This is a genomic window from Flavobacterium sp. WC2421 (genome assembly GCF_040822115.1).
GTDB lineage: Bacteria > Bacteroidota > Bacteroidia > Flavobacteriales > Flavobacteriaceae > Flavobacterium.
Window position 1 is genome coordinate 576713 of the sequence record NZ_CP162004.1, and the last position, 57671, is coordinate 634383.

The 57671-nt window shown below is 33.6% G+C and carries 50 protein-coding genes and 1 tRNA gene (2 of these 51 running past the window's edge); 28 read left to right on the plus strand and 23 right to left on the minus strand.

Going from position 1 to position 57671, the window contains the following annotated elements; all coding sequences use genetic code 11:
• A protein-coding gene (locus AB3G33_RS02485) for a DUF5686 family protein (RefSeq protein ID WP_367772354.1) crosses the window boundary here: on the plus strand, positions 1-1538 show its 3' portion. It extends 961 nt beyond the left edge of the window; only the last 1538 of its 2499 coding nucleotides appear in the window; its start codon lies off the left edge, out of view; its stop codon occupies positions 1536-1538.
• 4 nt (positions 1539-1542) lie between these two features.
• On the opposite strand, the gene AB3G33_RS02490 is transcribed toward AB3G33_RS02485, so the two are convergent.
• Positions 1543-3819 (minus strand): cation:proton antiporter, encoded by a 2277-nt coding sequence (locus tag AB3G33_RS02490; RefSeq protein ID WP_367772356.1) that lies wholly within the window; start codon positions 3817-3819, stop codon positions 1543-1545.
• Positions 3820-4022: 203 nt separating this feature from the next.
• On the opposite strand from AB3G33_RS02490, the gene AB3G33_RS02495 reads away from it, so the two are divergent.
• From AB3G33_RS02495 to AB3G33_RS02505, 3 genes are all read left to right on the plus strand, one after another.
• Positions 4023-6434, plus strand: a complete 2412-nt coding sequence (locus tag AB3G33_RS02495; protein ID WP_367772357.1) for an RND family transporter — start codon at positions 4023-4025, stop codon at positions 6432-6434.
• A gap of 328 nt (positions 6435-6762) precedes the next feature.
• Positions 6763-7593: a mechanosensitive ion channel family protein gene (locus AB3G33_RS02500; RefSeq protein WP_367755662.1), complete on the plus strand. Its 831-nt coding sequence runs from the start codon at positions 6763-6765 to the stop codon at positions 7591-7593.
• Between the two features lie 321 nt (positions 7594-7914).
• A complete protein-coding gene (locus AB3G33_RS02505; RefSeq protein WP_367772359.1) occupies positions 7915-10548 on the plus strand; it encodes a glucosidase in 2634 nt (877 codons plus the stop codon).
• A 118-nt stretch (positions 10549-10666) separates the two neighbouring features.
• Here the strand turns inward: AB3G33_RS02505 and AB3G33_RS02510 are convergent, their stop codons facing one another.
• Complete coding sequence (locus AB3G33_RS02510; protein WP_367772361.1) at positions 10667-11440, minus strand: TlpA family protein disulfide reductase; 774 nt, start codon at positions 11438-11440, stop codon at positions 10667-10669.
• Positions 11441-11521: 81 nt separating this feature from the next.
• A complete protein-coding gene (locus AB3G33_RS02515) occupies positions 11522-11980 on the minus strand; it encodes an RNA methyltransferase (protein ID WP_367772363.1) in 459 nt (152 codons plus the stop codon).
• A gap of 246 nt (positions 11981-12226) precedes the next feature.
• Between AB3G33_RS02515 and asnS the strand changes: the two genes are divergently transcribed.
• The gene (gene asnS, locus AB3G33_RS02520; RefSeq protein ID WP_367772365.1) at positions 12227-13663 is read left to right on the plus strand and encodes an asparagine--tRNA ligase; all 1437 of its coding nucleotides are present in this window, start codon (positions 12227-12229) and stop codon (positions 13661-13663) included.
• A 61-nt stretch (positions 13664-13724) separates the two neighbouring features.
• A complete protein-coding gene (rpoN, locus tag AB3G33_RS02525; protein ID WP_367772367.1) occupies positions 13725-15191 on the plus strand; it encodes an RNA polymerase factor sigma-54 in 1467 nt (488 codons plus the stop codon).
• A 164-nt stretch (positions 15192-15355) separates the two neighbouring features.
• Here the strand turns inward: rpoN and AB3G33_RS02530 are convergent, their stop codons facing one another.
• Positions 15356-15949 carry a thymidine kinase gene (locus tag AB3G33_RS02530; protein WP_367755674.1) on the minus strand — a complete coding sequence of 198 codons (594 nt, stop codon included), beginning with the start codon at positions 15947-15949 and terminating at the stop codon, positions 15356-15358.
• Between the two features lie 232 nt (positions 15950-16181).
• Here AB3G33_RS02530 and AB3G33_RS02535 point away from each other — a divergent pair, with 232 nt between their 5' ends.
• The 11 genes from AB3G33_RS02535 to AB3G33_RS02585 all read left to right on the plus strand — a co-directional run bounded on the left by AB3G33_RS02535 (position 16182) and on the right by AB3G33_RS02585 (position 26861).
• Positions 16182-17279, plus strand: coding sequence for a hypothetical protein (locus AB3G33_RS02535; RefSeq protein ID WP_367772369.1), 1098 nt, complete (start codon positions 16182-16184; stop codon positions 17277-17279).
• Between the two features lie 6 nt (positions 17280-17285).
• Positions 17286-18008 carry a 16S rRNA (cytidine(1402)-2'-O)-methyltransferase gene (gene rsmI / locus AB3G33_RS02540; RefSeq protein ID WP_367772371.1) on the plus strand — a complete coding sequence of 241 codons (723 nt, stop codon included), beginning with the start codon at positions 17286-17288 and terminating at the stop codon, positions 18006-18008.
• A gap of 10 nt (positions 18009-18018) precedes the next feature.
• Entirely contained in the window at positions 18019-18363 is a 345-nt protein-coding gene (locus AB3G33_RS02545) for a HopJ type III effector protein (RefSeq protein ID WP_367772373.1), read from the plus strand.
• Positions 18364-18448: 85 nt separating this feature from the next.
• On the plus strand, positions 18449-20137 hold the full coding sequence (gene recJ / locus AB3G33_RS02550) for a single-stranded-DNA-specific exonuclease RecJ (protein ID WP_367772375.1): 1689 nt from the start codon (positions 18449-18451) through the stop codon (positions 20135-20137).
• Positions 20138-20151: 14 nt separating this feature from the next.
• Positions 20152-21426: an MFS transporter gene (locus AB3G33_RS02555; RefSeq protein WP_367772377.1), complete on the plus strand. Its 1275-nt coding sequence runs from the start codon at positions 20152-20154 to the stop codon at positions 21424-21426.
• A gap of 346 nt (positions 21427-21772) precedes the next feature.
• On the plus strand, positions 21773-23035 hold the full coding sequence (locus AB3G33_RS02560; RefSeq protein ID WP_367772379.1) for a hypothetical protein: 1263 nt from the start codon (positions 21773-21775) through the stop codon (positions 23033-23035).
• A 17-nt stretch (positions 23036-23052) separates the two neighbouring features.
• A complete protein-coding gene (locus AB3G33_RS02565) occupies positions 23053-23628 on the plus strand; it encodes a DUF6705 family protein (protein ID WP_367772380.1) in 576 nt (191 codons plus the stop codon).
• Positions 23629-23835: 207 nt separating this feature from the next.
• Positions 23836-24249 (plus strand): hypothetical protein, encoded by a 414-nt coding sequence (locus AB3G33_RS02570; RefSeq protein WP_367772381.1) that lies wholly within the window; start codon positions 23836-23838, stop codon positions 24247-24249.
• Between the two features lie 435 nt (positions 24250-24684).
• Positions 24685-25911, plus strand: a complete 1227-nt coding sequence (locus AB3G33_RS02575; protein ID WP_367772383.1) for a hypothetical protein — start codon at positions 24685-24687, stop codon at positions 25909-25911.
• A 7-nt stretch (positions 25912-25918) separates the two neighbouring features.
• Positions 25919-26371, plus strand: coding sequence for a hypothetical protein (locus tag AB3G33_RS02580; RefSeq protein ID WP_367772384.1), 453 nt, complete (start codon positions 25919-25921; stop codon positions 26369-26371).
• 133 nt (positions 26372-26504) lie between these two features.
• Positions 26505-26861, plus strand: coding sequence for a hypothetical protein (locus tag AB3G33_RS02585; RefSeq protein WP_367772386.1), 357 nt, complete (start codon positions 26505-26507; stop codon positions 26859-26861).
• On the opposite strand, the gene AB3G33_RS02590 is transcribed toward AB3G33_RS02585, so the two are convergent.
• The 3 genes from AB3G33_RS02590 to AB3G33_RS02600 all read right to left on the minus strand — a co-directional run bounded on the left by AB3G33_RS02590 (position 26858) and on the right by AB3G33_RS02600 (position 29072).
• Positions 26858-27616: a UDP-2,3-diacylglucosamine diphosphatase gene (locus AB3G33_RS02590; protein WP_367772388.1), complete on the minus strand. Its 759-nt coding sequence runs from the start codon at positions 27614-27616 to the stop codon at positions 26858-26860. The genes AB3G33_RS02585 and AB3G33_RS02590 overlap by 4 nt on opposite strands.
• Before the next feature lie 22 nt (positions 27617-27638).
• A complete protein-coding gene (locus AB3G33_RS02595) occupies positions 27639-28091 on the minus strand; it encodes a 6-pyruvoyl tetrahydropterin synthase family protein (protein WP_367755698.1) in 453 nt (150 codons plus the stop codon).
• A 207-nt stretch (positions 28092-28298) separates the two neighbouring features.
• Entirely contained in the window at positions 28299-29072 is a 774-nt protein-coding gene (locus tag AB3G33_RS02600; RefSeq protein ID WP_367772390.1) for an enoyl-CoA hydratase/isomerase family protein, read from the minus strand.
• A gap of 124 nt (positions 29073-29196) precedes the next feature.
• Here AB3G33_RS02600 and AB3G33_RS02605 point away from each other — a divergent pair.
• A tRNA-Ala gene (locus AB3G33_RS02605) sits at positions 29197-29270 on the plus strand.
• A 43-nt stretch (positions 29271-29313) separates the two neighbouring features.
• Entirely contained in the window at positions 29314-29562 is a 249-nt protein-coding gene (locus AB3G33_RS02610; RefSeq protein ID WP_367772392.1) for a GIY-YIG nuclease family protein, read from the plus strand.
• Between the two features lie 92 nt (positions 29563-29654).
• On the opposite strand, the gene AB3G33_RS02615 is transcribed toward AB3G33_RS02610, so the two are convergent.
• Genes AB3G33_RS02615 through AB3G33_RS02625 form a run of 3 tightly spaced genes read right to left on the minus strand, consistent with a single transcriptional unit; the run spans position 29655 to position 32446 of the window.
• On the minus strand, positions 29655-30590 hold the full coding sequence (locus tag AB3G33_RS02615; RefSeq protein WP_367772394.1) for a lipid A deacylase LpxR family protein: 936 nt from the start codon (positions 30588-30590) through the stop codon (positions 29655-29657).
• A complete protein-coding gene (gene mtgA / locus AB3G33_RS02620) occupies positions 30591-31334 on the minus strand; it encodes a monofunctional biosynthetic peptidoglycan transglycosylase (RefSeq protein ID WP_367772396.1) in 744 nt (247 codons plus the stop codon). It lies immediately after the preceding gene.
• Positions 31334-32446 (minus strand): NAD(P)/FAD-dependent oxidoreductase, encoded by a 1113-nt coding sequence (locus AB3G33_RS02625; RefSeq protein ID WP_367772398.1) that lies wholly within the window; start codon positions 32444-32446, stop codon positions 31334-31336. Before AB3G33_RS02625 ends, mtgA begins: the two co-directional genes overlap by 1 nt.
• A gap of 156 nt (positions 32447-32602) precedes the next feature.
• On the opposite strand from AB3G33_RS02625, the gene AB3G33_RS02630 reads away from it, so the two are divergent.
• Positions 32603-34504, plus strand: a complete 1902-nt coding sequence (locus tag AB3G33_RS02630) for an alpha/beta fold hydrolase (protein ID WP_367772400.1) — start codon at positions 32603-32605, stop codon at positions 34502-34504.
• 78 nt (positions 34505-34582) lie between these two features.
• A complete protein-coding gene (locus AB3G33_RS02635) occupies positions 34583-35779 on the plus strand; it encodes an aminopeptidase C (RefSeq protein WP_367772402.1) in 1197 nt (398 codons plus the stop codon).
• A gap of 86 nt (positions 35780-35865) precedes the next feature.
• On the opposite strand, the gene accC is transcribed toward AB3G33_RS02635, so the two are convergent.
• From accC to pdxA, 6 genes are all read right to left on the minus strand, one after another.
• Positions 35866-37212, minus strand: coding sequence for an acetyl-CoA carboxylase biotin carboxylase subunit (gene accC, locus AB3G33_RS02640; RefSeq protein ID WP_367755712.1), 1347 nt, complete (start codon positions 37210-37212; stop codon positions 35866-35868).
• Between the two features lie 90 nt (positions 37213-37302).
• Positions 37303-37779 carry an acetyl-CoA carboxylase biotin carboxyl carrier protein gene (gene accB, locus AB3G33_RS02645; RefSeq protein ID WP_367772404.1) on the minus strand — a complete coding sequence of 159 codons (477 nt, stop codon included), beginning with the start codon at positions 37777-37779 and terminating at the stop codon, positions 37303-37305.
• Positions 37780-37802: 23 nt separating this feature from the next.
• Positions 37803-38801, minus strand: a complete 999-nt coding sequence (locus AB3G33_RS02650; protein WP_367757876.1) for a beta-ketoacyl-ACP synthase III — start codon at positions 38799-38801, stop codon at positions 37803-37805.
• Between the two features lie 175 nt (positions 38802-38976).
• Positions 38977-39171: a 50S ribosomal protein L32 gene (gene rpmF, locus AB3G33_RS02655; protein ID WP_007137315.1), complete on the minus strand. Its 195-nt coding sequence runs from the start codon at positions 39169-39171 to the stop codon at positions 38977-38979.
• Positions 39172-39180: 9 nt separating this feature from the next.
• Complete coding sequence (locus AB3G33_RS02660) at positions 39181-39735, minus strand: DUF177 domain-containing protein (RefSeq protein WP_367755718.1); 555 nt, start codon at positions 39733-39735, stop codon at positions 39181-39183.
• A gap of 87 nt (positions 39736-39822) precedes the next feature.
• Entirely contained in the window at positions 39823-40869 is a 1047-nt protein-coding gene (gene pdxA / locus AB3G33_RS02665) for a 4-hydroxythreonine-4-phosphate dehydrogenase PdxA (protein WP_367772406.1), read from the minus strand.
• 58 nt (positions 40870-40927) lie between these two features.
• Here pdxA and AB3G33_RS02670 point away from each other — a divergent pair, with 58 nt between their 5' ends.
• From AB3G33_RS02670 to AB3G33_RS02680, 3 genes are all read left to right on the plus strand, one after another.
• Complete coding sequence (locus AB3G33_RS02670) at positions 40928-41515, plus strand: riboflavin synthase (protein ID WP_367772408.1); 588 nt, start codon at positions 40928-40930, stop codon at positions 41513-41515.
• A gap of 267 nt (positions 41516-41782) precedes the next feature.
• Positions 41783-42499 carry a DsbA family protein gene (locus AB3G33_RS02675; protein WP_367772410.1) on the plus strand — a complete coding sequence of 239 codons (717 nt, stop codon included), beginning with the start codon at positions 41783-41785 and terminating at the stop codon, positions 42497-42499.
• 35 nt (positions 42500-42534) lie between these two features.
• Entirely contained in the window at positions 42535-43521 is a 987-nt protein-coding gene (locus AB3G33_RS02680) for a Gfo/Idh/MocA family protein (RefSeq protein WP_367772412.1), read from the plus strand.
• A 49-nt stretch (positions 43522-43570) separates the two neighbouring features.
• Here the strand turns inward: AB3G33_RS02680 and AB3G33_RS02685 are convergent, their stop codons facing one another.
• On the minus strand, positions 43571-44167 hold the full coding sequence (locus tag AB3G33_RS02685) for a T9SS type A sorting domain-containing protein (RefSeq protein WP_367772413.1): 597 nt from the start codon (positions 44165-44167) through the stop codon (positions 43571-43573).
• A gap of 186 nt (positions 44168-44353) precedes the next feature.
• Between AB3G33_RS02685 and AB3G33_RS02690 the strand changes: the two genes are divergently transcribed.
• The gene (locus tag AB3G33_RS02690) at positions 44354-45226 is read left to right on the plus strand and encodes an AraC family transcriptional regulator (protein WP_367755730.1); all 873 of its coding nucleotides are present in this window, start codon (positions 44354-44356) and stop codon (positions 45224-45226) included.
• A 169-nt stretch (positions 45227-45395) separates the two neighbouring features.
• On the opposite strand, the gene xylA is transcribed toward AB3G33_RS02690, so the two are convergent.
• Together xylA and AB3G33_RS02700 are read right to left on the minus strand one after the other, a co-directional pair.
• On the minus strand, positions 45396-46718 hold the full coding sequence (gene xylA, locus AB3G33_RS02695; protein WP_367772415.1) for a xylose isomerase: 1323 nt from the start codon (positions 46716-46718) through the stop codon (positions 45396-45398).
• On the minus strand, positions 46715-48211 hold the full coding sequence (locus AB3G33_RS02700) for a xylulokinase (protein ID WP_367772417.1): 1497 nt from the start codon (positions 48209-48211) through the stop codon (positions 46715-46717). The genes xylA and AB3G33_RS02700 overlap by 4 nt, the downstream gene beginning before the upstream one ends.
• A 347-nt stretch (positions 48212-48558) precedes the next feature.
• Here AB3G33_RS02700 and AB3G33_RS02705 point away from each other — a divergent pair, with 347 nt between their 5' ends.
• From AB3G33_RS02705 to AB3G33_RS02715, 3 genes are all read left to right on the plus strand, one after another.
• A complete protein-coding gene (locus tag AB3G33_RS02705) occupies positions 48559-49278 on the plus strand; it encodes an NUDIX domain-containing protein (protein WP_367755736.1) in 720 nt (239 codons plus the stop codon).
• Between the two features lie 103 nt (positions 49279-49381).
• The gene (locus tag AB3G33_RS02710) at positions 49382-50656 is read left to right on the plus strand and encodes a Y-family DNA polymerase (protein ID WP_367755738.1); all 1275 of its coding nucleotides are present in this window, start codon (positions 49382-49384) and stop codon (positions 50654-50656) included.
• Positions 50647-51087: a LexA family protein gene (locus tag AB3G33_RS02715; protein WP_367772419.1), complete on the plus strand. Its 441-nt coding sequence runs from the start codon at positions 50647-50649 to the stop codon at positions 51085-51087. Before AB3G33_RS02710 ends, AB3G33_RS02715 begins: the two co-directional genes overlap by 10 nt.
• 57 nt (positions 51088-51144) lie before the next feature.
• Here AB3G33_RS02715 and AB3G33_RS02720 read toward each other — a convergent pair whose 3' ends face one another.
• The 4 genes from AB3G33_RS02720 to AB3G33_RS02735 form a co-directional block, all read right to left on the minus strand.
• Positions 51145-52830 carry a sodium/sugar symporter gene (locus tag AB3G33_RS02720; protein WP_367772421.1) on the minus strand — a complete coding sequence of 562 codons (1686 nt, stop codon included), beginning with the start codon at positions 52828-52830 and terminating at the stop codon, positions 51145-51147.
• Between the two features lie 367 nt (positions 52831-53197).
• A complete protein-coding gene (gene galE / locus AB3G33_RS02725; protein WP_367772423.1) occupies positions 53198-54217 on the minus strand; it encodes a UDP-glucose 4-epimerase GalE in 1020 nt (339 codons plus the stop codon).
• Between the two features lie 34 nt (positions 54218-54251).
• Complete coding sequence (locus AB3G33_RS02730; protein ID WP_367772425.1) at positions 54252-56474, minus strand: alpha-galactosidase; 2223 nt, start codon at positions 56472-56474, stop codon at positions 54252-54254.
• 90 nt (positions 56475-56564) lie between these two features.
• Positions 56565-57671 carry the final stretch of a glycoside hydrolase family 2 TIM barrel-domain containing protein gene (locus AB3G33_RS02735; protein ID WP_367772427.1) on the minus strand. The gene runs 2028 nt beyond the window's last position, so only the last 1107 of its 3135 coding nucleotides appear in the window; the start codon falls outside the window, past its right edge — the gene reads right to left on this strand; its stop codon occupies positions 56565-56567.

Below are 57671 nucleotides of genomic sequence, written 5' to 3' on the forward strand. Positions count from 1 at the left end.
CTGAAGAAAATATATGGTTTCCCATTCGTAAAACTTTTAAAATTGTAAAAGGAAAAAACGACGATGATATAAAAATCCTGGGAGGAACCATTCAATTTAATGGTGATGACGAGAAAGATTCCAAAGCTAGAAAAAAAGTAGCTTCAGACTATACGTACTTAATTTCAAATACTAATAATTTTGACATTAAATACAATGTTCCTATTACTATTACGAAGCCTTTTATAGCCGTTGAGATCAATGACGAAGCAATTCATAGACCTGAAACTTTTTGGGAAAATTACAGAAAAGACAGTTTAGACATTCGAAGCCAAAAAACATATTTAGCTTTAGATAGTATTGTAATAAAAAAGCGGATTGAAAGTCGCCTCCGTTTTGGTCGAAAAATCATTAATGGGTACCTGCCACTTGGTTTTTTTGATATGGATTTGCGAAAAATAATTAGCTATAACAACTACGAAGGATTCCGATTGGGGTTTGGAGGCATAACTAACGAACAGTTTTCTAAAAAATTCAGAATAGAAGGTTACTCTGCTTATGGAACTAAAGATGGAAATTTTAAATATAAAATAGGAATGGCTACGCGTGTTGATAAATCGTCGAATTCGTGGATTGGTGCGTCCTATACTGATGATGTAAAAGAAATTGCTAGCACTTCTTATTCTATTGAGAAAAGACCTTTTAAACTCTATGATCCCAGACCAATTAATATTAGTACTTTTTACAATTATGTGAGCTGGAAAACTTTTTTAGAAACAAACCTCCTTCCTAAAACCGAAAGTATATGGGAAATATCACATTCGGTTGTGGAACCAAAATTCAATTATGTTTATAATTTAAACAGCAATTTATATACTCAATATGTAATGACTACAGCTATGGTTTCCTTGCAATGGAATCCATTTAGTGATTACATGCAAACCCCTACCGGTAGAATTGAAATCGAAAAACGTTTTCCTAAATTCACTTTTCAATACACGCAAGCTTTACCGAAAATATGGGGAAATGATTTTGAATTTAGTAAGATTGATTTCAAAACAGAATTCGAAAAAAAATATCTGAATGGTCAAAAAACAAATTTACTTCTGGAAGCAGGATATGCCATGGGAGATGTACCTATAACGCATTTATACAACACATCCCCTAACAACATTACTAAAGAAACTATTATGCAACGAATTACTTTTGCAGGTAAAAATAGTTTTGAAACCATGTATTTCAATGAGTTTTTCTCGAATGAATTTGTTTATTTTCAATTCAAACATGGTTTTAACAGAGTGAAATTGTTTAAAAAAGTCAGACCCTCATTAGTTCTAGTTTCTAGAATGGCATGGGGGAACTTACAAAAACCTGAGCAACATGTTGGTTTAGACTATAAAACACTAAACAAAGGATATTTTGAGTCAGGCATAGAACTCAACCAAATATTTAATGGGCTTGGCTTAACTGCATTTTATCGTTATGGGCCCAACCAGCTTCCTAAATTTGAAGATAATATTGCCATAAAACTAAGCTTCGTGCTGAATTTAGGTCTTTAAAAAACTACGGTTTAATAATTAATACCGAAGGTACCCCAATCAACCAATCATGATCAGAGTCTAATAATGTTTTCCAACTTTCTAGACTAATTAACATTAAATCCTGTTTGGCTAAAAACGCTAAACTAACCGTTCTTTCAATTAATACCTCAAGGTTATTTGTATGTTTTTGTTCTAAAGAATGCACGGCACTTTGAAGTACAAAATTATTTTGTACATGGCCATTAACATCTAAAATTGTGATTTTTGAATTGTTATTCTTTATTAATTTTTGAGCATAATCAATTAAAAAGGAATCTTCGGATCTGAAAATTGGAATAAAAACTTGATCAATATCCTGAAACTCTTTATCAATCAGAATCCCCAAAGGCATTCTTGTTTTTGAAACAATCTGTCTGGTTCTTTCATCAAAAGGAGAGTTTTCAAACAAGCCTTCTTTACCCGTGAATTTATCTAGCAGGCGATCCGGATTTATAATCCTGGAGGTAAACCCAACTACTTTTCCTAATAAGGTTCCTTCAAAAATAGATTTACCTAAACCTACCAATAGTAAATCATAGTCTCCTTGATTGGCTACATCAGCAATTTCAGTTTCTATATCATTAGTCACCTTAAATATGGTATTAATTTCCAAATTTAATTGCTCTGATTCCTCAAAAATAGGTACAAAACTATTTCTCTCCTTATCTTCCATGTTAAAAGAATGCAACTCATCGCTTAACGATAAATGTAGTGCCGTAATTGAAGAACTGTTTTTTTGTTTTTTGGTTAAACTGTTAGCTAATCGCAAAAGTGATTTTCCTTTTTCATTATTCCCAAAAGAAATCAGAATTCGGTATTTAGTGTGAAGAATCAGCTCCTCTTCTTCAGAAACATTTTTACTCTTAAAAAGAAAATCAATTAGATCTAATGCTGGTCCAGTCATAAAAGTAGTCACTAAAGCCATGATAACCATCATTGTAAATACTTCTGGAGTTAACACTTTTAATTCCAATCCAATATTTAAAACAATCAACTCCATCAACCCTCTTGTATTCATCAGTGCTCCAATAGTCAAACTGTCTTTCCAGTTTTGGCCCACAAATTTTGCAGCTAATGCACTTCCTAAAAATTTCCCGACAACAGCAACTAGAATAATCGCTCCAGTAACCTTCCATAAATAAGGATCATTGATTAAGCCTACTTCGGTTTTTAGACCTGTGAAAACAAAAAACAGAGGCAGTAAAAGAATCACCGCAACATCCTCTACTTTATCAATAAAAATCATTCGAAATTTAGCAGCATCAGGCATAATAGAACCCATCATAAACGCACCAAAAAGGGCATGAATTCCAATAACCTCAGTTGCATACGACGACAGAATTAAAAAAAGAAAGAAAATAGCCATTACAGGTTTCCCAATATTATCTTTTGAACTGTATAAATCTCCTATCCTTTTCAAGAAAGGTTTTACAATAAAAATCATAACAATCACATAAACCGCTGCAAGAGAAATTACATATAATGAACCTACAAAGTCCCCAGCTTTAACTATGGCAATAACTACTGCAAGTAAACACCAAGCCGTAATATCATCTGCAGCAGCACAAGTTATGACTATGGCTCCAAGTTTTGTTTTATGAATTTCTCTTTCTTGAACAATTCGAGCCAAAACCGGAAATGCAGTAATGCTCATCGCAATTCCCATGAACAGACTGAAAGACAAGAATTCTACTCCTTGAGGAGCAAATTTATTATATACAAAATAAGATAAGCCAATTCCTAAAGCAAATGGAATAACAATACTGGCATGACTAATTACAACCGCTTCACTGGCTTTGTTTTTTAACACTTTAATATCAAGCTCCATACCAATTACAAACATAAAAAGTATCAACCCTATTTGACTTAAAAACTTTAAATTCCCTAATGAAGCTTCTGGAAATAGTGCTGCAGAAAATTCTGGAAAATACATTCCTACTAATGAGGGGCCCAAAACGATACCTGCGATAATTTCCCCAATTACTGTAGGTTGTCCAATTTTTTTAAAAACCCATCCAAAAAGTCGCGCTACAAGAATGATCATTACAATCTGGGCCAAAAGAATTGCTAAAGGATCCTGAAAATTATGTTTCATAGAAACAATGAAGTCATTCCAAGAACTGTGTTTTTCATTTGGAGCAACTAGACTTTGTATTTTTTCTAGCTCTTTTCCTCTTTTAATTATCCAATAAATCAAAGCTGAAAACCCTCCAGTTACACCTAAATAAAATAAGCTGTTTTTGTATTTTTTTAAATCCATTTTACAGTACCATTTTCGTTCTTAAAATCACACAAAGATGTAAAATTCTACCATATGATTTACAAGACGAAAATTAATTTTTTGCAAAGAAAAAAAAGGAAAGAAATAACTTTAAAAATAGGATGTTACATTTAAAAAGATTTAAATAAACTTATTCTTTTACTGCGGTTTTCACTACATTTGCACCCATTTTTAATACATTTATGAAAAAGAAATTAAAAGTAGGTTTTTGGGAATTCATTGCTCGAATCGTACTTAAAAACAGACTCTTTATACTCGGTGTTATTCTTTTAATGACCGTCTTTTTAGCCTTGCAATGGAAAAATATTCGTTTTTCATTTACAGAAGCGAACTTACTTCCCGACAACAACATTATAAATACAGAATATAATGCGTTTTTAGAAAAGTTTGGCGAAGAGGGAAATTTAATTGTTGTCGGTGTAAAAGACGATGCCTTTTTTACTCCAAAAGCCTTTGCGGCTTGGGATAAATTAATGGCAGATTTTAAATCAAATAAAGAAGTAGATTTAGTTGTTTCAGTAAGTGACTTAAAAAAGCTTCAAAAAAACGACTCTATTCAGTCCTTTGAATTAGTTCCGTTTGTAGATCAAAAGAAAATTACAAGCCCAGAATATCTTAAATCAATTCAGAAAGATTTATTTCAAAACATGCCTTTTTATGAAGGGTTGCTTTTTAATAAAAAAAACGGAACTATCCGTTCAGCCATTTATTTAGATAAGAAAATAGTCAACACACCACACAGAAAAGATTATATTTTAAATGATTTTATTCCAAAAATAGAAGCGTTTGAAAAGGAAACCGGCATCGATTTAAGAGTTTCTGGTATGCCATATATCCGAACATTGAATGCCAAAAGTATAACGGACGAAATTAGTTTATTTATTGGAGCATCTCTTCTAGTTACCTCACTAATTTTCTTTTTCTTTTTCCGTTCGTTCAGAGCAACATTAATATCAATTGTTATTGTTATTGTTGGTGTGATGTGGACCTTTGGACTCCTTGGATTATTTCATTATGAAATTACCGTATTAACAGCACTTGTTCCATCATTAGTTATTGTCATTGGTATTCCAAACTGTATTTTCTTGACGAATAAGTACCAACAGGAATACAGCTCTCATGGAAATAAAGCAAGAGCATTACAACGCGTAATTACCAAAGTGGGAACGGCAACCTTGATGACTAACTTAACTACAGCAGCTGGTTTTGCTACGTTTGTTATAACAAATAGTGAGTTACTAAAAGAATTTGGTATCATTTCTTCTTTGAGTATTATTTCCTTGTTTTTCCTATGTCTTATTGTAATCCCTATTTATTATAGCTATCAACCCGTTCCAAAAGCTAAACATTTAGAACATTTGAGTCGAAATTACACTCGTGTTTTTATGAATTGGATCGAAAAAACAGTAAAATACAACAGACGTTACGTTTATGTTGTGGCAATCTTTTTATTTTTAGTAAGCACCATAGGCGCTTTTAAAATAAAAACGTCGGGGAGTTTGATTGAAGACATGCCTAAAAATACTGGATTCTATAAAGACATTCTTTTTTTCGAAAAAGAATTCGAAGGAATAATGCCTCTTGAGATAACCATAGATACGAAACGAAAAAAAGGAGTTATGAAACTGTCCACTTTGAGAAAAATGGATGATTTTCAAAAAACAATTGAGGAAATTCCAGAACTTTCAAAACCTATTTCCATTCTTAATTTGGTTAAATATTCGAAACAAGCCTACTACAATGGGAATCCTGAATATTATGACTTGCCAAGTTCACAAGAACAAAGTTTCATCTTGAGTTATGCTAAAAATGCAACAAAAAACTCAAAAAACAACTTGATGAAAAGCTATGTAGACAGCACGGGTCAAGTAGCTCGAATTACCACATTCATGAGGGACATTGGTACTGGAAACATGGCGAAAATCGAAACTAAACTTTGGGATAAAGCGAATAAAATATTTCCTAAAGACCGCTACAAAGTCGTGATGACGGGAAAAGCATTGGTTTTTGAAAAAGGAACAAAATACCTTTTAGATAACTTAGTGAGCTCCTTACTATTTGCAGTGTTGTTAATTTCTTTATTAATGATTTTTATGTTTCGTTCCTTCAAAATGGTCGTTATTTCATTAATTCCTAATTTACTACCATTAATGATTACAGCTGGGTTGATGGGTTATTTTGGAATACCGTTAAAACCTTCAACGATTCTGGTCTTTAGTATTGCTTTTGGACTTTCAGTAGATGATACCATTCATTTCTTAGCTCAATACCGTCAAGAATTAACTAGAAATAACTGGAAGATAAAAAAATCGGTTTTTGCGACACTAAAAGAAGCTGGAATTAGTATGTTTTATACATCAGTAGTTTTATTTGCTGGATTCTCGGTATTTATGCTATCTGATTTTGGAGGTACAGTCGCTTTAGGTGGCTTGGTTGCAATTACATTGGCATTTGGAATGTTATCTAACTTAATGTTATTGCCTTGTTTGGTATTGACTTTGAACAAATCATTGGCCAACAAACAAGAATTTATCGAACCAAAAATTGACGTTTTAAGTAACATGGAGGAAGAAGATGAAAATTTAGACAAATAAACTCTTCTTTTTATAACCTTGTTTTTAACTATACACTTAAAAAAATCCTGTCTTAAAAGACGGGATTTTTTTTGCTCCACCCCAGTATTTATTACGATTTATTTTAAAATATGTATATTTGAAAATACATGCTTTTTAAATTGAGCTAGTCTCAATCAATAAAGATTGAGTTCGAAATTTTATTTAAAATGAGATTTACCTATACTTTTAATAAACTTAGTAGACTCAACAAAAGAGTATCAATCCTAAAAGTGGAGCCCGGCAACCACTAAAATAAACGGGGCGAAATCGAAAAGCCTAATGAGTAGAAAAATAAAAAAGAATGAAAATGGAACAACAAGTTACGGTTGTAAACAATTACCTTGAAAAAATAACAGATTTTGGTTTTGAATATGCACCCAAGTTAATAGGTGGTATACTAGTCCTTTTAGTCGGGCTATGGGTTACCAAAATAATCACTAAAAGTGTTGGAAAATCATTAGGGAAATCAAAAATCGACCAATCTCTCGTCCCTTTTTTAAGAAGTTTAACAAACATCATATTAAAAGTATTAGTTGCCATTACAGTAATGGGAATGATCGGAATCCAAATGACTTCCTTTGTCGCTATCATTGGTGCGGCTGGTTTGGCAATTGGAATGGCCCTATCAGGAACACTTCAAAATTTTGCAGGAGGAGTAATTATTTTGATTTTAAAACCCTTTAAAATTGGAGATTTTATCGAAGCCCAAGGCTATGTAGGTACTGTAAAAGAAATTAGCATTTTTGCTACGATGCTGAACACACCTGACAAGAAATTAGTAATCATCCCTAATGGGCCCCTTTCAACAGGACCACTTACTAATTTTTCTGCGGAACCGCTACGAAGAGTGGATTGGACTTTTGGAATAGCTTATGGAGATGACATTGAAAATTTCAAGAGAGCAATGAATGATTTTATTACCGAAGACACTAGAATTTTGAAAGATCCTGCTCCTTTTATAGGTCTTGCAGCTCTTGCTGACAGCTCTGTTAATTTCACCGTAAGAGTATGGGTGGATGGCCCTGATTATTGGAATGTGTTTTTTGAGATGAATGAAAAAGTATATACGAAATTTGCCGACTATAAACTTAATATTCCTTTCCCCCAAATGGATGTTCACGTTCACAATAATAATTAATTTGACTATAATTGACTACACAATCCTTAGTCTTTATAAAGCAATCAATACTTCCGTCTTTCATGATGGAAGTATTTTTTTATAAACTACGCCATAAATTTCAATGTGAGTTAGTCAATTAATATTATATTTTTTTACGAGAAACCAAAAGAATCCTGACAATAACTACAATTAAGCAATAGTACTTAATTGCTCACCTACTTATAAAAAATAAATCTTATTTTTACCAGTATTTTTTTAACGAAAAAAACAGCACTAGAATATTTTAAATAATCCAGCTGTTTAGGTTTAAATCTAAAATTAACTATTACACAACGATATATGACTCATAAAATTTCTGAGGCTGAAAAATTAGCCGTTTCTGATAACTATAGAAACTGGAAAAAATGGGGGCCTTATTTAGCCGAAAGACAATGGGGAACCGTTCGCGAAGATTATAGCGATAACGGAGATGCATGGGAATTTATCAACCACGACAAAGCACGTAGTAATGCGTATCGATGGGGGGAAGAAGGTATTGGCGGTTTTTGCGACTCTCGTGAGATTTTATGCTTGGCTCCCGTTTTTTGGAATGGAAAAGATCCAATTTTAAAAGAACGCCTATTTGGCCTTACTAATAATCAAGGAAATCACGGAGAAGATGTTAAAGAACTTTATTTTCATCAAGTTTCCACTCCTACACACTCTTACAACAAATACCTCTACAAATACCCGCAAAACGAATTTCCGTATGAGGAAATAATAAGAATCAACAGTCATAGGAATAGAGAAGAATCAGAATTTGAACTATTAGATACTGATGCTTTTAAAGACAATGCTTATTTTGATTGTTATATCGAATATGCAAAAGCCGGTATTGATGATATCTTGATGAAAGTTACTGTAGTCAATCGAGGAAAAGATACCGCTGAAATTCATGTACTTCCACATCTATGGTTTCGTAATTTCTGGAAACACAATAACAGGCATCCACGACCTAAGTTGGAATCGGTATCCGATGGTACCATTTTATCAAAAAGTACTAGAAATGACGACTACTACTTATATCATAATAAAGGCAAACAATTATTCTGTGAAAACGAAACCAATAACGAGCGCATTTACAACTCGCCTAATGATTATGATTATGTAAAGGATGGTATTAACAACTATGTCATCAATGGCGAGCCAACTGTCAATCCAAAAAAACACGGTACTAAAGCTGCTATTTGGCATCAATTAGAATTAAAAGCTGGCGAAGAAAAAAGCATTAAAATACGCCTAAGCAATGTAGCATTAGAAAATCCTTGGGTCGATTTTGACGCTCAATTTGAGCAAAGAAAAAAGGAATGTGAAACGTTCTATAACGAAATCATAAATAAAGACATCCCTAAAGCCCAGCAAGCAATTGCTAAGAGTGCTTTTTCAGGTTTATTATGGACGAAGCAATTCTATTATTATGATGTTCACAAGTGGCTTTTTGGTGGTGTTGACGAAACATCAACAACCTATAGAAGAAAGGACTCACGCAATTTTAACTGGCAACATCTTACTAATCGTCATGTAATATCCATGCCTGACAAATGGGAATATCCTTGGTATGCAGCTTGGGACCTTGCTTTTCACATGGCAGCATTTGTAGAAATAGATCCTTATTTTGCTAAACAACAATTGTTATTAGTATTGCAAGAAAGCTACATGCATCCCAATGGTCAAATTCCAGCATATGAATGGAATTTTAGTGATGTAAATCCGCCGGTTCACTCCTGGGCGGTTTGGACTGTTTATGACAAAGACAAAAAACGCACTGGCAAAGCTGATACTGAATTTCTAGAAAAAGCATTTCAAAAACTCCTCATCAATTTTACGTGGTGGGTGAACCAAAAAGACACTACTGGTACTGATTTATTTGAAGGAGGGTTTTTAGGTTTGGACAACATTGGTGTTTTTGACCGTAACCACATGCCGGAGGGAATTAAAAAAATGCAACAGGCAGATGCCACGAGTTGGATGGCAATGTTCTCTTTAAACATGTTGCGCATGTCACTGGAATTAGCGAAAACCAACAAAATTTACGAAGAAATATCGGCTAAGTTTTTCAGGCATTTTTTAAATATCGCTTGGGCAATGCACCATATTGGGAAAAAAGATATTTCACTTTGGGATGACCAAGACAATTTTTATTATGATGTTGTCGAAATGTCTGATGGAAGTGCTGAACGTTTAAAAGTACGTTCTTTAGTGGGTGTTATTCCAATGTTTGCTGTCGAAATCATGAATAAAGAATTATTTGAAGGATTAAAAGACTTTCAAAAAAGAGCAAATGAAATAATAAGAACACGACCCGATTTAGCATCCTTAATTTCAAATTTAGAGACTGCCAATAAAGATGGTAATTTTCTATTCTCCATTATGCGCGGTTTTAGATTAGAACATCTTCTAGTGCGCTTACTGGATGAAAAAGAGTTCCTATCTGATTATGGGATTCGTTCGCTATCTAAATACCATGAAGAACATCCTTTTGAATTTGGAAATAAAGGACATCATAAAATTCAATACGAACCTGGCGAAAGTCGTTCAGGAATGTTTGGAGGAAATTCAAACTGGCGTGGTCCTATATGGATGCCTTTGAATTATATGATCATCCAATCATTGCGTAAATACTATACTTTTTATGGACCTACTTATGTATATGAATTTCCAACAGGCTCAAAAAACAAACTGAACTTAAACGAAATTGCGAATGAATTAACAAAAAGATTAATTAAACTTTTTGAACGAGATGCTGAAGGTAAATTCCAATACCATTCTGATGACTCTGAAAATCATTTTGCTAAGGACGAACATTTCAGAAACGAACATATGTTTTATGAGTTTTTTGATGGAGATAGTGGTAAAGGGCTTGGTGCCTCTCACCAAACAGGATGGACCGCTCTAATTGCCAATTTAATAATGGATATGGAGAATAACAAATAAAATTATCTTTACAGTTAAGTTATATTAAACTTCCCGTCTACAAAGGCGGGATTTTTTATATACAATAGTATATAACAGTGAAGCAGAAAAAAAACACCCCAATTGTACAATTTTATATTTATTCTCTACTAGCTTTCTCTAAACTAACTTCTAAACCAGCATAATTAGAAACCACTTTTTCCATAAACCCTTCTTTATTAATTATAATATGAGTAGGAAACGCATTGAGTTGCAAGGTTAAATTCATGTACGTTTTCATATTAGGAACAACGGAATAGGACAGCGGTTTTCTAGCTAAAAAAACGGTTAACTGTTCTGGAGTATCCTCAGCCAGACTTATAAAAACAATGTCTTTTCTATCTTTATATTTCTCCACTAATTGATTTACTTGTGAAAATTCTTTAATGCAAGCAGCACAATGAATGTACCAGCATTTTATGACAACAATTTTTCCTTTAAGATTTTCATTTGTAATCAAATTACCATTTAAATCTGAGAATGAAAATGCAGGAAATGGCTCCCCTTCTTTCTTTAGATTTTGAATTTCATTGAAAGCGGTTTCAACAATGGTGGCTTTTATACTTGTATCTGATGTTGGGTCAATCTTAAAAAGCTTGTAGTAAAATAGTGCTGAATCGGATTCTAATCGAATTGGGATGTAACTTCCTTCGCTTAATTCTTTTAAAAATTGATCTTTGGTAATTTCTTTTAAATTGGAATCTAATGGTACAAAATCCCTAGAAAGCATTATATTATGAGATTGATAGGTCCACCAATCCATAAACTGAGTTTGTATTTTGGCTGGACTTACTTCTGGTTTCCCAAAAGGAGTTTGTCCAGAACAGGAGGTGAAGATCACAACTAAAAAAAGGGTATAAAACAATTTTTTCATGACAACTAATTAAAGGTGCAAATAACGTTATAATTTACTGTTTATGAATCTAATAAAGGTACTAAACAATAACAACTTATTTTATGAACGGGGCTTATTAAGACCTCTATCATAAAGAACAATACTTCCCGCAACAGATACGTTTAAGCTTTTTTCGGATTTGAATTTTACTAAATGATGACATTTTTCAATGGCTTTTTTTGAAAGACCATGATCTTCAGCACCTAATAGATACACGCAACGCCTTGGATGTTCGAAGGTTTCTAAATCGGTGGCTTGTTCATCTAGCTCCACTCCTACTAAACGAGCCCCTTTGGGTAAGTTTTTATAGAAGTCTTCAAACGATTCATAATGAAAATAAGGTATCGATTTTACGGCATTATGGGTATCGCAAGCTTGTTTTGCATACCGATTACCAATGGTGAAAATATAGCTCGCGCCTAAGTTTTGTGCAGATCTCCACAGAACGCCTAAATTTTCAGGAGTTTTTCCGTTTTGTATGCCTATCCCGAAATACTCGGTTATAAAATTATCATTCATCTGACAAAAATACAAACTGTTAGGGCGTTTGTCAAATTTTTAATTTATTTAAAGTGTCGAATTCCACTATTCCCTAGCCCCGATAATAGCGACATCCTTTTACTTTTTCCTTTAAAAAGTAAAAGATATAGCGAATAGCGGGAAATAGCTCCTAAATGCATCATTCCTCGCAATGACATTTAAAACAAATGATTTATATTTGCAGTTCGAATATGAGACAATTTTAAATTCAACTATACACCTAAAATGAGACATACAAAAGTTAAAGACTTACTAAACAGTACAACGACACTACATGAAGTAAATGCAAAAGGATGGGTAAGAACTTTTAGAAACAATCAATTTATTGCTTTGAATGATGGTTCAACCATCAATAATATACAATGTGTAGTCGATTTTGAGAATACTCCTGACGAAACTTTGAAAAGAATTACGACTGGAGCAGCGATATCTGTTACAGGAACTTTGGTTGAAAGTAAAGGTGCGGGACAACAATTTGAAATTCAAGTTAAAACATTGGAAATCCTAGGAGATTCTGATGCTGAGAAATTCCCAATACAACCTAAGAATAAACCGAGCTTGGATTTCTTGCGTGAAAATGCGCATTTAAGAGTGCGTACCAATATGTTTGGTGCTATTATGCGTGTTCGTTCTGTATTATCATACGCAGTACACAGCTATTTTCAAGAAAAAGGATTTGTATATGTCAATACGCCAATCATCACAGGATCGGATGCTGAAGGTGCTGGTGAAATGTTTAAAGTTACCGCTTTGCCATTTGACGGAACGCCTAGAACCGAAGACGGAAAAGTAGATTATAAAGAAGATTTTTTTGGGAAAGAAACGAATCTAACGGTTTCTGGACAACTAGAAGGAGAGACTTTTGCTATGGCATTAGGACAGATTTATACTTTTGGACCTACGTTTAGAGCGGAGAATTCAAATACTTCTCGTCACCTTGCGGAGTTCTGGATGATTGAGCCAGAGGTTGCTTTTAATGACTTGAATGACAATATGGATCTTGCTGAAGATTTTATTCAGTACGTAATTAAATATACGCTTGACAAATGTCCTGAGGATTTAAAATTCTTGGAAGGACGATTATTGGACGAAGAGAAATCAAAACCACAAGCAGAAAGAAGCGAAATGGCTTTACTAGACAAATTGAATTTTGTTTTAGAAAATAATTTCAAACGTGTTTCTTATACTGAGGCAATTGACATATTAAGAGAGTGTACTCCAAATAAAAAGAAAAAATTCAATTATATCATTAACGAATGGGGAGCTGATTTACAGTCAGAACACGAGCGTTATTTAGTGGAGAAACACTTTAAATGTCCCGTAATCTTATTTGATTATCCTGCCAATATCAAAGCATTTTACATGCGTTTGAACGAAGACGGAAAAACAGTTCGCGCGATGGATATCCTTTTCCCTGGAATTGGAGAAATTGTAGGAGGTTCACAAAGAGAAGAACGTTTTGATGTTTTAGTCGAAAAAATGAAAGCCTTAGGAATTGACGAAGAAGAATTGTGGTGGTATCTTGATACTAGACGATTTGGATCAGCAGTTCACTCTGGTTTTGGTCTTGGTTTTGAAAGATTAGTGCTGTTTGTAACAGGAATGACAAACATACGTGACGTAATTCCTTTTCCAAGAACGCCAATGAATGCTGAATTTTAGAAAAAAAGTTTAATCGGTTAATCGATTAAACAAATAAACAGTTAACCGATTAAACAAACAAATGCTAAAGCAATTCTTAAATTTAAAATTATCGCAGAAATTATCTCCACAACAAATTCAGTTGATGAAGCTAATTCAATTGCCTACGCAAGCCTTTGAACAACGTTTATTGGAAGAAATGAATGAAAATCCTGCTTTAGAAGCGGGTAAGGAGGAAGACGATTATGAAAAGGATGAATTTGAAAACGAAGACTACGATGATTATGATGAGGCGGAATCTGACAGGAATGAGGCCGAAGACATCAATATCGACGAATATTTAAATAGCGACGATAGCCCCGATTATAAAACACAGGCAAATAACTACAGTGATGACGATGACGATCGTGAATCACCATTAGCAGCACCTATTAGTTTTCACCAAGATTTAATTAATCAATTGAATACGTTTATTCTCGATGATGAAGAACGTGATATTGCTGAATTTCTGGTAGGAAGTATTGATGACATGGGTTATATCCGTAGAAGCATTCCTGATATTGTGGATGATATGGCGTTTACCCAAGCCTTATATACGGATGAAGCTACGGTAGAACGGATGCTGCATGTAATTCATGAACTAGAACCCTCTGGTGTAGGTGCGCGCGACTTACAAGAATGCTTGTTGTTGCAGTTGAAACACAAAACCCCTACGGAATACGTGGAACTAGCAACAGATATTATCGAAAATCAATTTGATGCTTTTACCAAAAAACATTACGATAAATTAATTCAGAAATACAATGTTTCAAATGAGCAGCTCAAAAAAGCAGTTCATGAAATTGAAAGACTGAACCCAAAACCGGGAGGCTCTTTTACAGGAAATAATAAAATTACAGAGAACGTAGTTCCTGATTTTGCCATTAGAATTGTTGATGGCGAACTGGAATTAACTTTAAACGGTCGAAATGCTCCTACCCTGCACGTTTCCAAAGATTATCAGGAAATGATGCAAACCTATAAAGTTTCTACCGATAAATCAGGGCCACAAAAAGATGCGGTTCAGTTTATCAAACAAAAACTGGATTCGGCTAAGTGGTTTATTGATGCGATTCGTCAACGTCAAGAAACCTTATTTGTAACCATGAATGCTATTATGCATTATCAAGAAGAATATTTCTTAGATGGCGATGAAACCAAATTGAAACCAATGATCTTGAAAGACATTGCGGATATGGTAGGACTTGACATCTCAACGGTTTCCCGTGTAGCCAACAGCAAATATGTAGAAACACCTTATGGAACAAAGCTGATAAAAGAATTTTTCTCAGAAGCCATGAAAAACGACCAAGGCGAAGATGTTTCAACACTGGAAATCAAAAAAATATTGCAAAATATTATTGAGGAAGAGGATAAGAAGAAACCTTTACCTGATGATCAATTGGCTGAATTGCTGAAAGAAAAAGGATACCCAATTGCAAGAAGAACTATCGCTAAATACAGAGAGCAGCTGGATATTCCTGTGGCTAGAATGAGGAAAAAAATATAAGATTGTTGAAATCAGATTGCTGATTAACGATTTTTGATTTAAAAAGACAAAACCCTTTCTGATGGCTCAGAAAGGGTTTTGTCTTTTACAGAATCCTATTTCGTTTTGTCTCCCTCTCCTTTGGCTTGCTTCATTCTTCGCAATGACTGGCCGGGGACAGGATTTTATTTATTCTCCTGATCTTTTTTCATGGCGTGATAATAAGCTGCACGACTCAAGGGTTCGTATTCTTCTGTTTCGCCAAGCATTACTAATTTATCACTGTCGGTTTTTCTAAAACTATAATTAGCCAGATTACCTGTTCGAGTGCATACAGCATGCACTTTAGTCACATATTCTGCTGTCGCCATTAATGCAGGCATAGGTCCAAAAGGATTACCCTTAAAATCCATATCTAACCCGGCAACAATAACACGAATACCTTGGTTTGCTAAATCATTGCAAACCCTTACTATTTCGTCATCAAAAAACTGCGCTTCATCAATTCCCACCACATCACACCCTTGCGCCAAAATGGCGATATTGGCAGCAGCTGGAACTGGTGTAGAACGAATTTCATTAGCGTCATGCGACACTACCATATCTTCATGGTAGCGGGTGTCAATTTCTGGTTTAAAGATTTCTACTTTTTGTTTGGCAAATTGTGCTCTCTTGAGACGACGAATTAGCTCTTCGGTTTTACCCGAAAACATTGAACCACATATGACTTCGATCCAACCAAACTGTTCTTTATGATTTACTGTATTTTCGAGAAACATTTTGTATTTTTCTAACTTAAAAAATGAATAGTTTTTATTACTTTGTACCGTAATAAACCAACATAAGATTTTATACTTTTACGTTGTCTCAAAAGTAGAAAAATTTTATCAATTCGAGGATTTGTAAACAGTTATTTAAAATTAAATCTTCTGCCCCTACAGCCCTTGAATTTCTTTTGGTAAAAAATAAAATGAGAAACACATACGCCATATATACTATAATTTAAACGTTATGAAAAAAAAATTGGAAGCCGATTTAATCAGCATTGCACATAGAATATTACAACTTAAGAACAAGTCTGATATCAATCAACTGTATTTGGAATCTCAAAAACTATACGAAAAGCTATCCGTTTTACGATTTATTGACGAACATTATGGCGATGTAAAACCAACAATTGGCCATGCTGAGATCGAAAAAGAAGTGCAAGCCTTTTATGACAAAAGTGCCGAATTGCCAGCTGAGACTATCATTGAAATAACTGAAAGTAAACTTCCCCAAGAAGGAACAACTTCTGAAACTATAAAAGAAGAGAAATCAGAACAAGAAATTGCATCTCCTACAATAGTAGCACATTTGGACGAAGTGCTAGTAGAAGAAAATACAATCGAAGATTCTAAAACTGAGGAAAGCTCTCCAGAAGTAGAAGAAGAGGTTTCAGAAGACAATACATTAGGCGATTTTGAAGCTGATATAAAAGAGCAACCGGTAACTGAGGAAATGCCAACAGACGATGTCGTCATTAGCGAAAATGAAGCTGAAGAAGAGATTCTTGTTGCTTCTGAAGAAAAAGAAGAACAAGAAGAAGAACCACAACATAAATTCAAAGCTGCTTTTGAATTAACTGACGATTCAGAAACAGAAGAAATCGAAATTGAAACACCTAAAAAACCGGAGGCCGTACAAATTTCTTTCGAAGATTTATTAGGTGGTAATTACAATGACACTCTTTTTGTCAAAGTAGATGATGTACCTGCATTACCTCCAGAAATTGTTTTTGAAGCCAAAGAAACTATAGTTGAAAAAGCTCCAGAACCGATAATAGAAGAAAAAAAGGAAAAAGCCGAACCAAAAATTGTATCCCTAAATGACAAATTATCCAAAGGCATTGATATTGATTTAAATGATCGAATTGCATTTGTAAAACACCTTTTTGGTAATAACAGTGAAGATTACAACCGCGTATTGAATCAATTAATCACATTTGACAATTTTCATGAAACACGAAACTTCATTGAAGAAATGGTAAAACCTGATTACAACAACTGGAAAGGGAAAGAAGATTATGAAGAGCGTTTTATGGATATCATCGAGAAAAAATTTCTTTAATAAACTATGTCAAAATTATATATTGTTCCCACGCCCATAGGTAATCTAGAAGACATGACTTTTAGAGCCATTCGGATTTTAAAAGAAGTCGATTTGATTCTGGCCGAAGATACCCGTACTAGTGGCAAACTCTTAAAGCATTTTGAGATTGGCACCCATATGTACAGTCATCACATGCACAATGAGCACAAAACCGTAGAGAATTTGATCTCCCGATTGAAAGCTGGGGAAAACATTGCCTTAATTTCGGATGCTGGTACTCCAGCCATATCTGATCCAGGCTTTTTATTAACTCGCGCTTGTGTTGAGAATGGAGTTGAAGTAGAATGCTTACCTGGTGCCACCGCTTTTGTTCCCGCCTTAGTAAATAGTGGTTTACCTAATGATAAATTTGTTTTTGAAGGATTCTTACCTGACAAAAAAGGGAAACAAACCCGTTATTTGGCTTTAGCCGAAGAAACACGTACTATGATTTTGTATGTTTCACCGCATAAATTACTAAAAACATTAACGGAGTTTATTACTTATTTTGGTGAAGACAGACCTATTTGTGTTTGTAGAGAATTATCAAAAATGCATGAAGAAAATGTTCGTGGAACGGTTCGTGAAGTGTTAACCCATTTTGAAAAAACAGCGCCAAGAGGTGAAATTGTTGTTGTCGTTGGCGGAAAACCATTCGTTAAGGAAGTTAAAAAAAATAAAATCTCAAAAGAAGAAGATCAAGAATAAAAACCATATTATGACGATAGTATCTTATATCTCTATATTAAAAAATACGCCACAAGAAATAACATTTCCAGAAACTATTGCTGCAATTGAAGCCAATTATAACTTTACTCCTACTACTTTTCAAAACGGAAATCAACATAATGCAGCGGGAGAAAACTCAGGTTCATGTAAATTGTTTGCTTTCGCCAAATTGCAAAACTTAACTCCTGAAGAAACCTTATCATGTTTTGGAGCTTATTATTATGAAGACGTTTTGAAAAATCCTGAAGGAACGGATCATCAAAACATTCGTAATTTCGTACTTCACGGTTGGGATGGAATCCAGTTTGAAGGCGAAGCATTGGAACTAAAATAAATTATATAGAATTGAAGATTAACGATTTTTGATTGCAGATATTAAATCACAAATCGTTAATCGACATTCATAAATCACAAATCAAATGCGTTGGACCATAAAACAAAAACCTTCTGAGGATAAGATTAGGCATTTATCCACAACCTTGGGTGTAGAAGATTTTGTCGCCACTTTACTGGTGCAGCGCGGTATTGAAACTTTTGACCAAGCCAAAGCTTTTTTTCGCCCTTCGCTAGACCATTTACATGATCCCTTCTTAATGAAAGACATGGCTAAAGCCGTGGAAAGAATCGAACGTGCCATTGCAAATCAAGAAAATATTTTGGTTTTTGGGGATTATGATGTGGATGGAACTACCGCTGTTTCCCTAGTTTCTTCTTACCTTAAATCCTATTATCCTAATATTGCTACTTATATTCCAGATCGTTATTTGGAAGGATATGGCGTTTCCTTTAAAGGAATTGACTATGCCGATGACAATGGGATTTCATTAATTATCGCTTTGGATTGTGGTATTAAGTCCATTGATCATGTCGCTTACGCAAAAGAAAGAAATATTGATTTCATCATTTGCGATCACCACAGACCAGGAGACTCTTTACCCGAAGCAGTCGCTGTCCTTGACCCAAAAAGATCTGATTGTTCATATCCATACGATGAATTGTGTGGATGTGGTGTGGGTTTCAAATTAATACAAGCTTTAGGAAGTAATAGAGGGCAAACTATCGATGATTTTATTCCGTATTTAGATTTAGTAGCAACTGCAATCGCCGCCGATATTGTACCTATGACCGGTGAAAATCGAGTGTTAGCTTATTTTGGTTTACAAGTTATTAATGAAAATCCAAGGCCTGGAATTAAGGCTTTAATTCACCAAATAAAGAAACAAACCCTTGACATCACCGATGTCGTTTTTATCATAGCGCCTCGAATCAATGCAGCTGGCAGAATAAAACACGGAAATCATGCTGTGGAATTATTAACCGAATTCAATTTTGAACAAGCACAACAATTTGCTTCCGAAATTGAACAATACAATTCCGACCGTAAGGATTTAGACAAACAAATTACCAAAGAAGCGCTTTCGCAAATAGAAGAAAATCAGGAAAAAGAGCGATTTACCTCTGTAGTCTTTCAAGAAGATTGGCACAAAGGCGTCATTGGGATTGTCGCTTCAAGACTGATAGAAACCTATTATCGTCCCACCTTAGTATTTACAAAAAGTGGTGATAAATATGCAGCTTCGGCACGATCTGTCAAAGGGTTTGATGTGTATAATGCACTCGAAGCTTGCTCGGAACATTTGGAACAATTTGGTGGACATATGTATGCCGCAGGAATGACATTGGCTGCAGAAAACTATGCTGTTTTTAAACAAGCATTTGAGCAGCAAGTACAAGAAACGATTCATCCGGATATGCGAACACCCGAAATCGAGATCGATGCCGAAATTAATTTTACTGACATTAGCCCAAAACTAACTCGGATTTTGAAACAATTTGAGCCTTTTGGACCACAAAATATGACTCCCATTTTCCTCACTAAAAACATAAAAGATACGGGTTACGGAAAACCAATGGGACAAGAAGACGAACATATAAAATTGTTTATCAAACAAAACAATTCCGAAGGAATTCCAGCCATTGGTTTTGGACTAGGAAATAAAATGGATTTAACAACACATCAAAAACCATTTCAAGCCGTGTACTGCATTGATGAAAACGAATGGAATGGTAAAGTAAGTTTACAGTTGCGATTAAGAGACATTAAATAATTGAGATTACCCAAATGAAAAAAACACACGACCCCTACGCAGCCTTACGTTATAAGGAATTCAACACTTTTTTATTATTGCGATTTGCTATGGTTTTTGCCTGGTCCATGCAATTTATTGTTATCGAATGGCAGGTTTATAGTTTAACGAAAGACCCACTTTCACTAGGAATTATAGGCTTAATGGAAATTATCCCTGCGGTTGCTATGGCTTTATTTGCAGGACATATTGTTGATCAAAATGAGAAAAAAGGCCTTCTCGTTAAATGTATTTTAGGTTTTTCAGTAATTAGTTTTGGTTTGTTTTTATTGACCTGGCCCACCATTGTAAGTGACTATTCAACAAGAGCTATTTTGTATGGTATTTATTTTATGGTCTTCTTGGGCGGAATTGTACGTTCCTTTCTTGGCCCAACGATATTCTCCCTTTTATCCTTATTGGTTCCTAAAAAAGTGTATCCTAATGCTGCTACTTGGAGCAGTTCCGTTTGGCAAATTGGGTCTGTTTTAGGACCAGCTGTAGCTGGTTTTTCTATTACTTTGATTGGCGTGCACTGGTCGATGTGTTCTGTTTTTGCTTGTTCTGTTTTTGCACTGATTGCTTTAACTCAAATTGGTGCCAAGCCAATTTTGAATCCAAAAATTGGGGAACCTATTATGGAAAGTTTGAAAGAAGGAGTAAAATTTGTTTTCAATAATAAAACCGTTTTGGGCGCATTATCACTGGATATGGTGGCGGTTCTATTTGGAGGAGCAGTGGCACTGTTGCCTATTTTTGCTCAAGATATTTTAAAAGTGGGACCCGAAGGTTTTGGTGTGCTGAGAGCAGCACCAGCTGTAGGTTCTTTTTTGACATTAATAATTTCTGCTTATGTTCCCATGAATAAAAATGCGGGATTAAAGCTACTGGCAGCGATTTTTGCCTTTGGACTTTGTATCATTACTTTTGGACTTTCAACTATTTTTGCTTTATCCGTATTTGCTTTGTTTTTAAGTGGTGCTGTAGATGGAATTTCGGTAGTGATACGACAAACCATTTTACAATTAAAAACTCCCGATCACATGCGCGGCCGAGTTTCGGCAGTGAATTCTATTTTTGTAGGATCATCTAATGAATTGGGTGCTTTTGAAAGCGGTTTGACAGCTAAATTGATGGGAACAGTAACATCGGTAGTATTTGGTGGAAGCATGACCTTGTTGATTGTTCTAGGAACTGGAATATTCTCTCCATCTTTTAGAAAACTAGATTTACAAAAAGACATTGACGAACATGAAAAGGATGAATCTTAAACTCATTTTAATATAATTTAAAAAAGTCGGTATTGAATCTCAGGATTTGTTACCGACTTTTTTGTGAAAATCATTTTAAAAAGAAAAACAAAATATCACTAAAACTGGGTATTTCATTTGTAGTAAATTAGTCATAAGTTTGAAAACAATGTTTTTTATACGAAAAAACACTAATTTTAAATCATAGTATGAAAGTAAAATTATTTACCCCCCCCATTTTTTAGGAATCTTCCTAGTTCTACTGCTCTTTTCTTGTACTAAAGATGAATTGCAGGACAGCAAAACGAATCCAATCATAAATCAACTAAAAAACGATTTAAAACTGGAGCAATTTACCAATAAAAACATGGCTGCTAATTTAGTTGTAAATTGGGAAACGTTCTCCAAAATAGAGAAAGACGGATTCGAAATTTATGAAATTGAAGTTTCTGAAAAAAAAGCAAGCGAAATCGAATCCAATTTATTTCAAAATCAATTAAAATACGAATTGATTGCAATAAAAAAAGGAACAGAAATACATTCCTACTTAGTGGAGGCGTATACAAGTTTAAACCATACTTTATTCGCTAATTCCATTGAAAATCTTAGTAACTTTACTGGGACACTAAATGTATTTCAATTAGATGGAACTTCAGTAGGACAACTAGTTATTTTTAATGGCCATAGCAAAAATACTACTGAAAAAAGTGTAATAGAACCTTTGAATGAAGTCATCAACTTTTACAGTTACAAACAATCTCTAACCAATAAAGCACCCGAATGTGTGGAAACATATATTGTATATACGTATGCATTGGAAAACACGAACCATTATTCTTCAGTTACTGTTGGAAATTACACACAACTCACCTACAGAAATACGACTCAAGAGACAATAATTACAACTTCTTTCATGAACACTCCCTACCCTTGTGGAACAAATGGAGATTCCTATTATATTCTATACAGAACTACAATCAATAGAGATGTAATTGATGAAGTAATTGACCCATGCGAAAAACTAAAAACTCAATATAATAACCTAACATATAAAGCAAAAATCGATGTCCTAAAAACACAAACTGGAAAAACAAAAGAAAATGGCTATGCACAAACAAAGGACGGATCCTTCACTACTTTGACTGCAAATGGATCTGATGCCGTTACTTTGCCAAGAGACATTAACAGGATAGGTTATATGCACACTCATTTAGATTCCTATCAAAAAACAAATTCAGACGGAGATTTAATTGATGTTTTTCCTATTAAAATATTTTCTCCAGAAGATGTAAAACAGTTTTTAATATTAGTTGTTAATGCACAAAATTATGGCATACCTATTAGTGATACTTATGGCGTGATGGTGTCAAGTGCTGGAACCTATCAACTAGGTTTTACTGGAAATGCAGCCAACATTAATGTAAAAACTAGCACTATTAATTGGGACGAGAGTTTAAACGAAATTTATAAAACAACAATTCTCGAAAATGGGTTGGAAAAAGGTTTATTAAAATTCTTAAAAGATAAAATAGGTATTGATGGTATTGACTTGTATAAAATTGAAGAAACAGGAAATCAAAAAATAACATTGGATATTAACGGTGAAAAAGTAACAATAAATTGCAACTAAAACAAAAAAATAAAAACATGAAAAAATTAGTACTGTTAGGATATATATTAACAATTGCAATATCCTGTAAAGCCCAAACAATTGTACCTGTAGAAAAATCAATTGATTATATGATCGCTCAAAATGGTATACCTGAAGGGACTTATCTAAAAGATGTAAATAATTTACTTGGCAAATATATAGGAACATGGAAAGGGACTTTTGAAAACAAAAATTATACATTTATAGTAAAAAAATATACTTGTAAACCACAAAATGTAACCTATGACAAATTACTTATACGATATCTAATCACTACTACTAATAATGTGATCATAGAAGACACCAGGAGTTTACCTGATACAAGTCCTTATGTAATTAAAGGAGATTATTTCAGCAAAGATTTGACTTATTATGCATCAAATTATTACGGTAAGAATTCTGGTTGTGGTCAAAAAGGAACGGTATATATCCGTATGAAAAACGTAGCCAATACTGACATGTCTTTAACTTTTGAACCAGATAAAATCCTTTTAACTGAGGATAGTTGTCCAGGATTAAAGCTGGCTGAACAATTATTGCCTAGAAACGGGATGCGATTAACAAAACAGTAAAATGATAAAAAGTAAAACACAATAAACAGTTTCAGAAATTAAATAAGCAAAAACGTTATTTAAACTAATAAATTTAAATTATTTCCCTTTCAGCATTTTGAATACTGAAAGGGTTTGTTTTTTTAATTCTATATATCTTAAAAAAAACCTTATTGAATAAAAAACAACTATAGTATAAGTCAGATTGTAACCTTAAAAAACAAAAATATGAAAAACATACTCAAAATTCTAGCAATCCTTTTCCTTCTAATTAACTATAGTTGCAAAGCACAGCAAATGGTGCAAACACCTAATGATGCCCATAAATTAAAGACAAACGAACAGCAGTTTATCAACAAACCCCTTAAAGACCTGCTTAAAGAAATAAAACCCGAAATAAAAACTGCTTATGGAACTTTAGGAGATCCATCGTATTTTTCTTTTAGATTCATAGATTCTGAAGAGATAAAACGTAGACCGATTGAAAACAACTCCTTAGGCTTATACTTTTACGTAAAAGAACCAATTGATTGGGACTTTACTAAAAGACCAACTGGTAAAGAATATTTTTGGACCAAAGAAGATGTTGAAAAATATGGTAATCTTACTGTAATACGTATTAAGGTAATTGGTAAAGATTAAAGCTTTTAAAATTGTAATAAAACAGAAGCTTCTTAGTCAAAAACTACATCTAAAAAAAATATTGACGAACATGAAAAGGATGAATCTTAAACTCATTTTAATATAATTTAAAAAAGTCGGTATTGAATCTCAGGATTTGTTACCGACTTTTTTGTGAAAATCATTTTAAAAAGAAAAACAAAATATCACTAAAACTGGGTATTTCATTTGTAGTAAATTAGTCATAAGTTTGAAAACAATGTTTTTTATACGAAAAAACACTAATTTTAAATCATAGTATGAAAGTAAAATTATTTACCCCCCCATTTTTTAGGAATCTTCCTAGTTCTACTGCTCTTTTCTTGTACTAAAGATGAATTGCAGGACAGCAAAACGAATCCAATCATAAATCAACTAAAAAACGATTTAAAACTGGAGCAATTTACCAATAAAAACATGGCTGCTAATTTAGTTGTAAATTGGGAAACGTTCTCCAAAATAGAGAAAGACGGATTCGAAATTTATGAAATTGAAGTTTCTGAAAAAAAAGCAAGTGAAATCGAATCCAATTTATTTCAAAATCAATTAAAATACGAATTGATTGCAATAAAAAAAGGAACAGAAATACATTCCTACTTAGTGGAGGCGTATACAAGTTTAAACCATACTTTATTCGCTAATTCCATTGAAAATCTTAGTAACTTTACTGGGACACTAAATGTATTTCAATTAGATGGAACTCCAGTAGGACAACTAGTTATTTTTAATGGCCATAGCAAAAATACTACTGAAAAAAGTGTAATAGAACCTTTGAATGAAGTCATCAACTTTTACAGTTACAAACAATCTCTAACCAATAAAGCACCCGAATGTGTGGAAACATATATTGTATATACGTATGCATTGGAAAACACGAACCATTATTCTTCAGTTACTGTTGGAAATTACACACAACTCACCTACAGAAATACGACTCAAGAGACAATAATTACAACTTCTTTCATGAACACTCCCTACCCTTGTGGAACAAATGGAGATTCCTATTATATTCTATACAGAACTACAATCAATAGAGATGTGGTAGATGAAATAGTGGATGATGTAGTCTTTTTTATTGGTCCTTCAAATAAAATTTCAAACATTAATGATTATTTAAAATGTTTTAATTTAGCACAAAGTGCACAACTTACCATATATGTAGATCAACCAACTGCTAATAGTTCTGTTCCTTGGTCTGGTTCACTTACAGATCCAAATGTTGGACATACCTTTATTGCAATACAGCAAGGAGGAATCAGAAGGGTTTTGGGATATTATCCAAATAGTACAGTAAGTATTGCATATCCCAATGATTCAAAAGCATTTGGTAATGATCAAGGACATATATCTGATGTTAGTTTATCAATCCCGATAAATTCAACTCAATTACTTAATGTAATTGGTTATGCAAATAATGCTCCTTCAACTTATAATTTAAATACATATAATTGCACGGATTTTGCAATTGCAATAGGAAATTTAGTTGGTCTAAATTTACCAGATTCATATGGCACATGGACTGGTGGTGGCGGAAGTAATCCGGGGCAATTAGGGCAAAATATAAGAAACATGTCGCTACCTACCAATGCTAACAGGCAAACAACTGGTGCAAATTCAGCTACTAATACAGGAACTTGTAATTAAAAAAATAATGAAAAAAATAATACTAATTTTGACTTCAGTTATAGTTGTGTGCGGATTACTTACATATTACTATTTACAAAACGATAAAAAAATGATCTATAACTTTGCATGTTACGTAACAAATGATTCTACAAAATTAGATGAAGTTATAAATAACTATTTACTTTGCGATAAAAATTCTAAGGCAATAACTTTAATTCAACTTGAGTATATTAGAAAAGAATACAATAAAAGTCCAACAAATAAAATCAAAGTCTACTCTTATCAAAAAGCTATTGAACAAAAAATAATAAAAGAGACCATTGTAACTGAAGATTATGATAATGTTTATATAATATTTTATAATAACCAACTCCAAGTCCCAATTCTTTTAAATTCCGATTCAAAAATTATATCAATTTCAACAATAAATAAAGGAGAAGTCAGATTTTTTATGAGAATTGACAAGCGGAAGAGTTAAATTTACATAAAACAACTTAAAAAGTCGGTAATTAATCTCAGTATTCATTACCGACTTTTTTTATGACTTTTTTAATTCGTTTTATTTAGAATTAATCTAAATAATTATTATATTTGTTTCAAATGAATGAATTATGCAAGAAATGAAACAGATTTATTATAACGATTCAGGGACTTCTTTCTTTTGGAGAAAAGAGAACGAAATATTAACTGATAAAGTGCAATTGATTTTTAGAGAAACGGGGTTTTATTTCAGTCGACACGAACTGAAACTGTTTCAATGCTGTATTGACGAAAGTTATCTTTTAAATAACTGTTGTGATGATTGTAGCTTGAAAAATAATTGTCACAAATTTTTACTAAAAACACCTTGTTCTCAAATTGATTTGGCTGTTTCTATGCAAGAATTAATCGCAGTCAAAGACCTAGTAGAAGGCACTTTATTTAAAATAAATATGGATGAATATTTGAACGGGGAGGGAATGAATTAATTCTCGTACTTTTTTAACTCAAAAGTTTCTCCATCAAATACACCATAAGTAAAATAGGTAATCCAGTCGCCTAGATTCACATATTCTGAATTTTTACCTACTGTTACTTTCATAGGTAAATGGCGGTGCCCAAAAACAAGATAATTGTAGTGTTTGGTTTCTAGTTTTCTTTTGGAATACAAAATCAACCATTCGTTGTCTTCACCCAAAAAAGTAACATCTTCATCCCCAGAAATGAGTTTGTTTTTCACCGAAAGGTATTGCGCCAGTCCTACTCCAATATCAGGATGCAACCAGCGAAAAAGCCATTTAGAAAACGGATTGGTAAATACTTTTTTCATGCGTTTGTAACCTAGATCACCAGGTCCTTTCCCGTCACCGTGACCTACTAAGAAGGTTTTGTCCCCAAAAGTATATTCTTGATTGTCATGATAGACTGGAATATTTAATTCTTTTTTAAAATAATCATCCATCCATAAATCGTGGTTTCCTACGAAAAAATAGATTGGGATTCCGCTGTCGCGAATTTCGGCCAGTTTGCCTAAAACACGTACAAAACCTTTTGGGACTACGGTTTTATATTCGAACCAAAAATCGAATAAATCACCTACTAAAAAAATAGCTTCGGCATCTTTTTTCACTTCGTCGAGCCAAGCCACAAATCGCTTTTCTCTAGGAAAACTCAATTCGGCTGTTGGCGCTCCAAAATGTTGATCAGAAGCAAAATATACTTTTTTATTATTAGGTAGTTTCATGAAACTCAGGTGTCATATTGAATTATAAATTATCACTCGCAAACCATTCTGCAAAAGAAGATTCGGTTTCTTGTAATTTCAAAGAAAACAATTTAATTCCATCAGGTAATCTAGCAATAATTCTTTGAGAAAAATCAACTACCATATTTTCACTAGTTGGCTGATAATCGACTAAAATCACATGGTGTCCACGGTTAATTAATTCGTTAGCCAACTCAATATGTGGGGTAGTTTCATTAAAAACAGTGGCATGATCAAACTGATCTACAATTTCCTCTTTTACAATTTTTTTCAAGTCCGAAAAATCGATTACCATTCCGAATTTTACATCATTACGGTTTACAATAGGTTTCCCAATTACGGTTACTGATAACTTATAACTATGTCCGTGAACATTTTTACATTTACCATCATACCCATATAAGGCATGCCCAGTTTCGAAATTAAATTGTTTTGTAATTCTGATATTGCTCATCGAAGTATAATTTTGAATGCAAATTTAGTAAATTGACATGAGAAATAGGTGGGAAATGATGGGTTTCCCACTCTACGGGTTTTTAGCCCTGATAGAAGCGGCATCTCCCGATAAGAAAAACAAGGCTTTTTTTAGCCGTAGTTTTTCTATATCGGGAATATAGCGGATAGCAGGAAATAGCTCCTAAAACAAAACTAGCTTAGAGAATTATTTCTTTTTTTTGAATTGTTCCAAGGCATTTTTGGCATAATTAGAAAGTACTAATTGACCTGTAATTGCAGCTCTTTCTAGTAAAAGAGTATCCCAATCTTGGGTTCCTTCCCAAATAATTTTTTTCATTTCGATTAAGGCTTCAGGATTATAGGAAGCTAGTTTTGAGGTAAAATGATCGATGTCAATATCCAGTTCTACTTGGTCTTGTGCTAGTTTGGCATACAACCCTTTTTCTAGCGCCCAATCGGCCGTTTTCCATTCGTGAGCAGCCAAAGTCATTTGGGTCATGGCCGTTTTACCAATTTTACGACTTACTGCAGGTTCTATCACAAAAGGACCAATCCCGATGGCTAATTCAGAGAGTTTTATGCTGGCATCAGCAGTGGCAAAAGCATAGTCACAAGCAGCCGCAATCCCAACTCCGCCACCTACGGCTTTGCCATGAATGCGCCCCACAATGATTTTTGAACAAGTACGCATCGCATTTATCAAATGAGCAAAACCCGAGAAAAAGTGAACCCCTTCTTCCTGATTCGACACTGCCAAAAGCTCATCAAACGAGGCTCCAGCACAAAATGCTCCAGTACCAACACTCTTTAAAACAATTACAGAAACCGCTGAATTCTCACTTAAATTATTCAATTCTTGAGTCAAAGAATCCAACAATTGACGTGGAAATGAATTGCTTGCCGGATGACCAAATTGTACGGTTGCAATCTTATTTTCTATTTTTGTTGATAATGAACCATTGGATTCAGGTAGTGCCATAGCAGTAGTTTTTATGTAAAGTTAAAAATATAAATAGGAAACTATACTTTTTTAAAAAATTTGGAAGTTGTTTTTTGAAAAATGCTATTTGAATACTTTAAAATATTATATTTGCGCCACTATTGGGGGATTAGCTCATTTGGCTAGAGTGCTTGCCTGGCAGGCAAGAGGTGACCGGTTCGAATCCGGTATTCTCCACAAAGACCCAAACAAAGTTTGGGTCTTTTTTATTTGTATCCTTATGTTTTACACCTATATCATTTATTCAAAAACTATCAATAAGTTTTATGTCGGCTCTTGCCAAGATGTCCAAGATCGACTTCGAGATCATTTGAATGGCAAAAGCAAATACACTAAACAGGTTAAAGATTGGGAACTAAAATATTTTGAGAGTTATTCTTCAAGAAGCGAAGCATACCAAAGAGAAATGAAAATTAAAAAAATGAAAAGCAGAAAATATATTGAAAGTCTAATTGAAAATAAGAACTAGAGTGTCCCGATGACAATCGGGAAGGTGATCGGTTCGAATCCGGTATTCTCCACAAAGACCCAAACAAAGTTTGGGTCTTTTTTATTTGTATTCTACTTTAGCAAATAGGAAACACCAATAGAGCCATAAAAATATCCCGAAATCGTTCTACTGTTTAATTCCTTTCCTCTGTAGACAAAAACATAAAATAAATTCAGATTTTTTTTGCGGTATTTAAAACCCGCTTCGCCATTAAAACGAAAAGGTACCAAATCGAAAGTTACAGTACTGTTACTATTAAAAAGACTGCCTTTAATGGTGGCATCATACAACAGATAGTTAATACTAGGCGCTATATAAAAATAAAACTCGCTTTCATTACTCCCCATTGCCCCTCCATGAAGATTAGAATCGAATAATGGGACTAATTTTTTTAATCCTATTCTAGTTAAAAAACCAGTAGATGCACCCGTGAAAATGGTTCCTAAGTTGGCTTCGGATTGAAAATGAAAATCTATTTTTTTACTCTCAGATCTCGGAAACAACTTTTTTGAATAAAAGAAATGCGTTTGGACAGCCAGTGCATTTTGAATTTGATATCCCCAACCCTGAACTGCTTTATACCCCACTAAACTATGAAAGCTTTTTTGCATTTCTCTACCATAGGAATTGGGTCCAACATATCCTATTTGAAAATTTGCTTTAAATACGGATTCGTTTTTATAAAATATATTTTCTCCAATTTCTCCAAAAAGATATCCCGCATAAGGACGGTCCATTATTTCTTTTTCAGGAGAGTCTATAAACCGAGGTGTATAAATATATTGTCCTATTGTAAATTCTACACTTTTTTTAGAGATATCTAGCTTACTATTTTTAATTAAATGACGGTAAAAAATTGCTAATCCATTCGTATAATACATGTCATTCTTGGAGGATGTATAAAGATCATTATCTGTTATAATGCCAATTTCAGATTTCCTACTTTGTCCATAATTGAAAACGGAGAACAAAATTAAAAAGAAAAAAACATTTTTATTAATTAACATTTAATATTCTATTTTTCCAATAGTACGCATCACTCGCAAAATCTTAGTTTTTCTATTATTAATATAAGAAGAAGAACTAGTCGCTGTGAATTTTCTTGGATTGGGTAAAATTGCGGCAATTCCTGCAGCTTGAAGTGGTGTAAGATTTGCAGCATCTTTTCGGTACCAGTGTTCTGCAGCCGCTTGTGCTCCATACACTCCATCACCCATTTCAATACTATTTAAGTACACTTCCATAATACGTTCCTTACCCCAAATCACTTCAATAAGGACAGTAAAATAAGCTTCTAGTCCCTTACGAATGTAGCTTCTTCCTTGCCAAAGAAATACATTTTTAGCTGTTTGTTGTGAAATCGTACTTCCTCCTTTTATTCTGCGACCTCGCTCATTACTTTTATACGCTTTTTGCATCGCGACGAAATCAAATCCATTATGAATAAGAAAAGTTCCGTCTTCACTGGCGATAACTGCCTTTTGCAAATTGACCGAAATATTCTCTAATGGCTCCCAGTCATGACTAAAATAAATTTCTTTTCCAGCCACTTTATTCTCGATAACTCTTATCGCCATAAGTGGTGTAATAGGTACTGGTACAAATTTAAAAAATACTACTAAAAATACGGACAGTCCGATGAACCATAAGAATGTTTTAAATAAAATAACTCTTAGTTTATTCATAAAAGAGGCTGATTCTTTTTTTACTGGTTTTTTTGCGGTTTTCTTAGGTGTAATTTTTATTCCCATTATACTAAATCTGCTAATTCTGTTCCTATTAAACTTCCTATTGCTACTCCCATTCCTCCTAATCGCACTCCACAATAAACGTTTTCAGACAATTGTGAAACTATGGGTTTCTTACTGTTACCAATACCCATAATACCGCTCCAACGGTGTTCAATTTTAAAATCTCGGTTGGGCAAAATTACTTCTTTTAATAATTGTTCCAATTTATTTTGTACAATTTCTGTCTGCGCAAACTCCGTTGTGTTTTCTGCCTCAAAATCAAGATTTCTTCCACCACCTAATAATATACGATCTCCAATATTTCGAAAATAGTAATACCCTCTGTCTAAATGAAATGTCCCTTTTATATCTAAATCTTTTATTGGTTCCGTTATTAAAACTTGGGCTCTCGCTGGCTTTACAGCACCATTAGTCAATTGATTTGAAAATCCATTGGTAGCAAACAAAACTTTTTTAGAACTAAAACTAAAATTACCAAGGTTGATCTCAACTTCATTTCCTTTATCCAAAAAAGAAGTGACTGTTTGTTGGTTCAAAATCAATATATTTTCAGAATACGCATTTTTCAATAATGCCTGCATCATATTACCTGTATCAATCTGACCTTCAAAAGGGTTGTAAACTAAATAATCTTTTGTGCCGTTAAAACTAAAACGGTCTACTTGCTTGGCAAAAACGTCGGCTTTAAATAGTGGTTTTAGGATTTCATTTATAAAAGGCAATTTATTAATACATTCCGTATAACAACTATCATCAGAATTTAAAAAAACTTCATATCCCCCAAATGGTTTAAAATCAATCGCGGTATCTCCTAATCGTTTCCTTAACAATTGCAACCCTTGCCACCGTTTTTCAATAAGACCTACTACCTCTTCTTCCGAATGGGATTTTAAATCATCTATAATTTCAGAAATGCTCCCAAAACAAGCAAAACCAGCATTCTTAGTACTGGCTCCATGCGGCAACATTCCTTTTTCAAGAACTAAAATTTTACTATCAGGGAACCTTTCGCGCAAGCGCAACGCAGCGTGTAAACCTACAATTCCGCTTCCTACAACAGTATAATCTACATTTGTAAACCAATTTTTTAATTCCCAATAACTTAGTTGCATGTTCTAATTTTTCTATAAAAATAATATTTTTAGTGAATTAAACACATGCTTATCGCTGTTTTAAACAAAATAACATTTTGAAAGAGTTAACATAATCCTGATTCTCATTTTAGAATAAAATTGTACTTTTAGGAACCCAAAATAATTTAATTTTATATGAAAAAAATACTCCTTACAACCCTAACTATGATGAGTTTAAGCGCAATTGGTCAAAATGTAATGACCCCAGAAAAACTCTGGAAATTAGGAAGAGTAACTCCTATAGGAATATCTACCGATGCAAAAAATGTAGTTTATAAAGTAACTATCCCTTCTGTTGAGGAAAATAAATCGGATTCTAAATTCTATACTGTTCCTGTTAATGGCGGAAAATCAACTGAAGTAGTTGATTATAAAACTTTGGTAAAAGACAAAAACATTTCGCCAGATGGGAAATACATTGTTTACAATGAAGAGGTAAAAATCAACAATGTACTTGGGAAAGATTTTTATCCCGAGCTTGAAAATTCAGATGTTCAAATTTATGATGGTCTAGACTATCGTCATTGGGACACCTGGAATGAAGGTAAATTCAATCATGTTTTTTATAAAGAAACTAGCGAAGGAGCTGTTGGTGTAGATATTCTAAGTTCAGAAGCATTTGATAGTCCGCAAAAACCTTTTGGTGGAGACGAAGATTACATTTGGTCTCAAGACAGCAAACACATTTTATATGTTTCTAAGAAAAAAGTAGGCACACAATATGCCATTTCGACCAATACCAATATTTTTGAATACAATATAGAAACTGGAAAAACGGTAAATAGAACCGAAGATAATCTTGGTTATGATGTAGCACCTAAGTTTTCGCCTTCAGGAAATCTTACTTGGCTACAAATGAAACGAGATGGTTATGAAGCCGATAAAAATGACATTATTGTTGATTTTAAAGGAATGAAAATAAATTTAACAGCAAACTGGGATGGAACTGTAGATAGTTTTACTTGGAGCACTGATGGAACAAAAATCTATTTTATTGCTGCCGTTGATGGAACGAAACAACTATTTGAAGTAAACTTCCCTGGTTTTACAAAAATCGCCGTGCATGTAGACCAAGTTACAAATGGTGATTTTGATGTAAACGAAATCGTAGGGTTCTCTGGAAACAATGTTATTGTTACAAGAGCGGATATGAATCATGCTTCGGAATTATTTTCTTATGATCAAAAAAAGAAAACATGGAAACAATTGTCAAATGTAAACACAGCTACTTATAATTCTTTGGCGCTAAGCAAAACAGAAAGAAGGTATGTCACCACAACTGATGGTAAAAAAATGTTAGTTTGGGTAATTTTGCCTCCTAATTTTGATGCTTCAAAAAAATACCCAACTCTTTTGTATTGCCAAGGTGGACCTCAAAGTGCGTTGACACAATTTTATTCGTTCCGTTGGAATTTTCAATTAATGGCCGCTAATGGTTATATCATAGTGGCGCCAAATCGTCGTGGAATGCCTGGGCATGGGATAGAATGGAATGAGCAAATTAGTAAAGATTGGGGTGGACAAGTTATGGATGATTACCTATCGGCAATTGATGATGTAGCCAAAGAAAGCTATGTTGATAAAAGCCGTTTAGGATGTATAGGCGCAAGTTATGGTGGGTATTCGGCCTTTTATTTGGCTGGGATACACAACAATCGTTTCAAAACTTTTATCGCACACGATGGCGTATTCAATACTCAAAGTATGTTTGGAACTACTGAAGAGGTTTTCTTTAATAATTGGGATTTTGGTGGTGCTTATTGGGAAAAAGACAATGCTGTTGCCCAAAAAACATATACTACTTTCAATCCTGCCAGTTTAGTAGAAAAATGGAATACTCCAATATTAATTTTTCAAGGAGGTAAAGATTTCCGTGTACCAATAGGACAAGGTCAAGAAGCATTTCAAGCGGCACAATTACGCGGAATAAAAAGTAGATTTATCTATTTCCCAGAAGAAAACCATTGGGTTCTAAAACCTCAAAACGCTCAAGTATGGCAAAAAGAGTTTTTTAAATGGTTAAAAGAAACTTTGTAAATTAATGTTAAAAAACAAGCTTATACTGTAACAATTGTTATAAATACACACCAATAGTAAACATCAAAAAATTAAACAATGTATACATTTCAAGTAAAAAATCTGTTTATAGCCTCTACACTAGTATTAGGTATGAGTGTCGCTTCTGCACAAGATGGGCTAGTAAATTCTCTAAAAGTTAATGCCAGTGAAAAAAGTGTTGAAAGTTTTAAATTTACTGACGTAATTAATCTTGCAAATACTTCCATAAAAAACCAAGGTTCATCAGGAACTTGCTGGAGTTATTCTACCAATTCTTACTTAGAATCAGAAATGATCCGATTAGGCAAACAACCTGTCGAAATATCACAAGTATTTTCGGCTCGTAATGCTTATGTGGAAAAAGGCAAGAATTATGTACGTATGCATGGAGCTGTTACCCTAGGTGACGGTGGAGAATTACACGATGTAATTAATATGTACAAAAAATACGGAGCAGTGCCACAAGAAGTTTATAGTGGACTAAATTACGGTACTACAAAAAACAAATTTGCTGAAATGTCAGGAATTACCGAAGCATTATTAACCGCAGTGGTAAAAAATCCAAACGGAGAATTGACCCCAAACTGGGAAAAAGCATATGCAGCAGTTATTGATTCTTATTTAGGTGAAGTACCAAAAACCTTTGCTTATAAAGGAAAAAATTACACTCCCCAAACATTTGCAAAAGAATTAATAGGGATTAATCCTGATGAATATGTTGAATTTGCTTCTTATTCTACTGAGCCTTATTATAAAAAAACAATGATGATGGTTCCAGATAACTGGTCATTTGATTTGGTTTACAATGTAAAAATGAATGACATGACTGCCATCATTGATAACGCATTAAAAAATGGATTCACTGTAGCTTGGGCAACAGATGTAAGCGAAAAAAGTTTTAGTTGGAAAAATGGTGTTGCTTATGTTCCAACAAAGAACTATGATGACATGACCAAAGAAGAAAAGGAAATTATGTTTAATGGTCCAAAAGAAGAACCAGAAATTACTGAAGAAATGCGTCAAAAAGCATTTGATAATTATCAAACTACAGACGATCATGCGATGCATATTGTTGGAATTGCTAAGGATCAATTGGGCAAAGAATATTATATTGTTAAAAATTCTTGGGGAGCTACAAATGACTACAAAGGTTATTTATACGTAACTAAGGATTTCGTAAAATACAAAACAACCTCTTTTATGGTAAACAAAGCTGGAGTTCCTGCTGCCATTTCAAGTAAATTAGGAGCATAAAAAAAATCCCGAAATAAAATTTCGGGATTTTAATATAAAAAAGCATCACTGAAAAGTGATGCTTTTTTTATTTGATCTTTTTCCTTTTATTCAGGACTAATCATTTTAAAAGTATCCATGAACGCAGTAGTATAATCACCAGCAATATATCTAGGATCATCCATTAATTGTCTATGAAATGGTATTGTAGTTTTAATTCCTTCGATAACGAATTCATCTAATGCTCTTCTCATTTTACTAATTGCTTCCTCACGAGATTGGGCAGTAGTAATCAATTTAGCGATCATTGAATCGTAATTTGGTGGAATGGTATAACCTGAATAAACGTGAGTATCTAAACGAACTCCGTGTCCACCTGGCATATGTAATGTTGTTATCTTTCCTGGTGAAGGTCTAAAATCATTGTATGGATCTTCAGCATTAATACGACATTCAATAGCGTGCAATTGTGGCAAATAATTTTTACCAGAAATAGGCACACCAGCAGCAACTAAAATTTGCTCTCGAATTAAATCATAATCAATAACTTGTTCCGTAATTGGGTGTTCCACCTGAATACGTGTATTCATTTCCATGAAATAGAAATTACGGTGTTTGTCCACTAAAAATTCTACCGTTCCTGCACCTTCGTATTTAATATACTCTGCTGCTTTTACTGCTGCTTCACCCATTTTCAAACGCAATTCGTCTGTCATGAATGGAGAAGGAGTTTCTTCAGTTAATTTTTGATGACGTCTTTGTACAGAACAGTCTCTTTCAGAAAGGTGGCATGCCTTTCCATAAGAATCACCAATTACTTGAATTTCAATATGACGAGGCTCTTCAATTAATTTTTCAAGATACATTCCGTCATTTCCAAAAGCGGCAGCCGACTCTTGACGAGCACCTTCCCAAGCTTTTAATAAGTCTTCTTCTTTCCAAACTGCACGCATTCCTTTACCACCACCTCCAGCAGTTGCTTTAAGCATTACTGGGTAACCAAAAGATTTTGCAATTTCTTGAGTTTGTTCGAATGATTCCAAAATTCCAACTGAACCAGGTACACATGGCACACCAGCTTCAATCATAGTAGATTTAGCAGAAGCTTTATCACCCATTCTATCAATCATTTCAGGAGCAGCACCAATGAATTTGATTCCGTGCTCTTGACAGATTTTAGAAAATTTAGAATTTTCAGATAAGAATCCGTATCCTGGATGTATTGCATCTGCATTTGTAATTTCTGCAGCGGCAATAATATTTGACATTTTCAAATAGGACAAGTTGCTTGGAGGTGGTCCAATACAAACCGCTTCGTCAGCAAACCTTACGTGTAAACTCTCTGCATCAGCAGTAGAATAAACAGCAACAGTTTTAATGCCCATTTCTTTGCAAGTTCTAATTACACGAAGTGCAATTTCTCCCCTATTTGCAATTAATATTTTTTTAAACATCTTGTTTTAAATTTTAAATTATGAATTTTAAATTTTAAATTATTTCAAAACAACAAATTTGTTCGCTCGAAATATATAATTTAAAATTAATTAAGATGGATCAACTAAGAATAAAGGTTGGTCAAATTCTACTGGTGACATATCATCAACTAATATTTTTACAATTTTACCAGAAATTTCAGACTCAATTTCATTAAATAATTTCATTGCTTCAATAACACAAAGCACGTCCCCTTTACCGATAGTAGTACCAACTTCAACAAACATTGGTTTATCTGGAGATGGTTTTCTATAAAAAGTACCAATAATTGGCGATTTTATAGTAACATACTTAGAATCCTCAGATACTGGTACTGGAACCGCTACAACTGGAGCAACTGGCTGTGGAGCTAAAGCTTGTTGTAGTGTGTTTTGAGCAGGCATTTGTTGTACATACGTGGTCTCTGTAACATTACCTTCTAAAGTTGTACGAATGGTGATTTTAACATCATCCATTTCTAATTTAACTTCTGCAACTCCTGAATTTGCTACAAATTTGATTAGGTTCTGAATTTCTTTTAAATCCATAATTATTTGTTTTTAGTTTAAATTTATTGTTTGTCGTATGCCCATTTTAAATAAATAGATCCCCAAGTGAATCCCCCTCCAAAAGCAGCCAAAATAATAGTATCTCCTTTTTTAAACAAATGTTCAAAATCGTTAAGCACTAAAGGTAAAGTTGCCGAAGTAGTATTACCATACTTCTCTATATTCATTAAAACTTTAGAATCTTCTAAATTCATTCTACTTGCAGTAGCATCAATTATACGCTTATTTGCCTGATGTGGCACTAACCAATCTACATCCTCATTCGTTAAATTGTTTCTCTTAAGAATTGTCTCACTTGCATCAGCCATATTAGTAACCGCATATTTAAAAACAGTTTTACCGTCTTGAACAATATTATGTCTGTTTTCTTTTATGGTATCCAAAGAGGTAGGGTGAAGTGATCCACCAGCATCAATTTTCAAGAAATCACGACCAATTCCGTCGCTTCTTAAGTATTCATCTTGCAAGCCTAGACCTTCATAATTAGGTTCAAATAAGACAGCACCAGCACCATCTCCAAAAATAATACATGTGGAGCGGTCCGTATAATCTACAATTGATGACATTTTATCGGCACCTATAAGAAGTACTTTTTTATATCTTCCTGATTGAATATAAGCAGCTGCTGTAGACATTCCATATAAAAAACTGGAACAAGCAGCTTGTAAATCATACGCAAATGCATTTGTCGCACCAATTTGGGTTGCAACATATACCCCAGTTGAAGCAACTGGCATATCAGCGGTAGCGGTTGCCATTATGACCATATCGATTTCCAAAGGGTCAATTTTTGCTTTAGATAATAAATCTTGGGCAGCTTTAATGGCTAAGAAAGAGGTTCCTTTATCATTATCTTTAAGGATTCTTCTTTCTTTAATTCCTGTACGAGAGGTAATCCACTCGTCATTTGTGTCAACCATTGTTTCTAGAACCTTGTTTGAAAGCACAAATTCTGGAACATAAGCTCCAACAGCGGTAATTGCGGCTGTAATTGTATTCATTGTATTCGAATATTTTACATCAAATGTTGCCATTTGAAAAAACGTTTAAAAGAGTTGAAAATTACAAAAAAAATTCTAAACCCATTGTCTTAGAACTTCTTATTTAATTAAAATTATAAACAACAAAAAAACTCTCACTATGTGAGAGTTCAAATATCATTTGTAAAAAAATGCATTAAGCAACAGCTACAGACTTATCTATAACAACTTGCCCTCTGTAGTACATTTTCCCTTCATGCCAGTAGGCTCTGTGGTATAAATGCGCTTCTCCTGTGATAGGACAAGTAGCGATTTGAGCTACAGTAGCTTTATAATGTGTTCTTCTTTTATCTCTTCTTGTTTTGGAGATTTTTCTCTTAGGATGTGCCATTTTACTATATTATTTATCCGTTAATAGTTGCTTTAATTTGTCCCAACGCGGGTCAATATTCTCTTCTTTATTCTCTTTATTCTTTTCTTCTTCTTTTGATTCTTTTAATGTAAGTTCCTTCAGTTTATCAAGAGCTTCCGTTTTTAAACTTCCATCTTTGACTCCTGGATGAACTCGCCTTAGAGGAACAGACAGCACAATCATCTCATATATATACTGCGCAACATCTATTTCAAATTCCCCAAATGGCAGTATAAGCAATTCTTCATTGTCATTATTATACTCCTCTCCAAAACGGACAATCAACTTCATTTTACCTTTAATAGGCAAATCAAAATCTTCACTTGTAAGATCACAAGGTACATTTACCGTCCCTTTGTGCTTAAAAGCCAATTCAAGCATTGTGCTTTTTTTCTCTAAAACTACATTTACTTTGATGTCTGAATTTTGAAATTCGTCATAATCAAAGATTTCAAAGAACGCATTACTTAATTGATATTCAAAATGATGTTTCCCTAGCTTTAATCCCACAAAAGGAATTAAAAATTCTTTTGTATTCTTCATTTCAACATAATTTTACCCCAAACTTCGGGAGTGCAAAGATATAAAATTATTACAAAACTAATAATCTTATTTATCTTTTTTTATTTACTACTGTTTTTCTTTAATCTTCAGTGGTTTTTGACTGATTTCTTCGTATTGAATTCTAGAGCGATAAATATCTAAAGCAAGATAAACCGCTTCTTTAAATGAGTTGTAATCCGCCACCCCTTTCCCAGCAATATCATAGGCAGTACCATGATCAGGAGATGTTCTTACTTTATTTAAACCAGCCGTATAATTCACTCCTTTTCCAAATGACAATGTTTTAAAAGGAATTAAGCCTTGGTCATGATATGTAGCTATTACAGCATCATATTTCTCATACTGCCCACTTCCAAAAAATCCATCAGCTGCAAAAGGCCCAAAAACCATAGTTCCTTTTTCAAATATTTTTTTCAAAGTTGGAGTCAAAATAGCATTTTCTTCGTTTCCTATTACTCCTCCGTCTCCACAGTGTGGATTTAATCCTAAAACTGCAATTTTTGGCTTATTTATACTAAAATCTTGAATAAGTGACTGTCTTACTGTTTCTATTTTTTGTTTTATCAAATCTTCTGTAAGATGTGATGCCACTTCACTTAAGGGAATATGATCCGTCAATAAACCAACTCTCAAATTATCCTGAACCATCAACATTAGGGCGTTCCCTTCTAATTCTTGGTTTAAATAATCAGTATGTCCAGGGAATTTAAATTCTTCCGATTGAATGTTATATTTATTTATTGGGGCTGTAACTAAAACATCTACAATTCCATCCTTTAAAGCTTGAGTAGCTGCTACAAATGACTTTACAGCATACTCCCCCACTTTATCATCATTAACTCCTAAATTTAAATCCACACCTTCTTTCCAAAGATTAAAAACATTGATTTTCCCTGGAAGAATTTGATCTAGTTTTTCGATTCCATGAAGTGAAACCGTAGCATTTAAATTCTTTTTAATAAAAGACATTATTTTCACATTGGCAAAAATAACTGGCGTACACAGTTCTAACATCCGTGTATCCTCGAATGTTTTTAGAACAACTTCGCTTCCAATACCGTTTAAATCTCCTATTGAAATTCCAACAATTATATTTTCTGCTTTTTTCATCATGACCTCACGTTATTTATTGCTAATTTTGAAGTGCAAATTTAGTAAAATAAAATAAGAAATGTTTACAGGAATCATAGAAACCCTTGGTACTATCCAAGAAATAAAAAAAGAAAAAGACAATATTCACGTAACGGTGGACTCTTCAATAACAGCGGAGCTCCAAATTGATCAAAGTGTCGCGCATAATGGCATTTGCTTAACTGTAGTAGCTATAAACAATAATAGCTATACCGTAACAGCAATTGACGAAACGATAAAAAAAACAAATCTTGGTGACTGGAAGGCTGGAGATAGTGTCAATCTTGAAAGAGCTATGAAATTAGGTGATCGACTCGATGGCCACATCGTTCAAGGTCATGTAGATCAAACTGGTATATGCATTTCAACGGAAGAAACTAATGGAAGTTGGTCTTACACATTTGAGTACGACGAGACTCTAAACAACCTTACTATCGAAAAAGGTTCGATTACCGTTAATGGAGTAAGTTTAACCGTAGTAGACTCCAAGAAAAATCAATTTAGTGTTGCCATTATTCCTTATACCCACGAGCATACTAATTTTAAAGATTTTAAAGTAGGTACTAAAATAAATCTTGAATTTGATGTAATTGGAAAATATGTATCTAAATTATATGCTTCAAGATAGCTATTAAAATCTCTTATTTTAAAGTATAAAACAGAAACAGTACTTAGTTTAGATTATACAGTTGTCATTTTTAGTATTGATTTTATTTAATTCGAAAATAACCCCGTTTAACCCATCAATATCCGTTTGATGGGTTTTTTATTAAAAAAAAACCTTTTTCTTATCATCCTAATTTCCCAATAAAAAACTAAAACAAATTATTGATCAAGAGGAAATCACTACATTTGTATATACAAATTAAGAACTTACTACAATACTTAAAACACAATGGAAAATAAATTAAAAGTACAAATCTGGTCGGATATTATGTGCCCATATTGTTATATAGGAAAAAGAAGAATTGAAGGCGCTTTGGCACAATTTAATCATAAAGAATCAGTAGAAATCGAATGGAAAAGTTTTCAACTGGACGCAAATTTTGTGGCCTCAGCTGACGATAATATGGCAGAACATTTAGCTGAAAAATATCGAAAAGATAAAGAATGGGCACAAGAAATGATGGACAGCATGACGCAAAACGCAAAAAACTCTGGACTAGATTTTCATTTTGAAAAAGCAATTATGGCCAATTCATTTAATGCACACCGTTTATTGCATTTAGCAAAGAAACACCAATTATCGAATGAACTAGAGGAGCTTTTGTTTAAAGCCTATTTAACCGATGGTAAAAATGTAAATGATTTAGAAACGCTAACTCAATTAGGACAACAAGCAGGATTAGATACTAAAGAAATTGATGCTGTCTTACATTCTGATGCTTACGCAAAAGAAGTAAAGGAAGATATTGACATGGCACAAAAAATAGGAGTTCAAGGCGTTCCGTTTTTTGTTTTTGACAATAAGTACGCTGTTTCTGGAGCACAACATGTCGAAACTTTTGTAAAAACGTTAGAAAAGGTATGGGATGAGGGTCAATTTGATTCTAAAATAACCGTACTGAATACAACCGAAGGAGAAAATTGTGGAATAGACGGATGTAATTAATTCATACCTTGGTCTAAAATCAATTATTACAAAATATGGAAAACAGCAAAACAACAATCCGATGGGGAATACTAGGATGTGGTAATGTTACCGAAATAAAAAGTGGTCCTGCTTATCAAAAAACAGACGGATTTGAAATAGTAGCCGTAATGAGAAGAGACGCTGAAAAAGCGGCTGATTATGCTAAAAGACATGGGATAAGCAAATATTACACTAATGCTGATGACTTAATAAATGACCCTGAAATAGATGCTGTTTACATAGCTACGCCACCTGATACCCATAAATATTATGGTCTAAAAGTAGCCATTGCAGGAAAAAGTTGTTGCATTGAAAAACCGCTTTCGCCAAATTACCAAGATAGCTTAGCAATCTATGAAGCCTTCAAAGAAAAAAACATCCCTTTATTTGTTGCTTATTACAGACGAACATTACCTCGTTTTCTGCAAGTAAAAAAATGGATAGACAATAAAACCATAGGCGAAATAAGACATATAAGATGGCATTTAAGCAAACCTACAACTGATCAAGATTTATCAGGAAATTACAACTGGAGAACAGATGCCAAAATCGCAACAGCTGGTTATTTTGACGATTTGGCCAGTCATGGACTGGACCTATTTACTTTCCTTCTAGGAAATATAAAAGAAGCATCTGGAATAAGTATAAACCAACAGGGATTATATTCAGCCAAAGATGCCGTAGCAGCAAGTTGGGTACATGAATCAGGCATTACTGGATCGGGAAGTTGGAATTTTGGTTGTTTTACAAGGGAAGATACCGTTGAAATTTATGGGAGTAAAGGTAAAATTGCCTTTTCTATATTCGAAAACGATCCTTTACTTCTAACAAATGAACAAGGTGAAACGAAACTTCATATTGAACATCCCGAAAACATTCAACTGTACCATGTTCAACAAATGAAAGACAGCTTACTCCATAACGGCACACATCCTTCTGATGGAAAAACTGCAACTCACACCAATTGGGTAATGGACAAAATTATCGGAAATATAATATAAAAAAAACAGCTCTATAAAATAGAGCTGTTTTCATAAATTCTGTTGTTAATTATTTTTTAGCCGAAACTGTCTCCATGAAAACTTTATCACCATACGTCATAACGAATGTATATTTTTCATACGGTAAGTTTTTGATATCAAAAACCTTTTCAACATTTTGATCTACTAAAACTGGAGATGTATACACTTCCTCGTCAGCTTGATTATAAATTTTAATGCTCACTGGGTTTTTGTACAAATTAAAAATGCTTAGAGAAACTAAACCATTTTTGTTTGTAAACACTGGCTTGTACACCTCCGAAACTGGACTTGAAGCAAGAACTGCAGTTTTCCCAATCACAGAAATCTCATATTTCGCGATTTTCGTATCTGATTCTGCTACAAGAAAATATGTTCCTTCTGGCAAAGCTTTTAAATCATACGTTCTGTTAATACTTCCTTTAGAGTTAACATTTTCAGTGTGAATCAATTTATTGTCTAAATCATAAATTGACAATTCTACTTTATTTGACTCATTAAGAGCAAAAGTTACCGTCTTACCTTCTCCTTTTTTTACATCTAACGAAAAATCTTTTTCTGATGCACTTACATTCATAGCAGTCAATACAGCTGCTACTACCAAACTAAATTTTAAAATCTTTTTCATAATTTAAGTTTTTAGATTTATAATCCTTTTAACTATTACAAATCTACGGCAACCATTTCATTGAATATAATGCAGGATTTTCACGATTCTACGCTATTTTACCTTTTACGAAATCGATAAAGGTTAAAAAAGCTAACAATTCCGCAATGTTTACTAAATTTGCATACTAAATCAATAAAAAAGAATATGAGACCTATACACCCCAACTTAGAAATCATAGTCCCCTCTTTTGGAAGTTCATTTTCTATAGCGAAACATGAACAAAACAACAACGTACATACAAATCACTGGCATTATCACCCTGAAATAGAATTAGTTTATATAAATGGAGGCTCCGGTAAAAGACAAGTAGGCAGTCATGTCTCGTATTATAATGATGGTGATCTAATTCTTATAGGTAGTAATTTACCTCATTGTGGTTTTACAGATGAAGAAACAGGGAATAAAAAAGAAACGGTAATACAAATGAAACCTGACTTTCTTGGAAACAGTTTTTTTGAAATTTCAGAAATGACAAATATTAAAAACTTATTCAGCCAAGCCAAACAAGGAATCTCGTTTGTTGGAAAAACGAAAAAAATAATTGGAGAACGAATAGAAGCACTTGATGAACAAAATCAATTAGAAAGATTACTAAGCATGTTGTCTATCTTAAATGAATTAGAGTTGTCAAAAGAAAGCGTCATATTGAATGCCGAAGGATTTTCGATGGAAATGCAAATGCAGGACAATGACCGCATGAATGTGGTATATAATTTTGTGAAAGACCATTTTCAAGAAAGCATAAGCCTAGAAGAAATATCAGATCTTGTTGCAATGACTGTCCCATCCTTTTGTAGGTATTTCAAAAAGATAACCAACAAAACATTTACTAAATTTGTAAATGATTATCGATTGGTGCACGCATCTAAATTATTAGCTGAAAAACAAATCAGCATAACTGACGTTTGTGATGAAAGTGGCTTTAACAATTTAGGACATTTTAATAAATCGTTTAAAGAATTCACTGGGAAAAGTGCCTATCAATACCGTCAAGAATTAAGAACCTTTTTAGAATAAAAAACAATATTTGAGACAATTTATCCAGTCACAATTTGAGATTACTGTTATACAAAACTTTAATTCAGCACAAAATACTGAATTAAAGTTTTGTTAAAAACTAAATATTATTGATTTACACCATTTACTTTTCACAATAATTTAGTTAGTTAATGGTTGTTTTAATAGACTAATATGCGTTGGCAATAATTTGTTCAAATAATTCTTGTTTTCCACTTATTTGTTGAGGTTCTCCATTTGCACGAGCAATTTCACTAAGTGCTTCCAAAGAGAGCTCTCCTTTTTCATACTTCGCTCCATTACCACTGTCAAATGATCCGTAACGTTGTTCACGTAAATTTTTATAATTTGTATTTTGTAAAATATGGTCCGCATAGATAAGACCGCGTGCAAAAACATCCATTCCAGCTATGTGAGCAATAAATTTATCGTCTAAATCAGTTGAGTTTCTGCGTACTTTTGCATCAAAGTTGATTCCGCCACCTTGAATTCCAACACCTTCTAAGATGATTAACATAGCTTGAGTTATTTCATAAACATTTATTGGAAACTGATCAGTGTCCCAACCGTTTTGATAGTCTCCCCGATTTGCATCAATGCTTCCTAACATTCCTGCATCTACCGCAACTTGTAACTCATGCTCAAAAGTATGTCCAGCAAGGGTAGCGTGATTTACTTCTAGATTCAACTTGAAGTCATCTTGAAGTCCATATTTATGTAAAAACCCTAATGTTGTTGCCGCATCAAAATCATACTGATGTTTCATGGGTTCCATAGGCTTTGGTTCAATAAGAAAAGTTCCTTTAAAGCCTTGTTTGCGTGCATAATCTCTACAAATAGTCAAGAATTGTCCCATATGATCTAATTCTCTTTTCATATCGGTATTTAAAAGACTCATGTAGCCTTCACGACCTCCCCAAAAAACATAATTTTCACCACCTAAAGCAATGGTAGCATCAATAGCAATTTTGGCTTGAGCACTTGCATAAGCTACAACATCAAAATTAGGATTGGTTGAAGCTCCATTCATATAACGAGGATTACTAAACAAGTTTGAAGTTCCCCACAACAGTTTAATCCCCGTTTCATCTTGTTTAATTTTAGCATAAGCAACTAATTCTTGCACTCGGTTTTCAAACTCTGATAAAGTTGGTGCTTCATCTACGATATCTAAATCATGAAAACAATAATATGGAATCCCTAATTTGCTCATGAATTCAAAAGCCGCATCCATTTTGTCTTTGGCTCTTTGAATTACATTTTCGTTTTTATCCCAAGCAAGAATTTCTGTATTAGCACCAAAAGGATCTCCCCCTTTGTTACATAGCGTATGCCAGTATGCCATGGAAAAACGCAGGTGTTCTTTTAAAGTCTTTCCTGCTACTACTCGGTTCTCATCATACCATTTAAAAGCAAGTGTGTTAACACTTTCTCTTCCTTCAAATTTTATGATATCAATGTTTTTAAAATAAGTTTGTTTAGTTGTATTCATGATTGTTCTATTTTAATATGATTTTTCCATTCTTGATAAATATCTTGATACTGTGAAGTCAGCGATTGATTGGGTTCAATTCGTTCTATACATTTTAACCCTTTAAACGCCTCATCAAGTGAGTCATAAAATCCATAACCATAGGCTGCACCTCGCGCTGCACCTTCGGCCCCAGAAGTATTATAGAGTTCTAAAGTAGTTTGTGTTGTATTGGTGAAAATTTCTCTAAAAACGGGACTCAGGAATAGATTGGCATTTCCAGCTCTCACTACTTCGCCAGAAGCTCCCACGGATTTCATCACATCAAATCCATAATTCATGGCAAACACGATTCCTTCGCAAGCTGAACGGATAAGATGCCCAGATTGATGGATGTTAAAATTGAGATTCTGAATTCCTGAATTGGCATTTTTATTATTAAAAATACGCTCTACTCCATTCCCAAAAGGATAGAAACGAAGTCCTTTACTTCCTGCTTTCACTTTAGCAGCTTCGGCATTCAACGTTTCATATGCGATTAAATTTGATTGGTCAACAGACATGATTTTGCGCAACCATTGGTACAAAATACCAGAACCATTGATGCAAAGCATTACCCCATTTTTTTTCTCTGTTTCAGTATTATTTACATGTAAAAACGTATTGATTCGATTTTCTTTGTCATAGATATCTTTGTCACTTACTGTATAAATTACGGCCGAAGTTCCAGCTGTAGTAGCTATTTCCCCTGGTTTTAACACATTTAGAGATAATGCATTATTGGGTTGATCACCGGCACGATAGGTTATTTTAGTGTTTCTGTCAAGGCTTAACTCTAAAGCGATATCTGGGTGAATTGTTGCTTGATAGCCAAAGTTGGGTACAATTCCTGGGATCATTTCCTCAGGAAGATCCATTTCTTGGAGTACTTCAGTAGCTAAACCCCCTCTTGAAAAGTTCCATAATGCAGCTTCTGATAGTCCAGAAGTACTAATTTGTGGAATCCCTGAAAGTTTTGCAGCAATAAAATCACCAGGAAGCATCATGTAGACCGCTTTATTAAAAACTTCTGGCTCATTTATTTGAACCCATTTCAATTTAGAAGCAGTAAAATTTCCTGGACTTCCTAAAATTTGTTGCTGGCAATATTCTTGTCCCATACGATCGTATGTTTCATTCCCTATAGTTGCTGCTCTACTGTCACACCAAATAATCGAAGAACGAACAGGATTTAATTTCTCATCCGTTAAGACTAAACCATGCATTTGATAGGCTATCCCAATCCCTGCAATTTTTTTTAAGTCAACATCCTGTTTTGTTCCCAAAACTTGTATGCCCTTTTTAACATTTTGCCACCAAGAATTAGGATCTTGTTCAGCCCAGCCAAATTTCGGAGCAATAATATCCATCTCCATTTCTGGAACAGTCACTGCGCCAACAGTAGTTCCTTTTTCCGGATCAAATACTGTTAGTTTAATTGAAGAGCTTCCTAAATCTATTCCTAAAAAATACATATTCTTCATTTTAAGAGGTTGCTTTTACTTTTATGTTTGCATCTCTACAAACTTCTAGTCATAAAAACCATATACTTATGGTTAATTTGACTACAAGTGTAATGCATTTATTTCATATTAACAAAAAATTGTGTTTAAAAATTTGTAATTGATAATTAATCAAGCATACTATTACGCATTTATACTAATGAAGGCTCCTAACAGCAGGTGAAAAAAAATAAAAAATTATACTTCTAATTCCATGATTTTTTTTAAATATTTGCGAAAACATTCGCCTCATAAAAAACATATAAATTAAATACCCTCGCTTTTTAATTTTTCATATATTTCATTCAAATTTCCAAACCATGGTTGATAAAAAAACTACTGAAGACTCTTTAAAAACTGTTGAGCAATCAGCCATGAATGCCATTACAATTGACTGTGTGATTTTTGGTTTTGACAACGGAATATTAGAAGTCCTATTAGTCCAACATGCTGAAGGTATTAGTAAAGGAAAATGGGGGCTTCCCGGTGGGTGGATAAAGAAAAAAGAAAGTATAGATAATGCTGCTCATCGATTGTTAGGAGAACTAACAGGATTAGATAATATATTCCTAGAACAATTAAAAGCTTTTGGGGATCCCGACCGTTTTCCATTAAGACGGGTAATTACAATAGGTTATTATGCTTTAATAAAAAGAGAAGATTATAATGTAACCGCAGGTTTTACAGCATCTGATGCAAAATGGTATAAGATTAATGAAATTCCAGATTTAATATATGATCATAATGAAATATTAGATTATAGCTTAAAACAATTACGTAATCGGGTGCGTCAAGCTCCAATAGGTTTTAATCTTTTACCCGAAAAATTTACTTTATTGGCACTTATGCATCTTTATGAAGAAATTCTAGGTATTGAGATGGATAAATCCAATTTCCGTAGAAAAATTCTTCATATGAAACTGTTGGTTGCCTTGGATGAAAAACAACAAGACGTTTCTCACAGAGCAGCACAATTGTATAAGTTTGACTCTAAAATTTATGAAAAACTAACTAAAAAAGGATTTAATTTTGAATTTTAGCTCTTAAAGTTTTCGAAAAAAAACCTATTTTTACTTATCAACAATCCCTAAAATTAACTTTTGTTATTTACAAGCATAAGTACATATTGAGTAATTTTGTACTATGTATGCCTTAGTCGACTGTAATAATTTCTATGCTTCCTGCGAACGTGTTTTCCAACCAGAATTCAACGGAAAACCGGTTGCTATATTATCAAATAATGACGGTTGCGTAATTTCCCGAAGCAATGAAGCTAAAGCTGTTGGAATACCAATGGGTGCTCCTGCTTTTCAAATTAAAGATTTAGTACGAGAAAAGAATGTCAAATTATTTTCTTCTAATTATGCACTATATGGCGATTTGAGTAATCGAGTAATGTCAATTTTGGCACAATTTACTCCTAATGTAGAAATCTACAGCATTGATGAAGCGTTCTTAAATTTTGACGGACTAAACGTTTTAGATTACCACGATTATGGTATTCAAATGAAAAAAAGAGTTCAAAAATGGATTGGAATCCCCGTTTGTATTGGTTTTGCAGAGACCAAAGCATTGTCAAAAGTGGCCAATAAAATAGCCAAGAAATTCCAAGAAAGAACTGGTGGTGTTTATGTAATTGATACGGATGAAAAACGCTTTAAAGCACTCAAATGGACCAAAATTGAAGATGTTTGGGGCATAGGTCATCGAACAACCAAAAAAGCAAAACTACGCAAGATCAACACCGCATTAGACTTCATACAACCACAACATGAAGCTTGGATAAAAAAAGAAATGGGTGTAATAGGAATGCGTTTAAAATATGAATTAGAAGGGAAGCAAGTATTGGACTTGGACCCCTTTCCAGACCAAAAGAAAAGCATTTCCACCACTCGGAGTTTTCCAAAACAAATATCCGATTTTGATTTATTGCGAGAGCGGATGGTTACGTTTGCCTCTGTTTGTGCCGAGAAACTGCGAAAACAAAAATCATGTTGTCATACCATTATCGTATTATTAGTGGTTGACAAACATACTGTTCAAACCTCCAAATATTATTTTAATATGGCAATGAACCTCCCATACGCAACAAATTCAAGCTTAACAATTGCTAATGCTGCTGTGGCAATGCTGAAGCAAATGCACAAAGGGAACGAGGGTTTGAAATTTAAAAAAGCGGGAGTAATTGTTAGTAGCCTTATCGATGAAAACAAAAAACAGTTTCAATTGTTTGAAGATGAAAACCCAAAACATTTAGCACTTATGAAAGTCATGGACGACCTCAACAAAAAAATAGGCTACACGCAGGTAAAGCTAGCCACACAAAACCTAAGTTTGACTTGGAATATGAATCAGAATCATTTGTCACCCAAATTCACTACCAGTTTTAAAGATATACTTGAAATAAAATGTCAATAAAAAAAGAACAAAAACTTACTTTTTTCCAACCCGATTTTGAAAGTGAAATAAAAATTCCATTCATGACCGAAGGTGTTTCAGCAGGATTCCCATCGCCTGCAGCGGATTTTATGGAAAATAATATTGACCTCAATAAAGAATTAAGCGAAAACCCTCTGGCTACTTTTTATATCAAAGTAAAAGGAAATTCTATGATTGATGCTGGGATTAATGATAAAGATGTGCTTGTTGTTGATCGAAGTCTAGAGCCACAAAATCATAAAATTGCAATTTGTTTTATCGATGGAGAATTTACCGTAAAACGCATTCAGTTAGAAAAAGAATGTTTGTATCTCATGCCTGAAAATGAAAACTACCCTCCCATAAAAGTTACTGAAGAAAATGAATTAATTATTTGGGGGATTGTAACCTATGTAATAAAAAAAGTGTGAAACCAACGTTAAGTTAGCTTCACACTTTTTAATTTATAATGAGCTTAAAATTACTTTCTACCAGAACTTAGCATACAAAGCAAAAATAGTCAATATCGTTATTACAATCAAAACAGTAGTTTGCGGTTTCAATTTGAACATTTCAGTATCTAATTCAAATGCTTTTGGATTCACTTTAGGTCCAGCAAAACTTATGGCAATCATTAAAAGCATTGTAAATGCAAAAGACAATCCCATACAAATGTGAAATGGAATTTCAAATCCCCCATTACCGTTAGGAAAAGCAGTATATAATAACGTCTCATTTCCAAATAATGCTGGAGCAAATTCATTAAACAAAACGGATAATAAGAAACCTGCAATTACCCCTACAATTGCTGCAGTACCTGTAGTTCTTTTCCAAAACATCCCAAGGAAGAACATGGCAAATACACCAGGACTAATAAAACCTGTATATTTTTGAATGTAAGTAAATCCACCTACACCACCAATTCCAAGTAAATCATTCCAAGTAAATATAACAGCAAGAAGCATGGCACCAAATACTGCGATCCTTCCAATATTAACTTGTCCTCTATCAGTAGCGTCTTTTTGAATGTATTTTTTATGAACATCAAGCGTATAAATAGTTGAAATACTATTTACTTTCCCTGCTAAAGAGGCCACAATAGCTGCCGTTAATGCCGCTACAGACAATCCTTTTAAACCAGTTGGTAGGAATGTCAACACTGCAGAATAAGCACCATCTTTTCCTCCTACTAATTGAGGTAAATGTCCGTTTTCATATAAAACAAAAGCTGCAATACCAGGCAACATAACGATAAGTGGCATTAATAATTTTAAAATTCCTGCAAACAAAATACCTGTACGAGCCGTTTGTAAATCAGCACCTAAAGCTCTTTGTGTAATGTATTGGTTACAACCCCAATAATTAAGATTAATAATCCAAATACCAGCCAAATACGACATTACACCTGGAAAAGTAAGGTATTTATTAATCTCTAATTGTGTAGATGTAGCTGTAGGTCTTGGAATAATCATTTTGAAATGCTCTGGAGCTTCTCTCATTAATACTTTGAAACCTTCAATAGCATTTTCACCCACTCCAAAATAGCGTCCAACGGTTGTTAAAGCAATATATGAAGTAACTAATCCTCCAATAATTAATACAGCAACTTGAATTACATCTGTATAAGCCACTACTTTCATTCCTCCCAAAGAAATTAATAAAGCAAAAAGAGCCAATCCAATCATAATTATATGCAAATATTCTCCACCAGCCAATCCATTAATGGCAACAGCTCCTAAATATAAAATAGAAGTTAAGTTTACAAATACGTATAAGAACAACCAAAATACGGCCATAATTAAAGCAGTAGATTCGTTATACCTTGTTTTTAAAAACTGAGGCATGGTATAAATCTTGTTTTTCAAATAAACAGGAATGAACCAAACGGCAACAATAATTAAAGCAATAGCAGCAATCCACTCATAAGCGGCAACAGCAATTCCTAAAAAGAAACCTTCTCCACTCATTCCAATAAACTGTTCAGCAGAAATGTTTGAAGCAATCAATGAAGCACCAATAGCCCACCATGTCAATGTTCCTTCTGCAAGGAAATAAGCTTTGGCATCGTGTTCGTTTTTTTCGCGTTTGCGATAAACGGTATATCCATAAGTGGATACCACGATAAAATAAATAATAAATACTGCGTAATCCGCAAAAGCAAGGTGTTGGTTCATGGGTAATTTGTTTTTTAGAAATTAATATAAATGCATACGGTTGTTGTCCTGTGCTATTTTTCTTTTTTATAAATAGTTCCTATTTATAAATCATTTTGCATATCTACAATAATTTATAGAAATCCATTACAGAATTAGTTATAAAATGTGATATGTGTTTTAATTTAATTGATATTTTATGAAATTATGAAAGTCAAAAGTAAAATAAAAATATTTATTTACATAGTTTATAAATGTATTTTTTACATTTATTACAGATGAATCTGTTAAATTTTATTTTATTATTCCGTAAACAACTATAATACAATGTTTTATAATTTATTTTTATGTTGATTATATCTTGTTATAAATGACACAATCACTATTATTAGTTTTTATTCCTGATCTTCTGCTCCCATTTCCAAGCACTTGCTATCCCTTCTTCAAGTGTAGCTTGTGTTTTCCATCCAAGAATAGTATTTGCTTTATCTGTATTGGCATAAGCCGAAACAACGTCTCCTTCTCTTCTACCAACAATGGTATAAGGCAATTTTTGACCGCTTACTTTTTCGAATGCTTGAATCACCTCCAAAACCGAACTTCCAGTTCCTGTCCCCAGATTAAACGTTTCTATTTTAGCCGAATTTTTTTTGTTTACTAATCGTTGCAAAGCAATAACATGTGCTTTAGCTAGGTCAACAACGTGGATATAATCCCGAACGCAAGTACCATCAACAGTTGGGTAATCATCCCCATAAACCGAAAGTTCTTTTCTCAAACCCATTCCAGTTTGTGTGATAAAAGGGACTAAGTTTTGTGGTACTCCAACGGGTAATTCACCAATTTCGATTGATGGGTGCGCCCCAATAGGATTAAAATAACGCAACAAAATAGCAGTTATACCACTTACTTTTGTAACATCAGTGATGATTTCTTCCCCAATTTGTTTGGTGTTCCCATAAGGAGACATGGCGGGCTTAACTGATGCGTTTTCATTAATAGGCATTACATCTGCTTGACCATAGACAGTACACGAAGAACTAAATATAAAATGTGACTCTTCTTTTTGTTGCAATTCCTGAAGCAAATAGATTAACGAACTTATGTTATTTTCATAATACAATAAAGGATTCCCCACACTTTCACCTACTGCTTTTGATGCCGCAAAATGAATTACGCCAACAACATCAGGATGTCTTTTAAAAAAATCTTGAACAGCTATTTTTTCTCTTAAATCTAACTTTTCAAAAAGGGGCTTTTTACCTGTTATAGCAACTATACCATTTAAAACATCCTCAGTAGCATTAGAAAGATTATCGATAATGACAACATCAAAACCTTCATTTTGTAATTCAACAACAGTATGCGATCCAATAAATCCTAATCCGCCAGTAACTAGTATTTTCATATTTTACAATTTTATAATATGCTTTTTCTAAATTTTATTTCACTTCTGTTATTTCAAGAACTACACTTGTTCTTCTCAAATTCACATTTGGATTGATCCCTGCTTTCATCAAGAAATCACCACTATACACCTTGTCAGAAGCAATTGAGGATGTTGTTCCTGGAAACAGGTTAATTTCTTTTACCGTATATTTTTTCTTTGGATCCAAACCGTTTAATACAACTGGTCGCTCAGTTGCTGTAATACTAAACCTATTATTCACTAAGTAATTAAAAACGACAGCTTTGCTTTTCTCTGGATTTACATACATTAACGCTGCGATATCATTTTCATGAGGATTAACCAAACGAAACATATCTCCATGCCAAACAACATCTTTAAATGAATTGTAATTTGAAATAGCTTGTTTGCAAAATGTTTTATCATCGGGATTTAATTTGCTTGCTACAATATCAAAACCTAATTTTCCCATACTAGCCACATCAACTCTAAATTTTAGTGGTTGTTTACCCCAATCCGTTACGTGGTTGCAAGTTGTAATCGAAGGAAAGAAATAGGAATAATCCCATTGAACAAATATTCTTTCTAAAGGTTCCGTATCATCCGTTGGCCAAAATTCTGTAAAATACTTCAAGAATTCATAATCGCCACGACCACCTCCGCCAGAGCATAACATCATTGGCACTTTTGGGTATTTAGCTCTAATCCGCTGTAGTACTTTATACAATCCTTTAGTATAATCAACGTACAAATTAGATTGTGGCAATCCCTTTTTATTAAGATATGCCGAATAAGCGTTATAAATTGTCGCATTACAATCCCATTTTATAAAGGCTAATTCGGGATTTTTTACAAATAAATCATCTACAACACCAAATACAAAGTCCTGTACTTCGGGATTTGACAAATCTAAAACAAGTTGGTTTCTATAATAAATCTCAGGTCTTTCTGGTTGACGAATTACCCAATCTAAATGTTTTTCATACAACTCACTTTTAGGATTTACCATTTCAGGCTCTATCCAAATACCGAATTTCACCCCTTCTTTTTTGGCTTCTTTAACCAAATAACCTAAGCCACTTGGTAATTTCTTTTTATTTTCTTGCCAATCACCAAGCCCAGCATTGTCACCATTTCTTGGATATTTATTTCCAAACCAACCGTCGTCTAACAAGAACATATCGACACCCAAGTCTTTAGCGTCTTTAAATAAGTCTTTTATTTTATTTTCATCAAAATCAAAGTAGGTAGCTTCCCAATTGTTCAACAAGGTAAGTCGTTCTCCTTCGCCATCTAAAACTCTATATTTTCTTGCCCAATCGTGTAAATTCCTACTAGCATCTCCTGTTCCATGATTTGAAAGCACATAAATTAAAGAAGGCGTTTTAAAAACTACATTTGGAGCCAATAAATATTCCGAAGCAAAAGGATTGATTCCTGCAATTAGCCTAAGATTTTTATTAGAGTCGACTTCAAATTCCAATTTAAAATTACTACTCCAAGCTAATTGTCCTAGCAATACCGTTCCTTCATTTTCTGATGCAGGTTTTCCAAACGAGACCATAAAATTAGGACTTTGCGTAAGCATCGCTCTAGTTCCCAATTTGCTGTCCAGAGATCTCATTCCTTGTACAAGCTTAGTCTCCGCAGGTTGCATTTCTTTTAGATATTCTCCTTGAAAACTGGTGAGATAGAAGTTTTTTCCTCCAAAAAATAAATTTGCCGAAGCGTATTTTTGTAACAATACCGCTTTCTTTTCATTGTGTTTTATTTCAGTCCATTGTTCGATTACATTTTCCTTTGGCCAAACTTTATAAAACAAAGTTACCTCAAATGGATAAACGGGATCTTTAAGAACGATACTTGTAAGAGCGCTATTAGCGTCAATTTTTTCCGTTTTATGACTTACATATTTCAGTTCTAAAGAAGTGTTTCCATCAGCATGTTTGACCTGGATTGCTGGTTCACTAAGATTCCAAGTACCAGATGGTGTATATGCTGAATTGTAAATTCCCTGATTAGAATAATCATAATTATATCCAGCTGAAACCGCTGCGAATTCATTTTCGTTTTCAAGTGGTTTACCAAAATAAACGGTCATCAAACGGTTGTCATTATCTGTTTGCAACAGCATCATATTGCTATTAGTAGCAATAGGTATTGTCACTTTCTGGGCCCATAAACTAATTGCGCCAAACATAAAAAACAATGTAAAAACACCTTTTAAATGGAAACAGCATTTTAATTTTTCTTTCATAATAATTATTTTAAGTAGCAACCTCTTGCAACAGTTTCGATTATATAGCAGTCCTATTTTACAACATATAAAATAGGACTGCTAATCTATTTATTTTTTTATTGGCTTAATAACGAAACCGTAACTATATTCTTTGTTTCTCAATTGGTATTGTTCGTGTGGCATAGCACCCCAGCTATTGTCTCCTCCAAGACCTCGTTGTGCTAAATCTACACAAATTACCACTTCATTACGTGGAGTAATATCATTTGTATGACGGTATTTTTTGGTTAAACCTGCATCAAAATCTTCAGGATAATTATTCAAAGCACTAACTCCTAGTGGTTGCAAGCCTTGAATCTCAATTCCATTTCCAGAGTTATTTGTCAACGTTATCCAGCGAATATCTGTTTTATATCCATTTTCTTGAGGACGAGTATAAGGAACATATTGATCAGCAACTTTGCTTTCGTAAATTCCTTTCAAAGAAGATGTATTCCTATCTTGATAATTTTCCCAAGGACCTCTTCCATAATAACTAAAGTTATCCAACTCTTTTTTTAGTGAGAATAACATCCCAAAACGAGGCATTTCAGATAATGGGTTATCTCCGGCTTTGAATGAATTTTGTAATGTTAAGCTTCCATCGGCATCCATAGTGTAAGTAATCGTATAAGTCGAAGCAATATCTTTCAAGAAAAGATGTGCTACAACAGTTGTTTTACCAGACACTTCTTTGACTTCAATGCTATTCAAACTACTGAATCTTCCCACAGTTCTCCATACATTACTACTTACCTGCATGTAGTTACCAAAATCATTATCTGTTGGTGCTCGCCAGAAATTAGGAACAGGCATTTGATTAAAATAATTTTCCTCTCCAGATGTATATTTCTGCATTAAACCCGTTTTTTTATTTATGGTTACTTCAACCCCATTTGCACTTAAAGTAATCGCATCCTTAGTGTCTTTAACTGTTGCATTTGTACTAGCATTTACAACTTTAGCAAAATACTTGCTTTCTCCTATAGAAAATTGCTCCCTTGCGATTTCAAAATTTTGAGGTAATAATTCAGTACCTTCTTTTGTATACGCAAAAACATTTAAAAGATACTCAACTCCATCTTCTGCATTTAGTTTTGGCAATTCAATTTGAACTTGTTTTTTAGATTGTGGAGCAAGACTAATATTAATTACACCTGATTTTATAACTAACCC

Bases quoted from the DNA above. Each gene is read 5' to 3' on its own strand.
- AB3G33_RS02490 (WP_367772356.1), bottom strand. From the start codon at position 3,819: ATGGATTTAAAAAAATACAAAAACAGCTTATTTTATTTAGGTGTAACT.
- AB3G33_RS02495 (WP_367772357.1), top strand. From the start codon at position 4,023: ATGAAAAAGAAATTAAAAGTAGGTTTTTGGGAATTCATTGCTCGAATC.
- AB3G33_RS02500 (WP_367755662.1), top strand. From the start codon at position 6,763: ATGGAACAACAAGTTACGGTTGTAAACAATTACCTTGAAAAAATAACA.
- AB3G33_RS02505 (WP_367772359.1), top strand. From the start codon at position 7,915: ATGACTCATAAAATTTCTGAGGCTGAAAAATTAGCCGTTTCTGATAAC.
- AB3G33_RS02510 (WP_367772361.1), bottom strand. From the start codon at position 11,440: ATGAAAAAATTGTTTTATACCCTTTTTTTAGTTGTGATCTTCACCTCC.
- AB3G33_RS02515 (WP_367772363.1), bottom strand. From the start codon at position 11,980: ATGAATGATAATTTTATAACCGAGTATTTCGGGATAGGCATACAAAAC.
- asnS (WP_367772365.1), top strand. From the start codon at position 12,227: ATGAGACATACAAAAGTTAAAGACTTACTAAACAGTACAACGACACTA.
- rpoN (WP_367772367.1), top strand. From the start codon at position 13,725: ATGCTAAAGCAATTCTTAAATTTAAAATTATCGCAGAAATTATCTCCA.
- AB3G33_RS02530 (WP_367755674.1), bottom strand. From the start codon at position 15,949: ATGTTTCTCGAAAATACAGTAAATCATAAAGAACAGTTTGGTTGGATC.
- AB3G33_RS02535 (WP_367772369.1), top strand. From the start codon at position 16,182: ATGAAAAAAAAATTGGAAGCCGATTTAATCAGCATTGCACATAGAATA.
- rsmI (WP_367772371.1), top strand. From the start codon at position 17,286: ATGTCAAAATTATATATTGTTCCCACGCCCATAGGTAATCTAGAAGAC.
- AB3G33_RS02545 (WP_367772373.1), top strand. From the start codon at position 18,019: ATGACGATAGTATCTTATATCTCTATATTAAAAAATACGCCACAAGAA.
- recJ (WP_367772375.1), top strand. From the start codon at position 18,449: ATGCGTTGGACCATAAAACAAAAACCTTCTGAGGATAAGATTAGGCAT.
- AB3G33_RS02555 (WP_367772377.1), top strand. From the start codon at position 20,152: ATGAAAAAAACACACGACCCCTACGCAGCCTTACGTTATAAGGAATTC.
- AB3G33_RS02560 (WP_367772379.1), top strand. From the start codon at position 21,773: ATGGCTGCTAATTTAGTTGTAAATTGGGAAACGTTCTCCAAAATAGAG.
- AB3G33_RS02565 (WP_367772380.1), top strand. From the start codon at position 23,053: ATGAAAAAATTAGTACTGTTAGGATATATATTAACAATTGCAATATCC.
- AB3G33_RS02570 (WP_367772381.1), top strand. From the start codon at position 23,836: ATGAAAAACATACTCAAAATTCTAGCAATCCTTTTCCTTCTAATTAAC.
- AB3G33_RS02575 (WP_367772383.1), top strand. From the start codon at position 24,685: ATGGCTGCTAATTTAGTTGTAAATTGGGAAACGTTCTCCAAAATAGAG.
- AB3G33_RS02580 (WP_367772384.1), top strand. From the start codon at position 25,919: ATGAAAAAAATAATACTAATTTTGACTTCAGTTATAGTTGTGTGCGGA.
- AB3G33_RS02585 (WP_367772386.1), top strand. From the start codon at position 26,505: ATGCAAGAAATGAAACAGATTTATTATAACGATTCAGGGACTTCTTTC.
- AB3G33_RS02590 (WP_367772388.1), bottom strand. From the start codon at position 27,616: ATGAAACTACCTAATAATAAAAAAGTATATTTTGCTTCTGATCAACAT.
- AB3G33_RS02595 (WP_367755698.1), bottom strand. From the start codon at position 28,091: ATGAGCAATATCAGAATTACAAAACAATTTAATTTCGAAACTGGGCAT.
- AB3G33_RS02600 (WP_367772390.1), bottom strand. From the start codon at position 29,072: ATGGCACTACCTGAATCCAATGGTTCATTATCAACAAAAATAGAAAAT.
- AB3G33_RS02610 (WP_367772392.1), top strand. From the start codon at position 29,314: ATGTTTTACACCTATATCATTTATTCAAAAACTATCAATAAGTTTTAT.
- AB3G33_RS02615 (WP_367772394.1), bottom strand. From the start codon at position 30,590: ATGTTAATTAATAAAAATGTTTTTTTCTTTTTAATTTTGTTCTCCGTT.
- mtgA (WP_367772396.1), bottom strand. From the start codon at position 31,334: ATGGGAATAAAAATTACACCTAAGAAAACCGCAAAAAAACCAGTAAAA.
- AB3G33_RS02625 (WP_367772398.1), bottom strand. From the start codon at position 32,446: ATGCAACTAAGTTATTGGGAATTAAAAAATTGGTTTACAAATGTAGAT.
- AB3G33_RS02630 (WP_367772400.1), top strand. From the start codon at position 32,603: ATGAAAAAAATACTCCTTACAACCCTAACTATGATGAGTTTAAGCGCA.
- AB3G33_RS02635 (WP_367772402.1), top strand. From the start codon at position 34,583: ATGTATACATTTCAAGTAAAAAATCTGTTTATAGCCTCTACACTAGTA.
- accC (WP_367755712.1), bottom strand. From the start codon at position 37,212: ATGTTTAAAAAAATATTAATTGCAAATAGGGGAGAAATTGCACTTCGT.
- accB (WP_367772404.1), bottom strand. From the start codon at position 37,779: ATGGATTTAAAAGAAATTCAGAACCTAATCAAATTTGTAGCAAATTCA.
- AB3G33_RS02650 (WP_367757876.1), bottom strand. From the start codon at position 38,801: ATGAATACAATTACAGCCGCAATTACCGCTGTTGGAGCTTATGTTCCA.
- rpmF (WP_007137315.1), bottom strand. From the start codon at position 39,171: ATGGCACATCCTAAGAGAAAAATCTCCAAAACAAGAAGAGATAAAAGA.
- AB3G33_RS02660 (WP_367755718.1), bottom strand. From the start codon at position 39,735: ATGAAGAATACAAAAGAATTTTTAATTCCTTTTGTGGGATTAAAGCTA.
- pdxA (WP_367772406.1), bottom strand. From the start codon at position 40,869: ATGATGAAAAAAGCAGAAAATATAATTGTTGGAATTTCAATAGGAGAT.
- AB3G33_RS02670 (WP_367772408.1), top strand. From the start codon at position 40,928: ATGTTTACAGGAATCATAGAAACCCTTGGTACTATCCAAGAAATAAAA.
- AB3G33_RS02675 (WP_367772410.1), top strand. From the start codon at position 41,783: ATGGAAAATAAATTAAAAGTACAAATCTGGTCGGATATTATGTGCCCA.
- AB3G33_RS02680 (WP_367772412.1), top strand. From the start codon at position 42,535: ATGGAAAACAGCAAAACAACAATCCGATGGGGAATACTAGGATGTGGT.
- AB3G33_RS02685 (WP_367772413.1), bottom strand. From the start codon at position 44,167: ATGAAAAAGATTTTAAAATTTAGTTTGGTAGTAGCAGCTGTATTGACT.
- AB3G33_RS02690 (WP_367755730.1), top strand. From the start codon at position 44,354: ATGAGACCTATACACCCCAACTTAGAAATCATAGTCCCCTCTTTTGGA.
- xylA (WP_367772415.1), bottom strand. From the start codon at position 46,718: ATGAATACAACTAAACAAACTTATTTTAAAAACATTGATATCATAAAA.
- AB3G33_RS02700 (WP_367772417.1), bottom strand. From the start codon at position 48,211: ATGTATTTTTTAGGAATAGATTTAGGAAGCTCTTCAATTAAACTAACA.
- AB3G33_RS02705 (WP_367755736.1), top strand. From the start codon at position 48,559: ATGGTTGATAAAAAAACTACTGAAGACTCTTTAAAAACTGTTGAGCAA.
- AB3G33_RS02710 (WP_367755738.1), top strand. From the start codon at position 49,382: ATGTATGCCTTAGTCGACTGTAATAATTTCTATGCTTCCTGCGAACGT.
- AB3G33_RS02715 (WP_367772419.1), top strand. From the start codon at position 50,647: ATGTCAATAAAAAAAGAACAAAAACTTACTTTTTTCCAACCCGATTTT.
- AB3G33_RS02720 (WP_367772421.1), bottom strand. From the start codon at position 52,830: ATGAACCAACACCTTGCTTTTGCGGATTACGCAGTATTTATTATTTAT.
- galE (WP_367772423.1), bottom strand. From the start codon at position 54,217: ATGAAAATACTAGTTACTGGCGGATTAGGATTTATTGGATCGCATACT.
- AB3G33_RS02730 (WP_367772425.1), bottom strand. From the start codon at position 56,474: ATGAAAGAAAAATTAAAATGCTGTTTCCATTTAAAAGGTGTTTTTACA.